General features: G+C 39.0%; 35 protein-coding genes and 2 pseudogenes. 22 read left to right on the top strand and 15 right to left on the bottom strand.

The window, feature by feature from the left end; all coding sequences use genetic code 11:
- From trwL (ACFIL7_RS01220) to ACFIL7_RS01200, 5 genes are all read right to left on the bottom strand, one after another.
- Positions 1-248 (bottom strand): VirB2 family type IV secretion system major pilin TrwL (trwL, locus tag ACFIL7_RS01220; RefSeq protein WP_375662172.1); only part of this gene is annotated, 248 nt, incomplete at its 3' end.
- A 78-nt stretch (positions 249-326) separates the two neighbouring features.
- Positions 327-647: a VirB2 family type IV secretion system major pilin TrwL gene (trwL, locus tag ACFIL7_RS01215; RefSeq protein WP_375683254.1), complete on the bottom strand. Its 321-nt coding sequence runs from the start codon at positions 645-647 to the stop codon at positions 327-329.
- Positions 610-909 (bottom strand): KorA family transcriptional regulator, encoded by a 300-nt coding sequence (gene korA, locus ACFIL7_RS01210; RefSeq protein WP_375613158.1) that lies wholly within the window; start codon positions 907-909, stop codon positions 610-612. The genes trwL (ACFIL7_RS01215) and korA overlap by 38 nt, the downstream gene beginning before the upstream one ends.
- 129 nt (positions 910-1038) lie before the next feature.
- Positions 1039-1608: a TrwN protein gene (locus ACFIL7_RS01205; protein ID WP_375683253.1), complete on the bottom strand. Its 570-nt coding sequence runs from the start codon at positions 1606-1608 to the stop codon at positions 1039-1041.
- A 56-nt stretch (positions 1609-1664) separates the two neighbouring features.
- Positions 1665-2279 carry a hypothetical protein gene (locus tag ACFIL7_RS01200; protein WP_375633477.1) on the bottom strand — a complete coding sequence of 205 codons (615 nt, stop codon included), beginning with the start codon at positions 2277-2279 and terminating at the stop codon, positions 1665-1667.
- A gap of 128 nt (positions 2280-2407) precedes the next feature.
- Here ACFIL7_RS01200 and ACFIL7_RS01195 point away from each other — a divergent pair, with 128 nt between their 5' ends.
- Complete coding sequence (locus ACFIL7_RS01195; RefSeq protein ID WP_015857007.1) at positions 2408-2695, top strand: H-NS family nucleoid-associated regulatory protein; 288 nt, start codon at positions 2408-2410, stop codon at positions 2693-2695.
- Between the two features lie 1582 nt (positions 2696-4277).
- Here ACFIL7_RS01195 and ACFIL7_RS01190 read toward each other — a convergent pair.
- Positions 4278-5555 (bottom strand): ubiquinone biosynthesis hydroxylase, encoded by a 1278-nt coding sequence (locus tag ACFIL7_RS01190; RefSeq protein ID WP_375683252.1) that lies wholly within the window; start codon positions 5553-5555, stop codon positions 4278-4280.
- A gap of 736 nt (positions 5556-6291) precedes the next feature.
- Here ACFIL7_RS01190 and ACFIL7_RS01185 point away from each other — a divergent pair.
- The 8 genes and pseudogenes from ACFIL7_RS01185 to ACFIL7_RS01150 all read left to right on the top strand — a co-directional run bounded on the left by ACFIL7_RS01185 (position 6292) and on the right by ACFIL7_RS01150 (position 22585).
- Complete coding sequence (locus ACFIL7_RS01185; protein WP_375633474.1) at positions 6292-8733, top strand: DNA translocase FtsK 4TM domain-containing protein; 2442 nt, start codon at positions 6292-6294, stop codon at positions 8731-8733.
- A gap of 706 nt (positions 8734-9439) precedes the next feature.
- Positions 9440-9703, top strand: a pseudogene (locus ACFIL7_RS01180) (DNA translocase FtsK); the annotation flags it as partial.
- A 121-nt stretch (positions 9704-9824) separates the two neighbouring features.
- Positions 9825-10433 carry an outer membrane lipoprotein carrier protein LolA gene (locus tag ACFIL7_RS01175; RefSeq protein WP_375633473.1) on the top strand — a complete coding sequence of 203 codons (609 nt, stop codon included), beginning with the start codon at positions 9825-9827 and terminating at the stop codon, positions 10431-10433.
- A 33-nt stretch (positions 10434-10466) separates the two neighbouring features.
- A complete protein-coding gene (locus ACFIL7_RS01170) occupies positions 10467-11282 on the top strand; it encodes an exodeoxyribonuclease III (protein WP_375676976.1) in 816 nt (271 codons plus the stop codon).
- A gap of 61 nt (positions 11283-11343) precedes the next feature.
- Positions 11344-12825, top strand: a complete 1482-nt coding sequence (locus ACFIL7_RS01165; protein WP_375634390.1) for an efflux transporter outer membrane subunit — start codon at positions 11344-11346, stop codon at positions 12823-12825.
- Positions 12822-14048 carry an efflux RND transporter periplasmic adaptor subunit gene (locus ACFIL7_RS01160; protein ID WP_375633471.1) on the top strand — a complete coding sequence of 409 codons (1227 nt, stop codon included), beginning with the start codon at positions 12822-12824 and terminating at the stop codon, positions 14046-14048. Before ACFIL7_RS01165 ends, ACFIL7_RS01160 begins: the two co-directional genes overlap by 4 nt.
- 3 nt (positions 14049-14051) lie before the next feature.
- Positions 14052-16040: a MacB family efflux pump subunit gene (locus tag ACFIL7_RS01155; RefSeq protein WP_375633470.1), complete on the top strand. Its 1989-nt coding sequence runs from the start codon at positions 14052-14054 to the stop codon at positions 16038-16040.
- A gap of 1589 nt (positions 16041-17629) precedes the next feature.
- Positions 17630-22585: pseudogene (locus ACFIL7_RS01150) on the top strand (DEAD/DEAH box helicase).
- A gap of 1368 nt (positions 22586-23953) precedes the next feature.
- On the opposite strand, the gene ACFIL7_RS01145 reads toward ACFIL7_RS01150, so the two are convergent.
- The 6 genes from ACFIL7_RS01145 to ACFIL7_RS01120 all read right to left on the bottom strand — a co-directional run bounded on the left by ACFIL7_RS01145 (position 23954) and on the right by ACFIL7_RS01120 (position 31385).
- Positions 23954-24622 carry a YdcF family protein gene (locus tag ACFIL7_RS01145; protein ID WP_375633468.1) on the bottom strand — a complete coding sequence of 223 codons (669 nt, stop codon included), beginning with the start codon at positions 24620-24622 and terminating at the stop codon, positions 23954-23956.
- A 4-nt stretch (positions 24623-24626) separates the two neighbouring features.
- Positions 24627-25580, bottom strand: a complete 954-nt coding sequence (locus ACFIL7_RS01140) for a cell division protein FtsX (protein ID WP_375634395.1) — start codon at positions 25578-25580, stop codon at positions 24627-24629.
- Positions 25573-26232, bottom strand: coding sequence for a cell division ATP-binding protein FtsE (ftsE, locus tag ACFIL7_RS01135; RefSeq protein WP_273723097.1), 660 nt, complete (start codon positions 26230-26232; stop codon positions 25573-25575). The genes ACFIL7_RS01140 and ftsE overlap by 8 nt, the downstream gene beginning before the upstream one ends.
- A 538-nt stretch (positions 26233-26770) precedes the next feature.
- Positions 26771-28714: an acetate--CoA ligase gene (gene acs, locus ACFIL7_RS01130; RefSeq protein ID WP_375634397.1), complete on the bottom strand. Its 1944-nt coding sequence runs from the start codon at positions 28712-28714 to the stop codon at positions 26771-26773.
- 596 nt (positions 28715-29310) lie between these two features.
- Positions 29311-29598 (bottom strand): hypothetical protein, encoded by a 288-nt coding sequence (locus tag ACFIL7_RS01125; protein ID WP_375634399.1) that lies wholly within the window; start codon positions 29596-29598, stop codon positions 29311-29313.
- Between the two features lie 1097 nt (positions 29599-30695).
- Positions 30696-31385, bottom strand: a complete 690-nt coding sequence (locus ACFIL7_RS01120) for a YggS family pyridoxal phosphate-dependent enzyme (protein ID WP_375642914.1) — start codon at positions 31383-31385, stop codon at positions 30696-30698.
- A gap of 165 nt (positions 31386-31550) precedes the next feature.
- Between ACFIL7_RS01120 and leuS the strand changes: the two genes are divergently transcribed.
- Entirely contained in the window at positions 31551-34193 is a 2643-nt protein-coding gene (gene leuS / locus ACFIL7_RS01115; protein WP_375683251.1) for a leucine--tRNA ligase, read from the top strand.
- A complete protein-coding gene (lptE, locus tag ACFIL7_RS01110) occupies positions 34180-34770 on the top strand; it encodes an LPS assembly lipoprotein LptE (protein ID WP_375633462.1) in 591 nt (196 codons plus the stop codon). The genes leuS and lptE overlap by 14 nt, the downstream gene beginning before the upstream one ends.
- Here the strand turns inward: lptE and fsa are convergent.
- Positions 34767-35420: a fructose-6-phosphate aldolase gene (fsa, locus tag ACFIL7_RS01105; protein WP_375683250.1), complete on the bottom strand. Its 654-nt coding sequence runs from the start codon at positions 35418-35420 to the stop codon at positions 34767-34769. The two genes, lptE and fsa, sit on opposite strands and share 4 nt — an antisense overlap.
- Positions 35421-35882: 462 nt before the next feature.
- Positions 35883-36035, bottom strand: a complete 153-nt coding sequence (locus ACFIL7_RS01100) for a hypothetical protein (protein ID WP_375683249.1) — start codon at positions 36033-36035, stop codon at positions 35883-35885.
- A 523-nt stretch (positions 36036-36558) separates the two neighbouring features.
- On the opposite strand from ACFIL7_RS01100, the gene ACFIL7_RS01095 reads away from it, so the two are divergent.
- The 8 genes from ACFIL7_RS01095 (at position 36559) to ACFIL7_RS01060 (ending at position 47704) form a co-directional block, all read left to right on the top strand.
- Positions 36559-38766 (top strand): primosomal protein N', encoded by a 2208-nt coding sequence (locus ACFIL7_RS01095; protein ID WP_375642911.1) that lies wholly within the window; start codon positions 36559-36561, stop codon positions 38764-38766.
- 1030 nt (positions 38767-39796) lie between these two features.
- On the top strand, positions 39797-40378 hold the full coding sequence (gene atpH / locus ACFIL7_RS01090) for an ATP synthase F1 subunit delta (protein WP_375642910.1): 582 nt from the start codon (positions 39797-39799) through the stop codon (positions 40376-40378).
- Entirely contained in the window at positions 40378-41913 is a 1536-nt protein-coding gene (gene atpA, locus ACFIL7_RS01085; protein WP_375642909.1) for a F0F1 ATP synthase subunit alpha, read from the top strand. Before atpH ends, atpA begins: the two co-directional genes overlap by 1 nt.
- Before the next feature lie 20 nt (positions 41914-41933).
- Positions 41934-42845, top strand: a complete 912-nt coding sequence (locus tag ACFIL7_RS01080; protein WP_375628700.1) for a F0F1 ATP synthase subunit gamma — start codon at positions 41934-41936, stop codon at positions 42843-42845.
- 19 nt (positions 42846-42864) lie between these two features.
- Positions 42865-44490: a F0F1 ATP synthase subunit beta gene (atpD, locus tag ACFIL7_RS01075; RefSeq protein WP_375633457.1), complete on the top strand. Its 1626-nt coding sequence runs from the start codon at positions 42865-42867 to the stop codon at positions 44488-44490.
- A 108-nt stretch (positions 44491-44598) separates the two neighbouring features.
- A complete protein-coding gene (gene atpC / locus ACFIL7_RS01070; protein ID WP_375633456.1) occupies positions 44599-45015 on the top strand; it encodes an ATP synthase F1 subunit epsilon in 417 nt (138 codons plus the stop codon).
- 23 nt (positions 45016-45038) lie between these two features.
- A complete protein-coding gene (locus tag ACFIL7_RS01065; RefSeq protein WP_375636507.1) occupies positions 45039-46667 on the top strand; it encodes an MFS transporter in 1629 nt (542 codons plus the stop codon).
- 29 nt (positions 46668-46696) lie between these two features.
- Positions 46697-47704 carry an HlyD family secretion protein gene (locus tag ACFIL7_RS01060; RefSeq protein WP_375636506.1) on the top strand — a complete coding sequence of 336 codons (1008 nt, stop codon included), beginning with the start codon at positions 46697-46699 and terminating at the stop codon, positions 47702-47704.
- A 472-nt stretch (positions 47705-48176) separates the two neighbouring features.
- Here ACFIL7_RS01060 and ACFIL7_RS01055 read toward each other — a convergent pair whose 3' ends face one another.
- Positions 48177-48461 carry a hypothetical protein gene (locus ACFIL7_RS01055; protein WP_375636504.1) on the bottom strand — a complete coding sequence of 95 codons (285 nt, stop codon included), beginning with the start codon at positions 48459-48461 and terminating at the stop codon, positions 48177-48179.
- Between the two features lie 851 nt (positions 48462-49312).
- Here ACFIL7_RS01055 and ispG point away from each other — a divergent pair.
- The 3 genes from ispG (at position 49313) to ACFIL7_RS01040 (ending at position 53607) form a co-directional block, all read left to right on the top strand.
- Positions 49313-50554, top strand: a complete 1242-nt coding sequence (ispG, locus tag ACFIL7_RS01050) for a flavodoxin-dependent (E)-4-hydroxy-3-methylbut-2-enyl-diphosphate synthase (RefSeq protein ID WP_375633454.1) — start codon at positions 49313-49315, stop codon at positions 50552-50554.
- A gap of 502 nt (positions 50555-51056) precedes the next feature.
- The gene (locus ACFIL7_RS01045; RefSeq protein ID WP_375676702.1) at positions 51057-52208 is read left to right on the top strand and encodes an MFS transporter; all 1152 of its coding nucleotides are present in this window, start codon (positions 51057-51059) and stop codon (positions 52206-52208) included.
- Between the two features lie 799 nt (positions 52209-53007).
- Positions 53008-53607, top strand: a complete 600-nt coding sequence (locus ACFIL7_RS01040; RefSeq protein WP_375683248.1) for a hypothetical protein — start codon at positions 53008-53010, stop codon at positions 53605-53607.
- The last annotated feature ends 233 nt before the right edge of the window (positions 53608-53840 follow it).

Genomic DNA, 53840 nt, shown 5'->3' with positions numbered 1-53840 from the left:
AAAGTGTCTTTTCCGATGTAGCGTCCCGCATAACCAATTGCTAAACATAAAAGTATAACGGCAGCAGCGATAGGGATAATCGCTTTCAAGTCTGTCTGTAACTCTGTTAGAGCTGTCTTCGCGTTTTGTAAAGTTTGTACTTGGGCTTGTGCATGAGCAGAACTATTCATAAAGAACGCAGTCATAGCAGCAGAAATTGCGATGATTTTGTTGTTACTTTTCGATTGAATACTAGTTAATTTTTGCATATTTCACTCTTATTAAAATCTAGATAATATTTTTATATAAATAAACATATTGTATTTTATGAGTCATAATTAACGCCACTATGGCTTAAATAGCAGAGTAACAAGTTGGGTTGCAGAACCTGCGACGACAACACCTACTGCCCAACGTACAAAAGTGTCTTTTCCGATGTAGCGTCCTGCATAGCCAATTGCTAAGCACAACAGTATAACGGCAGCAGCGATAGGGATAATTACTTTTAAGTCTGTCTGTAAATCCTTTAGAGCCGTCTCTGCATTTTGTAAAGTTTTTACTTTGGCTTGTGCATGAGCAGAACTATTCATAAAAAATATGGTCAAAGCTGCTGAAAATGCAGCAATTTTATTACGAGCTGTTGTGTGAAGAATATTTAATTGTTTCATGTTCTTTATCCTGATTAAGATTAAAACTCCCACAAATGACCCCTCGTTCATGAAGAAACTTAAAAAGATATTTTGGATCAGCCCAAGTTCTTAGTTTTCCTCTTTGTGTAAGTAACGTATATTTATTTGGTTTTCCGGTGATTGGATCATCGGAAATAAACGTGAAATACCATTCCCTTTCTGAAAGCATCACGACTGTAATCTCACGTGCTGCTTTTTGACTAAATGCCATATCAACGCTGTTTTGTTCTATCATTTTCATTATCTTTGCCCTCAATTAGAAGAGATTTTTTTCAATCTTACTAATTAGAGCTTTAACATTTTCTTATCTACCTTTCATTATAATATCCTATCAAAATTCTGGGTTTTCGTGAAAATATCAATCATCACTCTAGCGAGCCTCTCGATGAAGAAAATCTTCAGCTGAAAAAGCATCGTGGGCACTACTTTCTTTATGTGTAAATGCATCTTCCTCTCCTTTTGAAGAGAGAGGAAGAGAATCTACTTTAGTTGTCTGTTCTGGTTCTTCTTTTTTAAGCTTTACAGGCTCCTGCAAGCCTTCATTTCCTCGTACAGCAGCTTTTACTCCAATATATGAAGTAATTTTTTGCATAGAGGTGTGGTTTGAGTTTTCTGTATTGTAAAAATTCAGCACAGACTGCAAAGTCGCTTTTTCAAAGATGCACTTTGATGTTGTTTGTTCATAGCAGTAAGTTAAAGCGCTTTGCACAGCTGTAAAATTTCCGCAAAAATCAAATGCATCAAAAAGAGAAAACAATTTCACATTTATAACATCAATTTGCTCTAAAATTATGTTAAAATTATGTTTATTCTGGCTAAACTGTTCAGTTATTGGGATTGTTTCCTTAAGCTGAGATGATTGATAGAAGAAGTTATCTTTATCATCTGTTACATAGACATTGTCCCGCGTTTCTTGTTCGGCAACAACTGAAAATGTCATGGGAGGCATATTGGATATGTATGCAGCAGCAAAAAATGTGAAATCTGGAACAATCATTAGCAATACACCTTATTATGAAGAATTTTATTAATACAAATGCTAATTCTGTGTTGTGCTTTTTCTCGTTGTCTTTTGATTTTATAAATTTGTAGAATGAGATTGTTTAGCTTAGAATATTCCTTGTGATTATTGCTTTGTTCTCTTCTAAGAATATTTCTAATATATGCGAATATCCAACCAACAAGATAAAAGTGTGGAATAAAATATAGTACATTACGCCAACTAATATTATTGGAATCACGAAGAAAGGCGCTGCTTTTAAAAAATAATAATCTTTGATACTGTATTGAAGCTGCTTGTTTTATATAATTCTCTAGTTGCAAAAATCTTTTCAAAAAAAATTTATACGAAGTAAAAAGCCGTTGTGTATGAGGGGAGGTTTTCTTGTCATAATGAACTACACCATCAATATACAGAGAGGGCTTGTTCTTTGTTGCGTATTGCCATAACTTATAGAGTGACGATTTATATTTACTTTTGACTACTGATTCATGAGAGTCAGAGAGGTGTGATGGTGTTTGAGCACTGCATTTAGCAGTTCCAGCGATTGAGCTGAAAAAAGATGCAGTGGCGGTAATTGATATACCAATAAACAGTTCTTTGTGGCTCAAAGCACATCTCCGTCAAAGTGATATATGTATCGTAATTTTAATTTCGATAATAAATGGACAAAAATTGTCTATAATTGTGTTTAAAATATGTCAAAAAGAAATTCTTTTTTGCAAGGGGAGTAATTAAGGTGAATGATCTCAAAAATATGAATTTTGATGAACTACAAGAGATGCGTACACAAATCGATGTGGAATTAAAAAAACGGCAAGCAAAGGAAAAGCAAAATGCGCGACGAAAAATTCTTGAAATTGCTAATGCCCATGGAATTGATATCGCTGATCTTGTGAGCAAAGAGCGCCATTATAGAAATCCCAATAACCAATGGGAATTATGGAATGGGCGTGGACGTAGACCTAAGTGGATTAAAGAGTGGTTGGAGAATGGGTATACACTTGATGAACTCGAAGTAACGTAACACGTGTGCGATCTTTACAAGATAAGGGAATACCAAGGAATGTAAATGCAAGAAGTATGCTCTTTTGGGTAATTTAATTGTATAAATATACTGAACGAATATATTAAAGTATTGAGTTACCAAATACAATGATAGGGAGCGTGAAAAAGTTTATTTAAATGCAAAAGGTCTTGTTGTTATAATCTGGCAAGCATAATGATGATGCCAGATTGGAATATTGTAATTGCTTTTGGCATTTGAGAGAGGGGGATATTTTACTTCTTTTTATCGTTTCATTAACGGTGCTCTTTTTAGTCTATGTAAATAAAGAGTTTTATTGATTATTTACAAAAATGGTCGAAATGAGAATAATTTATTGCATAGGGATTTTAACTCAATATGTAAAATGATAATTTTATCAATTAATATGTTAATAAATTAGCATACTTATATTTTTGAAATACTGTTCTGTAGAACAAGCCTGATGTTATAGGTTTTGTTTGGTCTTTTTTCTGTAAGATTATATACGAGGCATTTACTTTATTTATCGTTCGTTTAGTTGAGATGAGTGAGTATATAGAAAAATGGAAAATTTCTATGGCTGTTATGGGTTTTATAGAATTTATGACATATTTCTGAGCGTTTGTGATTAAAACTCATTTATGAGCGTTTATGAATAATGAATAAAGAGCGTATTTGAAAATAAAAGGATTGGATCATTTCTATTGCAGTTTATCTTCTTTTATGGTGTGAAATAGAGGGATGATATGCGGTTTTACAATTGTGTGTGATGGTATAGAGTACGGAACACTTTGTTATATATTGGAATATTTTTTCTAAAGTCGTGTGGTATTCCACAATAAGTTAAAGAGTTTGTCTGAGAAGCAGAATGCCCCAAACGGAATACATTTATGTTTCCAATTTACGCGCTTTTTTAAAAGAAAAATTTTTCAATGCAACTAAGCTTATTTTATAGCGCTTTTCGTGAATAGTATAACGTAAAAGTCCCTATGAGCATATAAAATCCATTGTACACCACCATTTTTACTTCAATAAAAAGTATAAGCCGGCGCCATTATATACTTTACTCGCCTACAATGTTGCTAAAGTCCTTAGTTCTTGAGAGGGGGAGACTTTTTGTTGCTTTGTTTAATTGTTTTTATTTATACGACACTCTCACTTGTGATGTACAAGCGAATGATTTTGATTGCTTCAACGTGAGAGAGATTTGAAATAAGGGTATTTTATGATCTTTAGATTTCTCACTCAATATGAGAACAATGAACTTATTATTGTAAATAAAGTGTTGTGTGCTAAAAAGTCTTGTTTATTTTGTTATGCCGTGAAATGGCTTCTTTTAAGGTGTGGTGATATAAGGTAACCTCTTTGAGACATTAAACGTTTTTTCAGTGCATGGTGAATATTCTTAGAATGTAGCTTGCTTGTCGAGTTTTATGTTAAGTGAAATATGGGAGGAGGAAGTCAAAAAAAAATTACTCGACAGGAATCCGGTTTGTAAATAGATTGGATGAGATAGGAATTTTTTGTTCTTTGAAGGAGGAAGGCAAAGGTTGTAAAAAAGTGAAATAGTATGAATTTTTGCTTAAAGTGGGAAGCCATGTAGAAGACGTGGGGCATTTGGAGAGAGTCCGGCAGCTTCTTGAATGAAGTATTTTTTTATTTTTGGTGCTTGATTAATGATTCCAAGTCCGGTATCGCGGAGCATCCGTAAAAGAAGGCTATCATTAGAAAAGAGTTTATTAAGCCAATCATTGCTTAAAGCCATACGGACAATTTCAAAACGTCTCCAGCTTTGATAGCGCTCTAAAGCCGTGAGGGAGCCAATGTCAAGACCTAGTCGTGCTGTTTCAATAATCACTTCAGCGAGGGCAGCGCTATCGCGTAATCCTAAATTGAGTCCTTGTCCTGCAATGGGGTGGATGGTATGGGCGGCATCGCCAACGAGAGCAAAACGTGGTTTAACGCATTGACGTGTTAAAGAAAGACTCAAAGGAAAAGCTTGACGTTCGCCATCCCAAGAGAGTTTGCCTAATCGATGGCCAATGCGTCTTTCGAGTTCTGTTTCAAAAATAAGTGCATCAGCTTTGAGATAATATTGCGCAGTTTTATGATCTTCATTCCACACAATGGCGGATCGGTTGCCTTTGAGAGGGAGAAGAGCAAAAGGACCGGCAGGTAAAAAATGTTGAATTGCTTGACCATTATGGGGTTTTTCATGTTCAACTGTGCAGATAATTGCTGTTTGTTTATAGAGATGAGAAAAGTTTTTAAGATCTGCTTTTTGGCGTAATTTCGAATGGGCTCCGTCAGCTGCAATAAGCAATTTTGTTTGCCAAACCTCTTCATTATTTAAAGTAACGGTTGTATGTTGGTCTTCTTGATGAAAATCAATGACACGGGTGTTTGTAATAACAGGGATATTGAGATCTTTGACACGTTTTTTTAAAGTGTTGATGAGTTCTCTATGCTCTACCATAGCAGCAAAGGGCTCGCCGGGATTAATGTCGCCTTCAAAGGTTAAAAGAGTAGGTTTGACAGGATCATTTGTGCTTGTATCTGTGATGATCATTGAATGAATGGGTTGCGCATAGGGTTTTATAGATTCCCAACATTGTAATTGTTTTAACATACGAATAGAAGCAGCAGCAAGGGCAATGGTTCGTATGTTAGAAGCAGGGGTATCTCCTTGTGGAGCAGCATCAACGATTTTTATTTTCAGATTAGGGGCTGTTTGCTTGAGTGCTGTCGCTAGGGTTAAACCGACAGCTGCCCCCCCTGCAATGAGCAGATCACATTGTTTAGTTTTATGAGATTTAATTTTTTTATTGGGTTGTACGTTTTTATTGCGATTAGAACACACAATACTTCTTCCATTGTTTATAGTTTGCTTTCTTTTAAAAAGAATATCTTTTTACATTGCCTAAAATATCTTAACTTTTACTTTTCTCTCTGCTTTACAAGAACGAGGTTTCTTTTTGGCGCCAATCTGATGACGGATTGGTTTTTCAGAGTTTTTCTGCTTAATCATTTATGTGATTCATCTTACAGATTTATCGGATAAGCTTTTTTGAATATTCCTCTTCAATTCTTTTTACACTTGGTTGATAAAAAAGAAAACTAAAAATAAACAAAGATGGTCGTGTATTTTTTAAGTTGTGTGAGTTACTTCAGTATGCCTGTCCTGAAGGGGGATATTTAGTTAGTATGATAGATAAAAAATTGTTGTCATTCGTGATGGTTAAAACAGTATTCATATTTTGCCGTTATCATTATGTAGCATAAAAAATATTATTTGTTGAGGAAGGTGCCTATAGGACCCATGTGACATTTTAACACATGAGGTGTTTTTTGGTTGATCGTGTGATAAATATCTTGGGAGAGCTTTTTGTGTGCCTTATGAAGGATAGTCTCTTAGGGTGGTGATATATGAGTGATATGAAGTGGTTAGAAGGTAGAACGCGCTAGATAAGACGTCGGATTGTTTACAGGCTATTTGTTTACAGATCGGTACAGAGTTTTAAGCTTCATCCTTTTTTAAGAGAGAGAGGGAGTTATAACTCTTTAAAATATGAAAGTTTTGTATTTGGAATTGATAGATGCACCGAAGTTCTTCTCCTTATGATTCATTAGAAGTGCGAAATTCTCAAGGTTCGCGTCTTATTGAGATGTTTTTACGTCAGATAGGGGTATTTATTGGGCTTGGGCTTTTGGGCTTTATTATTTTTTGTGTGTTTGCTTTGGCGACGTGGAATGTTGAGGATCCATCTTTAACCCATGCAAGTACAAATGAGGTTACAAACCTTATGGGGTGGATGGGGGCAATTTTTTCAGATTTTATTATGCAGTTTTTTGGCTTGGCAAGTCTTTCTGTTTTGTTGCCACCGTTATTTTGGTCTTTTCTCTTGTTGGCGCAAAAGAATATCTACAATTTGACTTTGCGCTTTTTTTTATGGGTGCTATCAACGATTTGTTTTTTAATTGCTTTTGCCCTTATGTCACCTGTTGCTTCTTTTACTTATTGGCCATTGCCAATGGGATTAGGAGGGGTTTTAGGAGATAAAGTTTTAAGTGTTGCTTCTTCAGTCTTTCCTCTTTTTCTTTCTCCTCCTTACACGGTGTTTTTCAGTGTTGTTTTTATTCTTTTAGGTTTTTTCACCGCTGCTTTTGCTGGTAATGTGATATGGCGGCGTCGAACAAAGAAAAGAAAAGAAAAAAGCATTCCCAAAGACGAAATCGTTAATCCAGTCTTTGAGTTGGAAGAAGATACGGAATATGCCGCAGAGGAGGATCGTGAAAATCATGGTTTTTTTGCGACAACTTGTGGCGCTCTTTTGCATCTTTTTTATTTTTTTCAAGCGCGTTTTTTTCGTTTATTCTGTTTCAAAAGGCGTTTTCAGAGTAAAGGGCAAGGAAAGCCATTTGATCGGATTGAGCCAACTTTTTTAGGTGAAAAAGTAAAGTGTGAGGAAAATCAAAATAAAGCCTATATTTCTCCTGTTAAAAATCGAAAGTCTTTAACAGCTTCTTCAAAGGGTGGTTTTGTTCTTCCTCTTGTAGATTATCTTTCGGTTCCACCACCGTCTGTTAAGGATGCAAAACTTTCTCCTGCTATTTTAAGAGCAAATTCTCAAGAGCTTGAAGGGGTTTTGTTAGATTTTGGGGTCAAAGGAAAAATTATAGATGCTTGTCCTGGACCGGTGGTAACTTTGTATGAATTTGAACCGGCTGCAGGCATTAAGTCTTCCCGTATCATTGGTTTGGCAGATGATATTGCACGCTCGATGCGTGCGATTTCGGCGCGTGTTGCGGTGGTTCCAGGACGTAATGTTATTGGAATAGAATTGCCTAATGCAAAGCGTGAGATGGTTTATTTACGAGAAATGTTGCAGGCGCAAGAATTTATTGACAGCAAAGCCAAGCTAGGACTTGCTTTGGGTAAGACAATCGGGGGGGAAGCTGTTGTTGCAGATTTAGCAAAAATGCCCCATCTTTTGGTTGCTGGTACAACAGGATCGGGAAAGTCTGTTGCTATCAATACAATGATTTTATCATTGCTTTATCGTATGACACCTGAACAATGTCGTCTCATTATGGTGGACCCGAAAATGCTTGAGCTTTCGGTTTATGATGGCATTCCCCATTTATTAACACCCGTGGTGACAGATCCTAAAAAAGCCGTGATTGCTTTAAAGTGGGCTGTTCGTGAAATGGAAGAACGCTATAGTAAAATGTCAAAACTAGGCGTTCGTAATATTGATGGGTTTAATGCACGTCTTAGGGAAGCTGCAAGTCAGGGAGAGACAATGGTGCGGACAATTCAAGTTGGATTTGATCGCGAGACCGGTGAGCCTCTTTATGAAACGGAAACACTTGATTTTAGTCCTATGCCCTATATTGTTGTCATTATTGATGAAATGGCTGATTTGATGATGGTTGCTGGTAAAGACATTGAAGGCGCGGTTCAACGCTTGGCACAAATGGCACGTGCTGCCGGTATCCACGTGATTATGGCGACACAGCGTCCTTCCGTCGATGTTATTACTGGGACGATCAAAGCCAATTTTCCTACACGTATTTCTTTTTCTGTGAGTTCAAAAATTGATAGCCGAACAATTTTAGGTGAACAGGGGGCCGAGCAATTATTGGGACAAGGAGATATGCTCTTTATGATGGGAGGAGGACGTATTCAACGTGTGCATGGTCCTTTTGTTGCGGATGATGAAGTGGAGCAGGTTGTTGCGCATCTCAAAGCGCAAGCACGACCTGATTATTTGGAAACAATTACGCAAGAAGTTGAAGAGGATGGTGCTGATGTTTCTTTGGCTTCTCCTTCAGAAGATGATCCCTATAGTCAAGCTGTTGCTATTGTGCTTCGTGATCGTAAGGCTTCGACTTCTTATATTCAACGCCGTTTAGGCATTGGTTATAATCGTGCTGCGACACTGATTGAGAGGATGGAAGAAGAAGGTATCATTAGTCCAGCAAATCACGCAGGGAAACGAGAAATTTTAGTGCCTGCTGAAGAAGAGCGCTTTTGAAAAATCTTTATAGTTGTTTTTTATAATATCTTATAAAACAAGTGTTTGTTTACTGTATCGTAGAAAGTCTGCATTTTCATACACCAGTTCTCGATTTGCGATAGCTCCTTGGCACTTGGAACTCTTTATAAGGGGATTCTTTATCTTATATAACTTTTATCCACACACCAACCTTGCTTGTAATGTGCAAGCAAATGATTTGAGTTGATTCAATATGAGAGAGTATGTGATGAAAGAATCTTATTGTATTTGGCGTTATGATTTAAGTTAAAAAGATAAATTATTATAAATCAATATCTTGGTATAAAATAATGTTATTGCGAATGTAGGGGTGTAAAAGCATGTAAGACTTGATATTTAAGTGTCTTTTTAAGTGCGCTCTAAATATTTAGGGCAAGGCTGATCTGTCGAGTCTTAATATAAATGAATTATATGGGGTGGGAAGCTAAGTGAAATTTGCTAAACTCCAAACTGTTTACAGAGCGGTTGTGGTGAAAATTTTTATTCTTTTGGGTGAGAAGGAAGTCAAAAAAGTATTTTTGATACTTAAAAGAGCTTTCAGGTTTGCGAGTAATATGTTTAGTCCTTAATCCATTATGTATTGACTATAATTTATGTTGCTTCATAGATTAGGGGTGGAAAAGAATATATTATGCGTTTAGAAAAGCAGGAAATTTGGATGCTTTCGGAAACTTAAACGCAGACTGATTATTTGGAAACGATACCGCAAAAAATAAAAAAGGATGTTTCTTTAGCTTTTTCTTTAGCAGATGATTCCTATTGTCAAGCTGTTGCTATTATGCTTCGTGATCGTAAGGCTTCAACTTTTTATATTCAATGTCGTTTAGGCATTGGTTATAACCGTGCCGCCACATTGATCGAAAGGATAGAAGAAGAAGGCATCATTAGTCCAGCTAATGATATGGGTAAGCGAAAAGTGTTGGAGATTGTCGAAGAAGAATACTTTTAAAAATCTTTTGATATTTTTTTCAAACAATATCTTTATCTTATAAAGAAGGGTATTTATTCGTCGTTGATCACTTAAGTTATGAATTATAAAGTCAATTAAGTATTGCTTGGGAGCATTTTTTATGAAAACGTCTTTTTTACCGCAAAGAAGAGTCTTTGGGTTGGTGGGAATTATTATCTTTTGGTGTTTAACTGTTCCTGTTTTTTCGCAAGCATCTAATAAAGTGATAAAGGCGCAAAATGTTGTGAATCACTTTGCGGCAATCAAAACAATGACAGGTGATTTTATTCAGTTTAGTCCAAAGGGAAAAATGTCTCAGGGGACATTTTATTTAGAGCGCCCAGGGAAAATTCGTTTCATTTACAAAAAAATGCCTTTACAGATTATTTCAGATGGCCAATTTGTAGGTATTAACAATCGGGCTTTGAATACTTGGAACTTTTCACAACTTTCGCAAACGCCAATGAAATTTTTGTTGGATGATAAAATTGATGTATCTTCTGGGCGCTTGTTCGCATTTCGCGAAGATCCAGGGGCTGTAACGATTGTTCTGCATGATAAAACGATTGGGGCAGGGCAAATAAGGATGGTTTTTGATTCTAAAGGCTCTGCTTTGCGACAGTGGACAATTGTTGACCAACAAAATTTGGAAACTACTGTGCAGATTATGAATGTGCGGACAGACGTCCGGTTCGCTAATGGGATGTTCACACTTCCTTCGAAGAAATGAAGAAAGAGTGTTACGTCATTGGGATTAAAACAAATGTTCTTTCGTATTGCAACTTGGAATATTAATTCTATTCGTTTGCGTCTTGCACAGGTTTTTCAGTATTTGGATCTCTTTTCCGTAGATGTTTTGTGTCTACAGGAAACAAAATGTCCAGATGCTTTATTTCCAGTGGAGGCTTTTGAAGCAGCGGGTTATAAGCATATCGCATTGAGTGGACAAAAATCTTATAACGGGGTGGCTATTGTTTCTCGTTTGCCTTTTAAAAAGGTAGAAAAGCGTTTTTTTTGCCAAAACCAAGATTGTCGCTATATCTCAGTTATTGTGGAAGCCCATGGGAGAAGCTTGCGGATTCATAATTTTTATGTTCCTGCTGGGGGAGATATTCCAGATGCTGATGTGAATGAAAAATTTCGTCATAAGCTTGATTTTTTAGAAGAAATGTCTTCCATACGTGCGGATCAAGGAGATGGTCTTTCTTCTCTTTTGGTGGGCGATTTAAATATTGCTCCTTTGGCAGAGGATGTTTGGTCTCATCAGCAATTGTTGAAGGTTGTAAGCCATACTCCTATTGAAACCAAGCGTTTACAGGATTTGTGTTGTCAAGGTGGATGGGTTGATCTGATGCGGTTGCATATTCCTGCTCCTACCAAGCTTTATACATGGTGGAGTTATCGTGCACGCGATTGGGCATTTACCGATTATGGGCGGCGGCTTGATCATGTTTGGTCTTCTCCTGATTTAGCACCTTTTGTTGTAGATCTTTCGATTTTTCGTGATGCGCGCGGATGGGAACGCCCTTCAGATCATATTCCTGTGCAAACTGTATTTGATTTTTCACGTCAAGTTTGAAATAAGAGGTAAATAAAGTATTAATATTAAATAATGATTCTGAAAGAATGCGGGAGACTAGATGTATATCAGAAATCTCAAAAGGGGCGCTTCTCGTGGATTACTTTCTATTGTCTTGTTGTGGTTGCTTTTGTCAGGATGTATGGTTGGTCCCAATTACCAGAAAACATCTTTTCGTGTTCCAGCAGTTTGGGGAGAAAAATCTGCACAGACTGCTGGACAGCCAGTTGCGCTTGCCGGATGGTGGCGGCGTTTGAATGACCCTGTTCTAGATGCATTAATGGATTATGCGATTTCTGGAAATAATAATGTTGCTGTTGCCAAAGCTCGGGTACGTGAGGCGCGTGCGAGTTTAGGACAGGTTGTGGGAACTCTTTTGCCAAATGTGTCCAATTCAATTTCAGGAACCCGTAGTCATTCTGCACAGTCTGATGCATTGTTAAACCAATACCGTAGTGGTTTTGATGCAAGCTGGGAGCTTGATTTTTTTGGTGGGCATAAACGAGCGGTTGAAGCAGCGCGTTATGGTCTTGATGCGGCTGTGGAAGATATGCGTGCTACCATGGTGACATTGTTAGGAGATGTGGCAACAAATTATGTACAAATGCGTGGTTGGCAACAGAAATTGTTGATTGTGCGTCAAATTGCTGTATCACAACGTAAAACCTATGAATTGATGCGTGCTAGATTAACAGCTGGTGATGTTTCTGAGCTCGATGTTTCAAATGCGCAAGCACAAATGGCAAATACAGAAGCAGATATATCACAGATGGAAGCGAATTTAGCAATGAGCGTTCATCGCCTTTCTGTCTTAATTGGTCGTGTGCCTACGGCATTGAAGGCTCTTTTACAAAAAAATGCTAAGTATGCAAAGATTCCACAACCGCGCTGGCCGATACCAGCAGGAATTCCAGCTGATATTTTGTTAACACGTCCGGATTTACGACGGGCAGAGCGTCAATATGCGCAAGCGACAGCGCGGATTGGTCAACGTGAAGCAGATCGCTATCCATCACTTACTTTAACAGGTAATATTTCGACAGCCGCAACGGCGATAGATCAGTTATGGAAAAATTCAACGATTGGCTGGTCTTTTGGACCTGGTCTGCGTTTTCCTTTTTTTAATGGAGGTCAGGTTGAGGCTTCTATTGCTGTCGCGCGTGCACAGCGTGATCAAGCTTTTATTACTTATCGGGCTGCTGTTTTGGGAGCTTTAGAAGATGTAGAAAATGCGTTGGTAAGATTAACTAAAGAACATCAACGCTTAGAAAAGCTAATCATTGCGAATAAAGCTTCTCTTCATTCCTTAAAACTTTCACGGAGTCTTTTTGAGAATGGAAATACCAGTTTTCTTGAATTGTTAAATGCTGATCGCTCTTATTATTCTGCACAAATGGCACTTAAAGATAGCCGTGTTTCTTTGGTTACACAATATATCACGTTGATGAAAGCATTGGGGGGGGGCTGGGATGGCGTTGTTGATGTATCACGTCCGGAAGTCGTTGATGGTGCACCTCGTTCGCGTGCAAAGGTAGGGAAATGAAAAAAAACTTACTCAAAAATTTCATTACAAAACACAAAAAACTTTCCTTCTTTTTAACTGCTATATTTCTCATTCTCTTGTTTTTATGGTTGCGTTCTGTTTTTTTTGGAACATCTACTCCAACTTATATAACAGCGGTGGTGAAGCGTGGGGATATTGAGGAAAGTGTTTTAGCTTCTGGTCTTGTACGTCCTTACCGGTTGGTGGCAGTTGGTGCGCGAGCAACAGGGCGTGTGGTGTCAATGCATGTTTCCCCTGGGAGTGTTGTGAAAGAAGGCGATCTCTTAGCAGAAATTGATCCTACAGATCAGGAAAATGATTTAAAAAGAAAAAAAGCAGCATTATCGCATTATTATGCGAGTTTGGTAGAACAAGAAGCCTATCTTTCTCTTGCACAGAAAAATTTAGAGCGTCAGAAAAAAATGATTGAAACACGTGCGGTTTCACGTGCGAACCTCGATGAGGCTACGACACAGGTGAAAATACGCGAGGCGCAAATTGAACAACTTCGTCAGCAGATTGTGCAAGCACAAATTGATGTGGAAAGTGCAGAGGTTAATTTAGGTTATACACGCATCACTGCCCCTTCAGCGGGAACGGTTTTGGCAACAGTTGTGGAAGAAGGGCAGAATGTGAATGCGGTTCAGTCGGCGCCAACAATTGTTATTTTGGGTGATTTATCAAAGATGACGATCAAGGCGCAAATCTCAGAAGCAGATGTTCTTAAAGTCCGAGCTGGACAACCACTTTATTTTACAGTTCTAGGTAATTCACAGCGTCGTTATGAAGGCGTTTTAGAAAAAGTAGAGCCGGCTCCTGAAACAATTCGTGCTGATGTGAGTATTAATCCTGGTATGGTGAGTGGTTCTAGTGCTTTAATCTCATCGGCTATTTATTATAACGGAATTCTACATGTTGATAATGCGGACAATTTTTTGCGAACCTATATGACTGCTCAAGTTCATATTATCTTAGGGCGCGCACAGAATGTCTTGTTGGTTCCAAGTAATGCTTTACGCGATGAGACAAGAGAGCGTAAAGCATGGGTTTCTGTTTTGGTGGGGGAAAATAAGTTGGTTACTAAACAGGTGAGCGTTGGGTTGAATAATAAGGTTATGGCAGAGATTATTTCAGGACTTAACGAGGGTGATGTCGTCGTCACCAGTTCGTCTGATGGAGTGATGCCCGAGTCTTCTAACATGCATAGCGAAGACGAGAGTTAAAGCATGAGCACAAATCAAGCAGATGCTGTCTTCGTCTTGGAAAATATTGTGCGTAAATTTCCTGCGGGCGAAGCGTTTGTTACCGTTTTGAAAAACATCAATCTTACCATTAAACGTGGTGAAATGGTGGCAATTGTAGGTGCTTCCGGTTCAGGTAAATCTACCTTGATGAATATTTTAGGCTGTCTTGACCGTCCAACTTCTGGCCGTTATTGGATCTCTGGTAAAGAAATAGCTTCCCTTTCTGCGGATGAATTGTCGGCTTTGCGACGTAATCATTTTGGTTTTATTTTTCAGCGTTACCATTTGTTGAATGAATTGACAGCTCTTGGTAATGTTGAAATTCCGGCTATTTATGCGGGAAGTGCCGTGGAAGCAAGGAAAAAGCGGGCACAGGATCTTTTAACACGTTTGGGCATGGGTGATCGGATAAATCATCGTCCAAATCAGCTGTCCGGTGGTCAGCAACAACGTGTTTCTATTGCTCGGGCGCTCATGAATAATGCGGAGGTCATTCTTGCAGATGAACCAACTGGTGCATTGGACAAAAAGAGTGGGCAAGAAGTATTGCATATTTTGGATGAACTTCATCAAGAGGGACGTACTATTATCATTGTAACCCATGATATGCAGGTGGCTGAAAGAGCAGAGCGTATTATCGAAATCAGTGATGGGGAAATTATTGCTGATAAGCGGTCAAGGGTTGCAAAAACAAAAGTTGGTGGAAAATCTCTTCAGGAACAACAAAATCTAAAAGGCCAACAAAAACTGGGCTTTTTTCGTTCTTTTGTTGAGCGATTCCGTGAGGCGTTTGTGATGGCTCTGTTGGCAATGAATGCACATCGCATGCGGACTTTTCTAACAATGCTTGGGGTGATTATCGGTATTGGGGCGATTATTGCTATGGTGGCTTTAGGGAATGGTACACGAGAGAAAATTCTGGAAAATTTTAAAAGTTTGGGTGCTAATACATTAACCATTTTTCCTGGCAAAAGTTTTTCTGATCCACAAGCAGAAAAAATAACCAGTTTGGTTGAAGCTGATGCAGAAGCCTTGTCTGGGTTACCTTATGTTTCTGGTGTAACACCTCAGATTTCAACAAGCTCAAAAGTGCGTTTTGGTGCAGTTGAAGTCAATGCTGTCATTGTGGGGGTGGGAGAACAATTCTTTCAGACACAGGGGCTTAAAGTTTTCAAAGGACAGTTTTTTGATCAAAAAAGTGTGCATGATCGGGCGGTTGATCTCGTGATTGAAAAAGAAGCATTGTCTGTTCTTTTTCCCCATAGCCATGAAAGCCCTCTTGGCAAAGTGGTGCATGTGGGTAATGTTCCAGCGCGTATTATTGGTGTTGTTGATTCGCAAAATCACGCAAATGGAAACACATCAAATACATTACAGCTTTATTTGCCCTATACAACAGTGCAAACGCGTTTTCTTGGTACAACAGAAGTTCGTGCAATTACTGTTAGGATTGCTGATGATGTCGATTCACATTTAGCGGAAAACATGGTGAAACGTTTTCTCATTATGCGGCATGGTGGAGAAGATTTTTTCATTAGAAATTCAGAATTCTTTCGTGAACGTATCATGGAGAGTACACATATCTTAACACTTTTAATTTCTTCAATTGCAGCGATTTCCCTGATTGTAGGTGGTATTGGGGTGATGAATATTATGCTGGTCACCGTTTCTGAGCGGATCAATGAAATTGGTGTGCGTATGGCAGTTGGTGCACGCCAAAGTGATATTTTGCAGCAGTTTCTCATTGAAGCGGTGTTGGTTTGTGTCATTGGTGGTGGTTTGGGGATCTTGCTTGGGCTTTCTATCGGTGGCTTGTTCCTTCTGTTTAAGGCACCTATCCATCTTATCTATACCATTGAATCGATCATTATGTCTCTTACTTTTTCAACCCTCATAGGAATATGTTTTGGCTTTTCTCCAGCGCGGCAAGCTTCACGGCTTGACCCTGTTGTCGCTCTTTCACGCGATTAGACTTTATCAATTTGGGCATGTTTGTTCGTGATGCTTTCCACTTGGATGAAGCGTTTATGAAGCAAAACATGAATGGGAAAAGTTTAGCATTATTTGCTGCTCTATTTTAGAAAACGCTTTGTTCGTTAAGTGGAGCGTACCACTAGAGGTGAACGTTTCTTATAGCGCACCACATCATGTGAGATGTGGTAGGCATATAAGCCTTCTTGAGGCATTAAATGTTTTGAGAATGCATGATGAATATTTTTAAATCTTTCTTGTCAAGTCTTATGGAAGTAAATCCTATTAAGGAGAAGTTAAATGGAACCCGTTAGAATGAGATTGCTTGCAGACTGAATTTTGTTAAAAATCTTTGTCTTCTGAGATATGAAGAGGAGGACAAATGAAATATATTGCGCGACGATTCTTAAGATTTAATTTAAAAAGAGGCGGGGTAGTGAATAGTATATCTGCTAACAAACAAAAGAACAAAAAAGAAGGTTGATGCCAAAAACAGCTTAAACCTCCGTTCTTCCAAAAAAATGAACTGGTATCGAGATAGCTGAGCAGTTTAAGAGGTTTCGTTTAGTCTTTTTAAGATTTTCGGAAAAGAGGTTATGTGGATTTCTCACTTTTGGTTTTGCAGAGGGTGGTGCAAATTATAGGTGTTTAGGTTTATGCAAATAAATTATGATCTTGCTCAAGTTTTAAAATGTGACCTAAGACACTGTCATTTTCTGTTCCTTTATTTAAGTAACGTAGCTTCTTTAGAATATTTTGTTTAAGGTATCGCTTTTTTCTGCCTTATTTCATGAGTTTGGTGAGGACGACAAAAAGTTTGAGAGGCGGATCGCTTCTTATTTTGAATGATGTATGAATGAAAAGGGTTTTCATTCATTGAAAAAGAATAAGCTCATATTCAGCAGGTATGAGATGAAGTAAGAGAACATCGTAATACCAAGCTGCAGTTATGCTGCTAAAGAACATAATGGCGCTAGTGATGAGCAATGGTATGTCTAGTTGGTATGGTATTCTCCCTCCTGCTACAAGTCCGATACAGATAAAAAAGAATTCTAAAGCCACCCGCTATAAAGTATAAGAAGCGAATAATTAGTCTACGAAAGAACAAAAGATAAAGAAATATTTCAAAAATCAATATTTTGAATATCACGACTAATATTTTGCGTATTATAGTGAAATTATATGCATGATCGTTCGTAAAATGCGCTGTTTTGTGTGTGGAGTTTCTTCCTTGGTGTCTTGTGTGTTCGCAGGTGTCGTATCCATTTCCCCCTCTCATTCCTAAGCTAAATCCTAAAATTATTGCGCACTTTATTTTGTATTCTTAACAAAAGGCAAAAAATATTTTCAAAATCATCACGCCTTACCGTTTATTTCCATAGGGATATAGACATCAATAAATGCATCATATGATTTGGGGGATACTCAAAAGGATCAAAAGATTCTCTATTGTTGATTTAATTAAGCATAGAAGAAATGTCTTAAAATCAAGCAATTTTAAGCTTTTTTAAGTTTTTTGGGTAGAACAAGAGGCATTGACGAATTGGTTTAGATTCGATAATTGAAGGTATTTTTCATTGGGGGGAAGCATGACGCTGCAATCGCTTTTACAGACATATCGTGATGAAGCGCGTACCGAACGAGATAAAGGTACATATTTTGAGCGTTTTGCTCTTGCTTATCTAATATATGATCCTCTTCAGTTTGGGTGTTATGAAAAGGTTCAAACCTTTAAAGATTGGGCTCATGAAAATGGTTGGGATGGTCGGGATACCGGTATTGATCTTGTGGCAAAGCTTCGTGATGAAGAGGGGTTTGCAGCAATCCAATGTAAATTTTATGATGCAGCCTATCGAATTAAAAAAGCAGATATTGATAGTTTTATTTCGGCATCAGGGAAAGCTCCATTCAAGCGGCGTGTTATTATAGATAGTACTGAAAGTGCTTGGAGTGATAACGCTGAAACAATGATACGGGGGCAGGATATTCCTGTTATACGGATTAATCTTTCCGATATACAACAAAGTCCGATCTGTTGGGAAACTTTTGCAGCCCAGGGCAAAGTTGTTTTGGAGGATAAAAAGAAGTTGCGTCCACATCAATTGGAAGCATTGCGTGATGTGCGTGCTGGGCTTGCTCAAGCAGATCGGGGGAAGCTTATTATGGCTTGTGGTACTGGTAAGACATTTACCAGTCTTAAAATTGCTGAGGATTTGGCGGGTGAAGGCAAGTTTGTTTTGTTTCTTGTTCCTTCCTTGGCACTGATGTCACAGACGGTTCGTGAATGGACAACGGATGCAGGAATCGGATTGAGATCTTTTGCTGTTTGTTCCGATACACAAGTGGGAAAGCGTCGTAAAAATAGTGATGATGTTGCTGAAATTGATGTGTTTGATCTTGCTTTTCCGGCGACAACCGATGCTGCTAAACTTGCAGAACAGGTGGCGAAGAGTGTTGCAGATAAGATGACCGTGGTGTTTGCAACCTATCAATCTATTCAGGTGATTGCTGATGCTCAGAAAAACTATGGTTTGCCAACATTTGATCTTATCATTTGTGATGAAGCGCACCGTACAACAGGGGCAACGCTGGTGGGCGAGGGTGAATCCAATTTTGTTAAGGTGCATTCTAATGATGTTATTTGCGCCAAGAAACGCCTTTATATGACAGCGACACCACGCATTTTTGGTGATAACGCAAAAAGTCGCGCGAATGAAGTTAATGCCGTTCTTGCTTCGATGGATGATGAAAAACTTTTTGGTAAAACACTTTTTTATCGGGGTTTTTCATGGGCAGTACAAAATGATCTTTTAACAGATTATAAGGTTATTGTCTTAGCAATGGACGAAAAATTGGTCAGTTCCGCTGTTCAGAAGCGCCTTAGTGATAGCGATTCTGAGCTTATTCTTGATGATGCAACAAAGATTATTGGCTGTTATAAGGCTTTGACAAAACAAAATATGAAGGCTGATGTTGGTGCGGATTTATATCCTATGCATCGTGCTTTAGCGTTTTGTAAAACTATTAAAAGTTCTGAACTTGTGCGTGATGAGTTTTCTGCGGTTGTTAGAGAATATCTTGATTATACGAAAGAGGATACAGAAAATGAGCATTTTCTGAAGTGTGAAATTGAGCATGTTGATGGCACTTTCAATGCGAAGGATCGTGGTGCATTACTTGACTGGTTGAAAGCTGATAGTGGGGATGATGTTTGTCGTATTTTGACCAATGCTCGGTGTTTGTCTGAGGGGGTGGATGTTCCGGCTCTTGATGCGATCATGTTTTTAAATCCACGCAAAAGCCAGATTGATGTTGTGCAAGCGGTTGGGCGGGTGATGCGTCGCTCTGAGGGTAAAAAGATGGGATATGTCATTTTGCCAATTGGTATTCCTCCTGATACTCCAGCGGAACAGGCTTTGAACAACAATGATAAATATCGGGTTATCTGGCAAATTTTAAATGCTTTGCGTGCGCATGATGATCGTTTTGATGCGACGATTAATAAGGCATCCCTCGGGCAAGATATTAGCAATGTGATTGAGATTATTGGTGTCACACAGAGCACTGAATTAAAGGCTATTACGGCTGTTGTAGACAATCTTCCACTACGCGCACAACCAGCACGATTGGGCATTGGTACAGCGGAGCGTGATGTCCTTTTTACAGATGGACAAGGGGAGCTTGCTTTCCCTGTGGATGAGATTTCTCGTGCCATCATGGCAAAGATTGTCAAGAAATGTGGGACACGTGATTATTGGGAAGATTGGGCGAGCAACATTGCTGAAATTGCTAAGAATCATATTACGCGTTTAACAGGTATTCTGGCAGAGCCAGAGACTGAGGCGCGTCAAGCCTTTGACAGATTTATGGCAGAACTTCGTGATGATTTAAATGATGCGATTACAGAGGCTGATGCGATTGAGATGTTGGCACAACATATTATCACGCGTCCTGTCTTTCAGGTGTTGTTTGAGTAGTATCAGTTCACACGTGAAAATCCTGTCTCGCGTGCTATGCAGCGTATTCTTGATGTGCTTGATAAGGCGAATCTTGATAAGGAATCCAAAGATCTGGAAAAATTTTACGCAAGTGTAAAATTACGCGCCAGTGGCATTACGGATCCAAAAGCAAAACAGAGGTTGATTGTAGAGCTTTATGATAAGTTTTTTCGTTATGCTTTTCCACGTACGGTCGAAAAATTAGGGATTGTTTATACTCCCGTTGAGGTTGTGGATTTTATTTTGCACTCTGTCAATGATGTCTTAGAGCAAGAATTTGGGCAAACGCTTGGCTCATCGGGTGTGCACATCATGGATCCCTTTACTGGAACGGGAACTTTTATCACGCGGCTTTTACAATCGGGTCTGATAAAGCCAGAAGAAGTGAAACACAAATTTTGTCGTGAAATTCATGCCAATGAAATCGTGCTTTTAGCCTATTATATTGCAGCCATTAATATTGAGACGACCTATCATGGTCTGATGGGGGGCGATTATGTTCCGTTTGAGGGAATTTGTTTAACCGATACATTCCAGCTTTATGAGCAAGAAAAAGACCTGATCAGTGATTTGCTGGTGGATAACAGTACACGTCGGGCGCACCAGAAGGAACTGGATATTCGTGTTATTGTTGGCAACCCTCCTTATTCTTCTGGACAAAAAAGCGAAAACGACAATGCACAAAATATTGGCTATCCTAAATTGGATAACCGCATTCGTGAAACTTATGCTGCTCAATCTAAAGCGAGCAATGTTAATGGACTTTATGACAGTTATATTCGTGCTATTCGCTGGGCAAGTGATCGCATAAAAGACTGTGGTGTTATTGGTTTGGTGACAAATTCAGGTTTTATCAATGGATACTCTACGAATGGCTTACGAAAAGAATTGAATGAAGAATTTTCAAGTATTTATGTTCTCAATTTGCGTGGTGATATTCGCAAAAATATGTTGAGCAAAGGACGTGCTCAAGAAGGGCAAAATGTTTTCGGCAGTGGAAGCATGACAGGAATTGCTGTGACACTATTTGTTAAAAATCCAAATGTTACGGAGCATTGCAAAATTCATTATTACGATATTGGTGATAATCTCACGACAAAAGAGAAATTATCTCAACTTCAGCGGTTGAGTAGTGTTGGTGGTATCAAGTGTGAACACGGTTGGCAGATGATTACACCAGATGAGCATGGTGATTGGCTGGATCAGCGCAACAATGATTTTGAAAAATTTCTAGCCTTAGGTGATAAGAAGGGCAGTGATAAAAAGCTATTCAAAACTTTTTCTCGTGGTATACAAACTGGTCGTGATGCTTGGGCATACAACTCAAGCCGTGAAGTTTTAGCGAAAAATATGAGCAATATGATTACTTTTTATAACGGTGAAGTAGAGCGTTTTAATAATGCCTACACACATGCTGATCGCAAGGTGCGTGCGAATGCCGTGAATGATTTTGTTAACACGGATGCCAAAAAAATTAGTTGGAGCAGTAGTCTTAAAGAAGAACTGGTAAGAGGAAAGTTTTCTGAATTTGAAAGTGATTGCTTAATTCAAGGTCTTCATCGTCCTTTTACACAGCAATGGCTTTATTATAACCGCATCTTTAATGAGAGAGTTTATCAAATGCCGCGTATATTTCCTATGAAGCAAGCGGTTGAGAATAGGGTAATACAAGTTACCGGTATAGGAGCAAGCAGTGGTTTTTCTGTCCTTATGAGCAGGGTTTTGCCTAGCTTAGATGCAATGGAAAAAGGTCAGTGTTTTCCACGGTATGTTTATGAAGATGCTGTGTCCTTGGGAGCTAAAAAAGGGAATCAGGTTCATTTGTTTGCAAATTTTGCAGAGGAAAGCAAAGAAACTGGTTTAGAGCGGCGTGATGCTCTTACGGATGAAGGATTGGCTTATTTTAAGGCAGCTTATCCTGGTGAAATGATAACAAAGGATGATTTGTTTTATTATGTTTATGGGATTTTGCATTCTGAAGATTATCGTGCTCGTTATGCGCATAATTTATCTAAACAATTGCCGCGTATTCCAACGGTCAAAAGAGTAGAGGATTTTTGGGCTTTTGTGACAGCGGGGCGCAAGCTTGGTAATTTGCATATGAATTATGAAGAGGTTGAACCCTATCCCGTTACCTATAAACAGGGTGATCCAAGAACTTGGGTGATTTCTGATGAGAAGAGTTTCTATCGTGTTGAAGCGATGAAATTTGCTGGTAAGCGTGGTGCTATTGATAAAAGCACAGTGGTTTATAATGCGCATATCACGATACAGAATATTCCTCTTGAAGCTTATGAGTATGTGGTCAATGGCAGGTCTGCTCTTGAATGGGTGATGGAGCGGCAGGTTGTCAAAACGGATAAAGCGAATGGACTTGTTAATGATGCTAATCGCTATGCTGTTGAAACGGTGGGTAATCCAGCTTATCCATTGGAATTGTTTCAACGGGTTATTACGGTAAGTTTAGAAACGATGAAAATTGTGCGCAATCTTCCAAAATTGGAAGTGAGAGAAACTGAAAGGGTTAAATTATCCATCGTGCGGTAAAATAGTCTCGAGTCGTAACAAGCTGGCACTCTCATATACTTTGCTCGTTCGTGGGTTTTGCTATAAGCCCTCGACACTTGAGACAGTCCATAAGAGGCGTGCCTTTCTTGTACAGTTTTACGCTACGCAGGCTCTCTTCCTTTGTGATGTGCAAGTCCTATGTGATGTGCAAGAAAATGGTTTTGATTGATTCAATAGAGAGCAGATTTGAAATGAGAGAATCTGATGATATTGAGAGCTCTCATTCAAGTTGAAGCGTAATAAATTTTCATTATAAATCAATATATTGTATGTGATAAAGCACCTTAGGCAGTGAGGTCGCTAAAATTATGACGCATGAGCTTTAGCGGCAGTGATGAATATTCTCAGGCAGGGTTTTCTTGTCGAGCTTTATGTGAGTAAACCATATAAATGGGGAAGCTGAGAGGAACTTGTCCAGAGAAAGTGGATTGTTTACAAATCGTTGCTGATAGGAATCATCGTCCTTTGAGATGTTGAGAGGAAATCACAATTCTCATGAAATCTGTCCTTTGAGGTGTTCTGATATTGAAGTGAGCAGGGAGAACGCGTTAGACAAGAAGCTGAGTTATTATTGTTTACAGATCAATAGAGTTTAAAAATTTTCGTTCTTTTTTGGGGAGGAAACCAGACAAAAAGTGATCTTAGAGAGCGAAATGATTTCAAAAAAGATTGCGATAAAAAATGTAGGGTATTTGTCGCGGTGTGCGTTTTGAGCTTATTCCTATCTGTGATCTAAAATGCTCTTATGAAGATGCTTTGTAGAATGAAGAAGTAGTTACTAATATATTGATTTATAATGATAGTTTAATGTTCTCTCTGTTAAATGAGAAATCTAAGTATTATAAATTTTCTTATTTTAAATCTATTAAAATTACTTCTTTGCATGTCATATGAGGTTGGTATGTGCGTGTTTAAGAAAGGCGTAAAGCATTTCTCTTACCAATCATCCCAAGTGGCGTAAGAGCTATCGTAATACTTGGGGGTGGCAAAATATAGGGTGGGGCGGTTTGCATTTTTTATGAAGGGTAAGACAGTGGTGTAAATAGATTTTTATGACAAGTTTGATCTTATAGCTATCTGGGAAGATTTATTTACAAGAGCTGTCTTCTATATTGGGGATGGCATTAGATAGATCACGTGTTGTGAGATATGTTTGGGATGTAAGAGATGTTTTTTGGTTAATGTGCAAGACAGTGACACGTGTATCGGGGCGTTGTGCTTTGTATGGGGGGAAGTTCTGGCGGGCTTTTATGGCGGTAATTCGTGTGGAAAGGTATGGAGAGAAGGGTAAAGCAGTCAGAGGGTAGCAAGGTTTAAAGTCACAAGAATAAAGATCAGGGAGAAAGGTCAGAAGGCGGTTCTGATATAGACTTGCAGTGTTTTAATATATTGGAATATGAGAATACGGGCTTGCTTGATCTGTTGTATTGTGCTTTCAGCTTTGCTCTTCTTCACAGGATAAGCAATGAAATGGATATCAGGCATGAGATATTTAAGTTCACGCATCGAGCGCCATATGTGGTAATCATGGGTGACGATATAAAGGGTTTTATAGTGATGCTTTTCGATCCAAGCAGCGCTTTCTTCGGCGTTTCCTCTGGTGTTAATCGCTTGATGCCCAATGTCAATACAACAGGAGATAAGCTGTGGGTTAATATGCATGTTATGCATGAAACTCTTCAGGTTTGTTGAGGTATTTACGCCACTGATGAGGAGTCGTGAACCAAGCCCCTTTTGTAAGAGATGAAGTCCTGTCTCTATTCGGTGTTCTCCACCTGTAAGCACAATGATAGCATCGGCTTTGGGAAGAGGTGTTGGGGGGACAAGTCGTTCGGTTTTTTCAGAAAAAATAATAAAACCGCCCCAGAAAATTAAAACAATGATTGAAAGAGTAAGGGTTGTCGGTGGAAAATAGCGAAATAAAAAGCAGGGAGACCAACTATTATAGTGGGGCCGTTTTGGAAGAGGACGTTCTAAATTGTTTTGCGTCAATGAGTTGAAAGTGTTGTGAGTCATAAAATTAAAATAAACCGTTTTCACATTGATCAATTTTTTTCAGTTGCGCTAAAATAGTCATGCGGTTTGTAAGGGTGGTAAGAAAAGAAACGAAAATAATAAGAAAAATGATTTTTCCGTAGGGGATGGAACTTATGGAAAGATGTCCAAACAAAGCTGTTACTTGGCTAGCTTCTACTCTTCCCAAGTTATAATTCGTCCAGAGACAAAAGGCTGAAAATAGAAATATGCTTGTGAGACCACCATATAAAGCACCACGCAGCGCAGTTTTTAAAAAATGCCAGTCAAATTGGCGAGCAATGAAAAGAGTTTCAGTACCAAGGAAATATAAGACATTGATAATATGTGTATTTTCTGCCAATGCATTGCGGGTGGCAAAAATGATGGTGAGGATAAGAGAGCCTAAAACCAATGCTAAAATTGAAAAACCAATGAAAACAGTGGTGTGTGCCATGGTCGCAAAACGATGAACCCAAACACGGTGATCATCAAATTGACCTCCTGGAATTTGGGTTTTAATGGCGTGATTAATGGCTGCAAAATTGATTTTTTCATCTCTCTTCAGGGTCACAATGATGAGGCGGGGAAGGGGTAGTTCATTGACATTGAAGCCTGTTCCAAGCCATGGCTCCAGTAACTTTTCTGTAGCTTTTTGGTCAACAATTTTTGCATCTTGTACACCAGAAAATGTTTTAACCAATTGTACGGCATCACGGAGTGCTTTGTTGATATCAACATTGTCAATGGGGCGTATCTGTATTGTTGCTTCATAGCTAATCTGATTACTCCAATTTTCGGCGGCACGTTGGACCAAATCAACTCCGATTAAGGTGAGGCTTGAAAGAAATGTCATAATAGCAATCACGGCAACCAATGCTTTTCCAGAAATATTACCACTGGGAATAATCGCTGTTGTATTTTTTTTATTGCTGGTAAAAACGGAGAAAAATTTATTCATGAATCGTCATCCGTCCGTTATGGAGAAGCATACGCCGTGCTGCAACTTGTTCCATTAAGGCAATATCATGGGTGGCAATGATAACAGCCGTTCCAAAACGGTTTAATTCAATAAACAAACGCAGGAGGCGTTTTGCCAAGGGCGGATCGACATTTCCGGTGGGTTCATCGGCAAGTAGAATTTCAGGTTGATCAATGAGTGCGCGTGCAATGGCTACCCTTTGTTTTTCCCCACCGGAAAGAACCGGTGGTAAAACATGAATATGATCTCCAAGACCTACCCAACAGAGAAGATCTTCCACTTCACTGCGATAGGTTGCTTCTTCTTGTCCTTTAATGCGTAAAGGTAAGGAAACATTTTCATAAGTGGTCATGTGGTCGAGTAAACGAAAATCTTGAAAAACCACCCCGATACGTTGTCGCAGCGCAGGGAGCTCTTGTCGTTTGAGTAATGCTGTGTCTGTTCCAAAGAGATCAATATGACCGCGGGTGGGTTTGAGTGCTAAAAACATAAGACGCATCAGCGACGTTTTCCCTGCTCCAGAGGCACCTGTGAGAAATTGAAATGATCCAGGAGGAATATGAAAGCTAATATCACGAAGGACCTCAGGGCCCATTCCATAGCGTAGGCCGACATTTTCAAAATGAATCACTTTTTATTATTACTCCTGATTTTATATTGCATCATTTATTCTAATAACTCTTACTTTCATTGCTTTAGATTTTTGTTGTAAGCTTGTTTATTTTAGATTTCATGGTTTTCAATATTTTTTATACACCCTCGTTATAGATAAATATTTTTGCTCAAGAATATTATCACTTATACTTTCTTTTTTTAGCCTTATTTATGATTTTAGCAGGAATTTCAAAGGGATTCTAGCATAAACATCAGAACTATTTTTCCTTCTTACTCAGAGGCTTTTTTTGCATTGAGTGGACATTAGGTGATTTTAAAAAGCTATGTTGCTCTTTTTATCTTACTTTCTTATTCTTGTTCGTATCCCAATCCTGAGGTTTTTGCTTAAATTATTTCTTACCTCTCATGAAGAAAAGCGTTTGTTGTTAGAATGATTGAGCTTTTCATGAATTGTTTTGTTTTTTATTCTCCTCGGTGGTTTTCGTAATAATGCTGAGATAATTTTAGCAAAAAAAAACAAAAACCACCGTATGTTATATTTCTTCGTGGGTTCTTTAATTTTGTCGGTTAGCAATCAGATCTTCAACAACTTGTGGTTCGGCAAGAGTTGAGATATCTCCGAGAGTATCAAAATCGTTTTCGGCGATTTTTCGTAAAATACGTCTCATAATTTTTCCTGATCGCGTTTTGGGAAGCTGTGGGGCAAATTGAATTTTATCCAATATGGCAATAGAACCTATTTCTTGTCTTACATGTTTAATAAGCTCTTTTTGTAACTCTTCACTCGGCGCTGTCCCTTCCATTAAGGTGATAAAACTATAAATTCCTTGTCCTTTAATGGGATGCGGGTAACCCACAATAGCTGCTTCTGATACAGCGGGATGAGAAACAAGGGCTGATTCAATTTCAGCAGTTCCTAACCTGTGTCCCGAGACATTGAGAATGTCATCAACCCGCCCTGTAATCCAGTAATAGCCGTCACTATCGCGCCTACAACCATCGCCTGTAAAATATCTTCCTTTATAGGAGGAAAAATAAGTTTGAATAAAGCGCTCATGATCTTTATAAAGCGTGCGCATTTGTCCTGGCCATGAATCACTGATACAAAGATTGCCTTCTGCTTCACCTTCTAAAATATTGCCTTGGGCATCAACAATTTGGGGTTGAACACCAAAAAAAGGACGTGTGGCTGATCCTGCTTTGAGGGGGGTTGCACCAGGCAAGGGCGTGATCATATGCCCTCCTGTTTCCGTTTGCCACCATGTATCGAGAATCGGACAACGGTCATTTCCAACTGTATGATAAAACCATTCCCATGCTTCTGGGTTAATAGGTTCTCCTACTGTTCCTAAAAGGCGCAACGATGTCCTGTCTGAGCGTTCAACAAACGAATTTCCAGCTCCCATTAAGGCGCGGATAGCTGTTGGTGCGGTATAGAGTGTATTGACTTGATGCTTGTTGACAATTTCCCAAAATCTTCCTTTGTCAGGAAAGGTTGGTGTGCCTTCAAACATTAAAGTGGTCGCACCATTGCATAAAGGTCCATAAACCAAGTAAGAATGACCGGTAATCCAACCAATATCAGCTGTACACCAGTAAATTTCATCGGGGTGGTAATCAAAAACATATTGATGTGTCATCGCGGCAAAAACAAGATAGCCTGCTGTGGTATGCAAAACACCTTTAGGTTTGCCGGTGGAGCCTGAAGTATAAAGAATAAAAAGTGGATCTTCAGCATTCATTGGTTCTGGTGGACAAGCTGTTTTGGTATGAGCTATCTCTTCGTGGTACCAAAAATCACGCCCCTCTACCCATTGAATGGGTCCACAAGTCCGCCGTATAACCATGACTTGGTCCACCTGCACGTTTTGGCGCGCGGCTATCTCAATGGCATGGTCAACGTTGTCTTTTAAGTTGATCCGTTTGCCGCCACGCAAGCCGTGATCAGCGGTAATCATAAAGGTTGATTCACAGTCAACAAGGCGTCCTGCTATTGCTTCAGCAGAAAAGCCTGCAAAAATAACCGAATGAACAGCACCAATGCGGGCACACGCGAGCATAGCATAGGCTGCTTCGGGAATCATAGGAAGATAAATGGTTACTTTATCGCCTTTCTTAATGCCACGACTTTTCAAAAGATTGGCAAAACGACAAACATGTTCATAAAGCTCGTTATAGGTTATTTTTTTATCATGATAAGGATTATCTCCTTCCCAAATGAGCGCGATTTTGTCTCCATGGGTTTTCAGGTGGCGATCAATGCAATTATAGGCAACATTTGTTACCCCATCTTCGTACCATTGAATGGAGACATCTCCGTTAAAAGAAGTGTTTTTTACTTTTGTAAAAGGTTTAAACCATTCAATGCGTTGACCATGTTTTGCCCAGAAGCTTTCTGGATCATTAATGCTTTCTCGATACCATTGTTGATAAGTTTCCTCATCGAGTAAAGTATTTTTTTTGATCTCTTCTGATATTGGATAAATTTTTTCAGTCATGTTTCCCTCTTTTTATTTTTTAGAAAAATCAGCCATTGTATTTTTATATTTTGGCAGAGTTATTCCAAAAGCTTTTCATTGTGAGGTTAGACTAAATGACAAAGATTAGAATAGTCAATTTTTAAATCTGATGTGATGATATTAAAGAAGGTATTCTATGTTTTTAGGATACTCAAATATAGCAAAACCTATTGCGGTATAGAGCTTTTTATAAACACACTAAGACATTTTAAAAATGTCTATTATAAAATATTTCTCAGAATTTGATATAAACCAATATAGTTAAATAAAAGACTAACAAGAAAGAATATTGAGCTTATTAATAATGATTTTTTTAGAGAATCTTTCCAACTATAAGAAATAAAATTATAATAAAAAAGATATATTAAACCAAAAAAAAATGTTGCTATAAGCGTTTCAATAATTTTAGAGATAAGATCTGTCATCACGCAATCCAAATTATAATATAATTACAAATTATAAATATCTCTGAAGTCCGTCTCAATAATAATTGTAGATAATATAATTTAGATATTTTTCGAAAAAAATTACAAATTATTAACTTCAGAGATATCTTTATAGTTGCTCTCTAAAAATTAGAACCAACACTCATGAACTTTCTGTACGAACCCTAAACCAAAACCTCCGAAGAAACCAGTCGTGGCACCAGTAAGTCCACCCATAAGTGCACCTGGACCAGTTGCAGCTCCTAATGCTGCTCCGGTTATCCCTCCTGCAACTGCATAGTCAAAACCTTGTGCATTCATGTGAGAAAGAAAAGCATTAGGACTGCATGCATTTCCATGAAAAGGTCTTGAATTGTGCGAATGACCAAAAGAAGGCTTTGTCGCCATATGACCGAATGTGTTGAATGAACCAAACATATTAATTATCTACATTAAAAATAGTATCACAATGATACATTTCAAATTGGTATCACGTATTTTTAGAAAAATGTCAAAGATAAACTTTAAAAATAACAATAAAAATACTTTATAAATAATAACTATATTATGTATATATGAAGTTTTTTTTCTTAAAAATATAATAATATTAATTTTAATATTTTAAAATATAAGAAATTACACCATATTTTTTCTTAATTAAATTTTAAATTTAGAAAAATTGCGTATATGAAAAGTTGAAGTTTTTCTCTTTGTTTACGAGAACGATAAAGAAATATCGTTATTGGGATCTATCTCATTGCCATTGTTTTGCCTGCATGTATTATGCGCATATGCTTGGGATTTGTTCTTTTATGTTTCAGGCGAATATTGATCGTATGTTACGCTTTGTAGAGCATAGAAAGCCTTTATGCTATCGTTGGACTTTATAGATTGCTATTCATGTTGTTTAGCGCGGTTCTTGGTGCTCTATTGAGCATTTAAGATGTTTATTTTGCTCAAGTGGCTTACATGAAAGAGTTTTGTTACTGTATTATGCAGCCATAAGCCTCTTTTTGCCTGCTTTACGCCATTTGCATGTGGGGAAATTGTTTACGCGTGTTAGAGAAGTTTAAGAGAATTCATGATTTTTAATGGAAATCATTGCGATAATCGTATTGAATATTCTTTTGCAATTATTTATTTCGCGATAGTTTTTTCATTCATGTGCAACGCCTCTCTTATCATTTTGCCTTTATATAAGGATTTATTTTTTACGTTGCTTTTGCTGGAGAGGCGGTCAGAGGGGAGGTGAAGTAGAACCAATGTGCGAGAATATGAGAGCCAAATTGCAATGCTATCTTAAATCTATTGTACGTGTTGTGGATGTGCCGGTGAGAATTTTGAGAAGACCAGCTTGTTTGCTTATTTTGCTAACAGGATGAAAGAGGGACTGAAATCTTTTTTGCTAGAATTGCTCTTTTATTGATATTGAAGGAAATATTTTTTCTCATTTCTGCTGTTTTTGGCTTGTTCGTAGAATCTTCAATGGGAATTTATATGAAGGGGGGAATGAATTTATATGAGGGGAAATTGCTTTACACAGGGCGTTTTCCAAATAAAGCAGAGCCAATGCGAAGAACGTTAGAGCCAAACTGTAGAGCGGTTTTGAAGTCACTGGACATACCCATGGAAAGCTTTGAAAGACCTGCTTGTTTTGCTAATTTTGCTAAAAGCGCGAAATAGGGTCCGGGGTTTTCATCGACAGGGGGGATGCCCATAAGACCGATGATATCAAGTCCATAGTTGTTTTTGCATTGGTTGACAAAAGATGTCGCTTCTTGCGGTGAGATACCACTTTTTTGCGGTTCTAAGCCAATGTTAACCTGAACATAGCAAGGAAGATGCCTTTTTTGTTTTTGCATTTCTTCGGATAAAATTTTGGCTATTTTTTCACGATCAACCGTTTGAATGACATCAAAAATTTTGATAGCTTCGGCGGCTTTATTTGATTGTAGGGGACCGATGAGATGAAGTTTAATATTTTCAAATTGTTGACGTAAAGCAGTCCATTTTTGTGCCGCTTCTTGTACGCGGTTTTCTGCAAACAAAGATTGTCCTGCTTGCAAAAGGGGACGTATATCAGCGGCAGAAACAGTTTTTGAAACAGCGATAAGTTCAATTTCTTCTACAGGGCGTTGTAACTCTTGACATGTTTCAGCAATGTCTTTTTGAAGGTTTTGCCATGCTTCAATGGAAGGGGCATCGAGGGGCGTTTGTGTATTCATGTTTTTGTGCTTTACCTTTTTTGTTCAAGAGTTGGTCGTTTTTTTTTAAGTTTTATAAAATACTTAGGGAAATATTTCACGAAAATGTTGACGATGAGGTTAATCCATGGTCAAGCATAATAAAACAAGTTTTTGGTTCTGTTTTATTAAAAGAGTATAATAGGAATGACAATTGGACATTGTAATATAGGCGAACGCTATAATCCACGTGCGAGAGAAAAAAAATGGCAAGAAATTTGGGATGAAAAGAAAATTTTTCAGACTGTTCAAGAAGATGCTCGTGAAAAATATTATGTTTTAGAAATGTTTCCTTATCCTTCTGGCCGTATTCACATGGGGCATGTGCGCAATTATGCCATGGGGGATGTGGTTGCACGCTATAAACGAGCAAAGGGTTTTAATGTGCTTCATCCTATGGGCTGGGATGCTTTTGGTATGCCGGCTGAAAATGCTGCTCTGCAAAGTAAAGTGCATCCTAAAACTTGGACCTATCAGAATATTGCTGTGATGCGTGGGCAATTAAAGCAATTAGGGCTCTCACTAGATTGGACACGTGAATTTGCGACTTGTGATGTGGAATATTACCATCGTCAACAAATGTTGTTCCTTGATTTCTATCAAAAGGGTTTGGTTGCGCGTAAAGTGGCTAAGGTGAATTGGGATCCTGTTGACCACACCGTTTTGGCAAATGAGCAGGTTGTTGATGGGCGGGGATGGCGTTCTGGTGCGTTGGTGGAACAGCGTGAATTGACGCAGTGGTTTTTCAAAATTAGCGACTTTAGTGAAGAGCTCTTGGCTGGGCTTGAAGAGCTGGAGCAGTGGCCTGAAAAAGTTCGCACTATGCAAAAAAATTGGATTGGAAAATCGCAAGGTTTACTGATTCGTTGGGCTTTAAAGGCAACAAGTGGTGTTGATGATGTTTGTGAGACATTTGATGAGGTTTTTTGTTATTCAACACGTCCTGATACACTTTTTGGCGCTTCTTTTTTAGCTCTGTCTGTTGACCATCCCATTGCACAAGCTTTGGCAAAGAAAGATAAAGCGTTGAGTGCTTTTATCGAAAACTGTCGGTGTGGTGGAACGACAACGGCAGCACTTGAAACAGCTGAAAAACAAGGATTTCTCACGCCCCTTTTGGCAGTTCATCCTTTTGATTCAACAGTACATATTCCTGTTTATATCGCGAATTTTGTGCTTATGGATTATGGAACAGGGGTTGTTTTTGGTTGTCCGGCTCATGATCAGAGAGATTTCGATTTTGCGCGCAAATATGATCTTCCAATAAAACCAGTGGTTTTGCCAAAAGGAGAGCAAGCAGAAGATTTTGTTATTACTGAAACACCTTATACGGGTGATGGGGTGATGATCAACTCCAGCTTTTTGGATGGTTTAACACCCCAACAAGCTTTTGAAGAAGCTGCTAAAAAGCTTGAAAAACAAATGCTCAATGGGCAACCGCAAGGGAAGAAAACAGTGCAATTTCGTTTGCGTGATTGGGGGATTTCACGTCAACGTTATTGGGGGTGCCCCATTCCGATGATCCATTGTACAACTTGTGGGGTTGTCCCTGTTCCACGTGCTAATTTACCGGTTGTGTTGCCTGATGATGTTACTTTTGATCAACCAGGAAATCCTCTTGCACGGCATGAAACATGGCAAAATGTTACTTGTCCTTCCTGTGGTCAACCGGCCAAACGCGAAACCGATACCATGGACACATTTGTTGACTCTTCTTGGTATTATGCACGCTTTACGGCTCCTTTTGCGCAGGAACCTGTTGATAAACAAGCAACAGCTGAATGGTTGCCTGTGCAACAATATATTGGTGGAATTGAGCACGCGATTTTGCATCTTCTTTATGCGCGCTTTTTTATGCGTGCTATGAAATTGGTCGGTCATGTGACGGTAGATGAGCCTTTTAAGGGGCTTTTTACCCAAGGGATGGTGGTGCATGAAACCTATCGAGATGATCAAGGGTGGGTTTCTCCAGCGGATATTTCCATTGTTGAAAAAGATGGAAAGCGGTGTGCTTATAAATTAACCGATCAAAGTGAAGTGACAATTGGTTCGATTGAGAAAATGTCAAAATCAAAAAAGAATGTCGTTGATCCTGATGATATTATCGCATCCTATGGCGCTGATACTGTGCGCTGGTTTGTGTTGTCAGATTCTCCCCCCGAGCGGGATGTCATTTGGACAGAATCTGGTGTTGAAGGTGCACATCGCTTTGTACAGCGTGTTTGGCGCCATGTAGCTGTGAGTGCTTCTATTTTAAAGGATGTGGCGCCTTGTGCAGGGCATCAGGGAGCAGCTTTGGAACTCTCAAAGGTTGCACATCGCACGCTTTGCGCTGTAGAAGATGATTTGGAAAAATTCGCTTTTAATCGGGCTATTGCACGCCTTTATGAATTCTTGAATATTATGGCGCCGTTGTTAAATAGGATAGAAAGTGTTGACGATGAAATGAAAGCTTCTTTACGTCAAGCCATGGATTTTTTTCTTGCTATGATTGCACCAATGATGCCCCATTTAGCAGAAGAATGTCATGCTGCTTTAGGGGGGAAAAAATTAATATCTGCGCTTGCTTGGCCTGTTTATGATCCCACGTTAACTGTTGAAGAATGCTATACTTTGCCGGTACAAATTAATGGTAAAAAACGTGGTGAGGTAACTATTGCTGCAACTGCCGATGAGGCGATGATTAAAGAAGCAGTTTTGGTTTTAGACTTTGTAAAGGCGCAGCTGCTTGAAAAGCCTATGAAAAAAATCATTGTTGTTCCAAAAAGGATTGTGAATGTCGTTCTTTAAAAGTTTTCTGCTTGTTGTTTTAGCTTGTGTCTTTACACTGTTGTGTGGATGCAAAGTTGAACCGCTTTACCGTCAAGAGTTGCAGAGTGCAATGACAATGAATTCTGCTTCTGGGCACTCTTCTGAACAATTTTCTTTGGGGTTAGCGCAAAAGCTTGCTTCTATTGTTGTGGAAGAACCTTCGGATCGTTTTGGTCAAATGGTGCGCAATCATCTGCTGTTTCTTTTGTATGGAAATGGTGGTAAACCTTCTCTACCTGCTTATCGATTGGCATTGCAGATATCCGTCTTTACAAGAGAATCGATGCAGATAGAGGTTGATTTCGAGAAAAAGAGAAAGGGACGACCTTCTGTTGGAACTGTTATGAGCAGAGCTTCTTATACTTTGCAGGATATGAAAAATACTCTTGTTGCAAAAGGAACAGCAATGATGAATGCATCTTTTGAGCGACTTCGTCAAGAATATGCAACGCTGCAAGCAGAAGAAGATGCAAAAAAACGTGTTGCGGAAGAGTTGGCTGAACAGATCTTTTTGTTACTTTCAAAAGATCTTTCCAATAAAAATTCTAGATATTAAGCAATATTTTGTCCTGTTTTTTTCCAGTCGTCGAGGAATATTTGCAACCCTTTGTCGGTGAGAGGGTGTTTGACCAGTGCTTTTAAGATTGTTGGTGGAACTGTTGCAACGTCAGCACCTCTGAGTGCTGCTTCTTTGACATGATTAACGGTGCGGATTGAAGCGGCCAAGATTTGTGTTTTAAAGTTATAGTTATCATAAATTGTGCGAATTTCATGAAGCAGTTCACTTCCATCATTTCCACAATCATCAAGTCTACCAATAAAAGGTGAAACGAATGTTGCACCTGCTTTGGCGGCTAATAAGGCTTGATTGGCAGAAAAACAAAGTGTGAGATTTGTTTTTAGTCCTGCTGCTGTGAGGGCTTTACAGGCTTTTAATCCATCGAGTGTTAAAGGAAGCTTGATACAAATATTGTCGGCAACCTTTGCTAAAACAGCTGCTTCTTTCATGATGCTTTCAAATTCCGTTGCTGCAACTTCAGCAGAAACAGGTCCGCTAACGAGAGCACAAATTTCTTTTGTAACATCAAGAATATTGCGTCCTGATTTTAGGATAAGAGAGGGATTGGTGGTAACACCATCAACAAGGCTTAAATTCTGTGACTCTTGAATTTCTTCGATATTAGCGCTATCCACAAAAAACTTCATATCTAACCTCTTCTTTTTAGCTTTTATCTTATTTTTTGTTATGCGCTATTGTTGACTGTAAAAGCAAGAGAAAGAATTAATATCTGTGTAAAGAACAAGAATGCTATGGTGTTAATCATGTACCCGTTTTCGGTAAAGAAATATGATTTATCGTTTCCACACCCATTTCATAGTGTTACTCGTGATAAGGCATAGAATTCATTGCGTATCAACATTTTTGCGTATTGGCATCTTTGCGTAGCGGTGTTTTTATATTTATGGAAATAAGCTAGCATTATCAAACACTTTGCTCATTTCCTATTTGCGATTGCTCTTGATATTTGAGAGAGCATCATAAGATACCTCCCTTTTTCAGGGGGGGACATTTAACCTCATTTTTGATAGAAGCGAATGGATTTATTTTATCGTAAAACACCATTGAAGAAGGCATGTAAATTTTACACATGAAGTGTTTTTTTATGGTCAATACATTGATTTATTCTGTGTTACCCATTCTTCAACAATACGCTTTTGTGCTACTTGTATTGTTGCTTGATTCTCAATCAAGCTGAAAGATGTACGCATGTGTTTCCACGTTTTGGCACAAAGCCAAGGTGAATATTGTAACGGTTCCATTTGCGATATTATTCTCCCTGTAATTAAAATCATGGGAGACTCTCTCATTAATAAGGATTTACAAATGTTCCTCGATGGGGTTGAAATGAGAAAAATTCATCGTATTGAGGGTTTTATTACAATAGGTAAAATGATGATTATATCTTTATAAATCAGTTTGTTGAAGATAAATTGAGATATGAGGCGGTAAAAAAATAAACGTGTGTGTTGGGAAGAAGTTACACTATGGGATAGCTTTGTTGAAGAGCGCACTTACAATATCATGTTGAATGCTTATAGTGATGAGCTTTATTTGCACAGAAGAATGGCGCTGTTTTTTTTGCTATAGAGTTTTTTATTATAGACGATGAGATTGGTTTTTTTATTGGCACTTTGGTGATGAAATGAGTATTAAAAAGAATTTTTGTGAGAAAAATGTTGTGATAGGGGGGAGAGATTGAATCCTGCAATGAATTTTATAAGAGTGTTTAAAGATAAGGTGTAGACCTGTTGGTGCTCAAGAGGTCGTAGATTGGTTTAAAAGATGCATTCAAACGTGATAGAGGAAGAGATTGTATCTGTATTGGTTCCTCTTCCTGTTGCTCACGCTTATAGTTATAAAGTTCCCTCTTCTATGGAGGTGAACGTTGGTTCCTTTGTTCGGGTTCCGGTGATGGGGCGTGAGCTTTGCGGTTTTGTTGTGGATGTTGGAGAGAAGACAGCAGATGGGCAAAGGTCTGGTTTGGTGGCGCGTGAAAAATTACGCTCTCTGCTTCATGTTTTTGATTGCCCCCCATTAAAGGCAGAAATGATCACATTTTTGCGTTTTGTTAGTCGCTATACAATGGCGCCTTTTGGTCTTGTTGCACGATTGGTTTTGTCTGTACCGGCTGCTTTAGAGCCGGAAGCGCAGATGCTGGGTTTGCGATATTGTGGTGGAAATGTAGAACGTCTCACACCAGCGCGGTCACGGGTTTTGGAATTGGTGCGCAGTGAGAAGATATGGACACGTTCTGGTCTGGCACATGCGTCTGGAACTTCGGTTTCTGTTGTTGAAGGTTTAAAAGCGCTAGGAATTTTTGAAGATGTTAAGGTTCCTGCTCCTGATCTTGTGGGCATGCCTGATCCTGATTTTTGTTCCCCTCAGTTGCAGGGAGCGCAAAATGAAGCAGCAACAATGTTGCGGGAAGGTGTTTTATCTTCTCAGTTTCAAGTTTTTTTGCTTGATGGTGTTACGGGATCAGGAAAGACAGAGGTTTATTTTGAAGCGGTCGCTCAAGCCTTCAAAGGGGGCAAGCAGGTTTTAATTTTATTGCCGGAAATTGCTTTAACACAGCAGTTTTTAGATCGTTTTTATGCACGCTTTGGAGCTGCGGCAGCGGAATGGCATTCTGATTTGACGCCACGTCGTAGAGAGCGCGTTTGGCGGCAAGTTGCAGAAGGGCGGGTGCGTGTCGTTGCGGGGGCTCGTTCAGCGCTTTTTCTTCCCTTTCATGAGCTTGGCTTGATTGTTGTCGATGAAGAACATGATAGCGCTTATAAACAAGAAGAGCGCATTTTTTACCATGCGCGTGATATGGCTGTTGCACGGGGCTCTTTTGAGCGTTTTCCTGTTATCTTATCTTCAGCAACACCGTCGATTGAAAGCCAAGCCAATGTTTTAAGAGGGCGTTATCAAAAGGTACATTTACCTTCCCGTTTTAAAGAAGTAGCACTTCCACAGTTGCGGGTGGTTGATATGCGCCAAGGAGGGGTGCAAAAGGGGCGCTTTATTTCTTTTGCTCTTGAAAGGGCTTTAAAACAAACGCTTGATAAGGGCGAACAAGTTCTTCTTTTTCTTAATCGTCGTGGTTATGCACCTTTAACTTTATGCCGAATTTGCGGACATCGTTTTCATTGTACTGATTGTTCAAGTTGGTTGGTAGAACATCGTGCGCAAGGGCAACTGAAATGTCATCATTGTGGATATCATGAACCACTTCCTCAAGCCTGTCCTGAATGCGGGACATTAGATCATCTCGTAGCTTGTGGACCGGGTGTGGAAAGAATTGCAGAAGAAACACAAATGCTTTTTCCTCAAGCGCGATCATTGATCCTTTCAACGGATCTCAAAGGAGGGATTGGGCAGTTGCGAAGCGAATTACAAGCCATTGCCAATGGCGATGTGGACATTATTATTGGAACACAGTTGGTTGCTAAAGGACATCATTTTCCCAAGCTCTCTCTGGTTGGTGTTATTGATGCTGATCTTGGTCTTGCCAATGGCGATTTACGCGCAAGTGAACGTACCTATCAGCTGCTTTCTCAAGTTACCGGAAGAGCAGGGCGTGTGGGATTGAAAAGTTTAGGATTATTGCAAACTTATCAACCAGATCATCCGGTCATCAAAGCCTTACTTGCATGCCAGCCAGAAGATTTTTACACACGTGAGATTGCAGCACGTCAGCATTATCATTTGCCCCCCTATGGGCGGCTTGCCTCTTTGATTGTTTCTGCACAACAGCGCCAAGCAGCAGAACATTATGCGCGCGCATTGCGTCAGGCAGCGCCACGGGAAAAAAATATCTCGGTTATGGGACCAGCAGAAGCGCCTTTGGCTTTGGTTCGGGGGCGTTATCGTTTTCGGCTTTTGTTGCAGGGACAGCGTTCTTTTGATATACAAGGGTTTATACATGCAATGCTTAGCGGTACACCCAAAATGCCCAGTTCCGTTCGGGTTCAAATTGATATTGATCCGCAAAGTTTTTTCTAAAACCAGTATCGCATAAAGTAAAGATCTCTTTGCTTAAGGTGCTTTACTTGAACTCTTAGTATTATTCAGAATAAGCATCCAGGCAGCAAAATATGATATATGTACATTGCATTAAGTAGAGCCACGGGAAAAAATATCTTTGTGATAGAACCAGCAGAAGCGCCTCTCTTCTTTGAGGGCGCTATCATTTCGGCTTTTACTCCTTTTTTGTGTTAGGGACAGTATTCTTTTGATAGGCGGATTCTTTTTATAAGGGCTGAAAATGCTTAGCTGTACACCAAAAGTATCCAATTCTATTCGGGTTCAAATTAATATTGATCTATGCTTCTTCTAAAATCAGTGCAATATAGTGCCATATAAAGTGAAGCTACGCGGGCTTAATGAAGGGCGTGATTTTGATAAAAAAATTTGAAAAGAGAGAATTTGTCGATATTTGAAGCTTATCCGGTATGAAAAATGATATATTATCATTATAAATCAATGTGTTGTATATTTAAAGAGTGTGCTTACAAGAAAATATTACTTGGTGAAATTTTTTAAAAGGAGTGGGTATTTGAAGAAAAAAGATCAATGTTTTCTTTAATTTTTAGGAGGATATTCATTGTTTTTTTCTTTCTTATCAGTTTGAAATAATAGACTTTTTCAATCGCAGCTGCATCTCATTAAAGGTCTTGTGGTGATAAAGGGAGTGTTTTTTAGAGAAGAAGTGTTTTATTATGGTGGCAAGGGCATTTGAAGAAAAATCAAAGAGAGTGAAAAAATCGCTCAGAGAATGTCAAAAAGAGGCATAAAAAAACTGTGATGCCATCCTGTATATCTAAAAAAAATGCTTTTCAAAAATATTTTGAATATTTTATTAAAATTTTTAAAAAGCAGCGATTTGTAGTGTTGCGAGTCGGCTATGTCTATGCTAGAAACCAAGTGATTTTTGTTCTAGGTTTTAAGAAAAAGATTCTTAAGATTGAGAATGTCTGTTTCATTTCATCTGATAACTATCAGAGAGTCGCTCAAGGGAAAGAGGCGGTATTTCGTGTCGGATTCATTTTCTCTCATACCGCTGCCGTTGGTAGATCAACGCTATGCGCAAGCGCTTTTTGATTGCGTTCAAGAAGCCGGAAACGTTGAAAAGGTTGAAAAGGCAGTAGAGGATCTTTTGCTTGTTTTGGAGCATAAGGATTTAAAACGCTTTGTGCTTAGTCCATTCTTTTCAGTTAAAGAGCAAATTAAGGTGATGCAATCTGTTTGTGCAAACATCAAATTTGCTGATAAAAATGCAGGGCAGGTCATTGGTAATTTTTTACGCGTTATTGCCACAAACCGTAGGCTTAGTGCTGTATTTGGTATTTTACGTGCTTTCCAGCATTGTGTTGCACGCGCTCGTAGGCAGGTTACTGCGCAAATTGTTTCTGCGCACCCCTTAAGTTCTCAACAAAGACAAGAGTTGTGTGAGGCTTTGGAAGGTGTTGTTGGAGGAAAAGTCTTGCTGCACATCATTGTGGATCCAACAATTCTTGGTGGATTAATCGTTCGTGTGGGGTCGTCTCAAATTGATACGTCTCTTCTCACAAAATTGTCTTCACTTAAGCTTGCATTGAAAAAAGAGGTCAGCTGATGGATATTAGACCATCTGAAATTTCAAAAATTCTAAAAGAGCAAATCAAAAACTTTGACCAAAAGGCTGAGGTTTCAGAAATTGGTTGGGTTCTCTCTGTAGGGGATGGTATTGCTCGCGTTTATGGTTTGGATAATGTCCAAGCAGGGGAAATGGTCGCTTTTCCAAACGGTGTGCGTGGTATGGCACTCAATTTGGAAGTTGATAATGTTGGTGTGGTCATTTTTGGCTCAGATCGTGATATTCGTGAAGGTGATTGTGTAAAGCGGTTAGGCGCTATCGTCGATGTTCCTGTGGGCCCCGCTTTGCTGGGACGTGTGGTTGATGCGTTGGGAAACCCTATCGATGGGAAGGGTCCCATTAAAGCAACGGAGCGTCGTCGTGTTGATGTTAAGGCGCCAGGGATTATTCCGCGTCAGTCAGTGCATGAACCGATGTCGACCGGATTGAAAGCGATTGACGCACTTATTCCTATTGGACGGGGGCAGCGTGAATTGGTGATTGGTGATCGCCAAACAGGAAAAACAGCAATTTTGCTCGATACATTTTTAAATCAAAAACCTTTTCATGAAAAAGGGGCTGGACGGGAGCAAGACAAAGTTTATTGTATTTATGTGGCTATCGGTCAAAAACGTTCGACGGTGGCACAATTCGTTAAAGTTTTAGAAGAACGTGGAGCGCTGGAATATTCTATTATTGTTGCAGCGACCGCTTCTGATCCAGCACCACTGCAATTTATTGCACCTCTTGCTGGGTGTGCTATGGGTGAGTATTTCCGTGATAATGGGCAACATGCTTTGATTGGTTATGATGACTTGTCAAAACAGGCGGTGGCGTATCGTCAAATGTCTCTTTTATTGCGTCGTCCTCCAGGTCGTGAAGCTTATCCGGGAGATGTTTTCTATCTTCATTCGCGTCTTTTAGAGCGGGCTGCGAAGTTGAATGCGGAAAATGGATCTGGGTCATTGACAGCTTTGCCGGTTATTGAAACGCAAGCAAATGATGTTTCTGCCTATATTCCTACAAATGTGATTTCGATTACTGATGGGCAAATTTTTCTAGAGACTAATTTATTTTATCAAGGAATTCGTCCTGCTGTAAATGTTGGTCTTTCTGTGTCGCGTGTTGGTTCTGCCGCACAAATTAAAGCGATGAAGCAAGTTGCTGGCTCGATTAAAGGTGAATTGGCGCAATATCGTGAAATGGCAGCTTTTGCGCAGTTTGGCTCTGATTTGGATGCGTCAACCCAGCGTCTGTTAAATCGGGGTGCGCGCTTGACAGAGCTGTTGAAGCAGCCGCAATTTTCTCCACTCAAAACAGAAGAACAGGTGGTGGTTATTTTCGCGGGTGTGAATGGCTATCTTGATGCTTTGGCGGTTTCTGATGTTGCGCGGTTTGAGCAGGGACTTTTGGTGCTTTTGCGTAGTGATTATCAAGATCTCTCAAAGGCAATTGCTGAGCAAAAGCAAATAACAGATGAGCTGAAAGATAAGTTGATAACTGTTCTTAATACTTATGCGAAAAATTTCTCGTGATGAATTGATGGAATGCTTGAATGGCTTCACTAAAAGATCTTAGAGACCGTATCGCTTCGGTTAAAGCAACACAAAAGATTACCAAAGCTATGCAAATGGTTGCAGCGGCAAGGTTGCATCGTGCTCAAGAGGCAGCGCAGTCTGCACGCCCTTATGCGAAGAGAATGGCTGATATTTTGACCAGTGTTGCTGCTGATGTAGATGGTGTTGATGCGCCTACTCTTATGCGTGGTACGGGGCGCGATGATGTGCATCTTTTGGTGGTGTGTACTGCTGAGCGCGGTTTGTGTGGTGCTTTTAACGTGCAAATTGCTCGTCGTGCACGTGAACAGATTAAGGCATTGTTGGCGGCTGATAAAATAGTAAAAATTATCACTGTGGGTAAAAAAGGCGCGGATATTTTATCGCGTGATTACAAAGGCTTGATAATTGATCATATCGATTTGCATGCTGTAAAGCGAATTGGTTTTGCAGAGGCAGTGATGATTAGTCAACGGATTGTTGATTTATTCAATGAAGGTGCTTTTGATGTTTGTACGCTGTTTTATTCTGAATTTGTTTCCGTAATTAATCAGCGTCCAACAGCTTTGGATTTGATTCCAATGGTTGCTCCAAAAGCAGCTGTTGGGGCAATAGATATTGTGGAGCAAACCGATCATAACAAAGGTTCACAATCGATTGTTTATGAATATGAACCTGATGCTGCGTCTCTTTTAGAGGCTCTTGTACCACGTAATCTTTCGGTGCAAATCTTTCGGGCTTTGCTAGAAAATGTTGCTGGTGAAATGGGCGCCAAGATGACAGCTATGGATAATGCATCGCGCAATGCGGGTGAAATGATTAGTAAATTGACGGTGGCTTATAATCGTCAACGTCAAGCACAGATTACGACAGAATTGATCGAAATTATTGCGGGCGCTGAAGCGCTTTAAATGGAGAAGGTAAGGATTGATGGTAAAAGCAGTAACCTCAAGCAAAGGAACAGAAAAAGGTGAAAAAAAGAAACCAGCTGCTCGTTCCGGCGTGAAAAAAGCCGCTTCGAAATCTCAAGTGGATGTAAAGGCTTCCTCTGTACCTGCGCGTGATGCAGCTAAAGATACACCTGTAAAAAAAGATACATCCGCAAAAAAAGAAGAGCATGCAAAAGGCGCTGTTGGTGAAATCAAGCAGATTATTGGTGCTGTCGTTGATGTGCAATTTGAAGGTGAATTGCCAAATATTCTCAACGCTTTGGAAACAGAGAATTTAGGCAATCGCTTGGTATTAGAAGTTGCGCAGCATTTGGGTGAAAATACCGTGCGTACGATTGCTATGGATACGACTGATGGTTTGATGCGGGGCCAAAAGGTTGTGGATACAGGCACACAAATTAGCGTTCCTGTAGGAGAAGCAACGTTGGGACGTATTATGAATGTGATTGGGGAACCGGTGGATAATGTGGGACCAATCGCTTCAACCAAAACACGTTCTATTCACCAAGAGGCACCTGAATATGTTGAGCAATCGACTGTTTCGGAAATTCTCGTAACCGGTATTAAAGTCGTGGATTTGTTAGCCCCTTATTCTAAAGGGGGTAAAATTGGCTTGTTTGGTGGTGCTGGTGTTGGAAAAACCGTTCTCATTATGGAGCTTATAAACAATATTGCAAAGGCACATGGTGGCTATTCTGTATTTGCTGGTGTGGGAGAACGTACACGTGAAGGAAATGATCTTTATTATGAAATGATCGAAAGCCGCGTGAATGTGAATCCAAAAGAGAATAATGGTTCAACGGAAGGGTCAAAGTGTGCCCTTGTTTACGGGCAAATGAATGAACCACCAGGAGCGCGTGCGCGTGTGGCTCTTTCAGGATTGACAATTGCGGAAAGTTTCCGTGATGAAGGACAAGATGTTCTCTTCTTTGTGGATAATATTTTCCGTTTCACGCAAGCAGGAGCTGAGGTATCTGCTCTTTTAGGGCGTATTCCTTCTGCTGTTGGGTATCAGCCTACCTTGGCAACGGATATGGGGGCGTTGCAAGAACGTATTACCAGTACAAAAACAGGCTCTATTACTTCCGTTCAGGCAATTTATGTTCCGGCAGATGACTTGACGGATCCGGCGCCGGCAGCATCTTTTGCTCATTTGGATGCAACAACTGTTCTTTCGCGCTCTATTGCGGAAAAGGGGATTTATCCAGCGGTTGATCCGCTTGACTCTTTCTCGCGTATGTTGGATCCATTGATTGTGGGGGAAGAGCATTACACTGTTGCTTGTCAAGTGCAAACCATTTTACAACGTTATAGAGCGCTTCAGGATATTATTGCTATTCTTGGAATGGATGAACTTTCTGAAGATGACAAATTGCTGGTGGGGCGGGCGCGTAAAATTGAACGTTTCCTTTCGCAACCTTTCCATGTTGCGGAAGCCTTTACTGGTTCGCCGGGGAAACTCGTTCCTTTGGAAGATACAATCAAAGGCTTTAAGGGGCTTTGTGCTGGCGATTACGATGATTTGCCAGAAGCTGCTTTTTATATGGTTGGTTCGATTGATGAAGCACTTGAAAAAGGAAAGCGTCTCATGGCAGAGGCTTCTTAGTAAGAAGCTTCTTATTCAAGAGAAAACTGTCATGGGTATTTTTCGTTAAAAAGGACGAGTCGTTGGAGAAAACGGAGAGTCCTTATATCGGGTATTGTGGAGACTTTTGTGGAAAACAATAGAGAAGAGCATTTTTTATTTGAGCTTGTATCGCCTGAAAAAATTGTGTTTTCAGAGCAGGTAGTGTCTGTTGTTCTTCCTTCAGCCTCAGGTTATTTGACAGTTATGGCGCATCATGCGCCATTGGTAGCAAGTATTGTGTTGGGCAGTGTTCGTGTTCGCACCTCTTTGGGTGAAAAATTATTTGTTGTATGCGGGGGCGTTGCAAATATTACCTTTTCAGGTTGCTCTTTATTGGTAGAGCACGTTGTGGCTGTAGAGAATCTTTCTTTTGATGTATTAGAACAGCAGATTTTGCAGATTCAAGCGACGTTAGAAGGAGGGACAAGTGATGAGGACAATCATAAAATAGAGGCTTTTTTTCAGCAGTTGTCAGCTGATGGTGTTGTGTTGATAGAAGCGTAGCAGAGTATACAGGAAAAGATGACATGAGCGGAAAAAAGAGTACGGTTGTGTCTGCTAAAAGGAGTGCAAAACCTTTTCCTCATCCTGGTCGTGTCTTTGCGGGACCTTTGCCAAAGTGCTTTGTTTATATTTTTGCTTCTCTTATTTTGCAATGGGCTTATGGTTTAGGGGCTAATATTGTTCAGTCTAACATTGTCCATCTTACGGGTGATTTTCATGCAACTTTGGCCGAGACGACATGGCTGGTAGCGGCTTATATGGCGCCAAATGTGAGTGTAGCGATTATGTTGATCAAAATCCGCTATCAATTTGGGCTGCGCGCTTTTGCTGAACTGTCAATCCTTGGCTTTGTTTTGGTTTGTGTGTTGCAGCTCTTTGTTACGGATTTGCGTTCTGCGCTAATTATTCGCTTTTTTGCTGGGATTGCTGCTGCGCCTTTGGCTTCGCTTGCGCTGCTTTATATGATGGAGGCTTTTGCTCCAGCAAAGAAGTTTACTGTTGCTCTGAGTTTGAATTATATGAATGCAGCTTTAGCAGCACCTTTATCACGTTTGATTTCTCCTGATTTGCTGGAAAATGGTGGTTTTTCCAGCCTTTCCGCTCTGGAAATGGGGTTGGTTCTTATCAGCTTGGTCTGTATCTATACTTTACCTCTTACTCCTGTTGTGCGTAGTAAGGTTATTCAAAAATTAGATTGGATAAGCTATGGTTTGATTGCTCTTGGTCTTGGATTAAATGCTGTGATCATGTCTGTTGGTATATTGTATTGGTGGTATGAAGCGCCATGGATTGGTTGGGGGCTCGCACTTGCTATTTTCTCTTTGGCTGTTGCTATTATTATTGAGCTTAATAGAGAAAAACCGTTGATTGATCTCCGTTGGATTTTCAGTAAAGAAATGATACAATCTGTTTTTATTTTATTGATTTTTCATGTTTTTTTGTTGGAGCGATCCAATTTGCCCGTCGGTTTTTTTAATCTTTTTGGTTTGCTCAATCGTGAAATGGCGCCCATGTATCTTGCGGTGACATTAGGGATTCTGTTAGGGGGGGCTGTTTGTGTCTTTTTTTTACGGGCGGGGCGTGAAGATTATTTTTATTTGTTATCTTTGGGTTGTTTGGCACTTGGCGCTTATTTAGATAGTCGTGTCAATCATTTAACGCGTCCGCAAGATATGATGTTGAGCCAAGGATTGGTGAGTTTTAGTTATGCACTTTTTTTGCCTCCTGCTCTTTTCAAAGGGTTTGTGATTGCTGGTGAGCGAGGGCCGCGTTATGTTTTGAGTTTTATTGCTGTTTTTTTGCTAACGCAAGTGACAGGGGGATTGATGGGATCGGCTTTTTTTGGCACTCTACAGTTTTATTTTGCTCATAAGAACTTTGAGTCTTTAACACAAAATATTGTTGTGACGGATCCGCTTATTTCTGGTGAGATAAATACTTTATTTTCGCCTTCTTATGGTGCTTCTGTTCCCCATGGCTTTGGAAGTGAGCAGGCGACTTCTCTGTTGATAGAGAAATTTAAGTTAACAGCAAATATTTTTGCTTATGATGACGTTTTTCGGCTTTATTTTTATATTTCAATGGCTGTATTCGTTGTTTTTCTTGTTACAATGGTTGTTAAGTCATGCTCTTTGCGTGCGTTAGAAAAGTAGAGTGATGTTATAGAAGAGGGGTGCAAAAAATGATAAAAGCATTACGGTCAAAAGCTACGATTGTTGCATTCCTATCGGGCATTACGGGTGTTTTGCTAATTTTGTGGGCTTGGAGACTTCCTCCTTTTGTAAATAACATTCAAATAACGGATAATGCTTCCATTAAGGGTAATGTTACTCTGGTGAGTTCACAGATCTCTGGGGTGATTGCACGGATTTATGTGCAAGATTATCAACGTGTTGAAAAAGGAATGCTGCTCTTTGAGCTTGATGATTCTCTTTTTCGTCAGCAGTTTGCACGGGCACAGGCTGTTCTCGATTCAAAAAATGCAAAACTGGCAAGTATTGAATTGCAAGCTCAGATTTTACAGGGAGAAGTTAATGCTGCAGAAGCGGAATTAGCGCGTTCACGAGCATTCTCTAATGTTGTTTCTGATAGTAAAAAGTTAGGCTTTGGTGATGCGGCAGTTTCTGTTTCTCGCCCTCTTTCACAACTCTTGGCAGCCCTAGAAACAAAACGACAATTGCAAAAACAATTAAATCTTGAACGGCAAAGTTTACAGTCAGAAGTTTCGGGAGCGAAGGTGAGTGTTGAGTTGGCAAAACTTAATCTCGATCATACAAAGATTTTATCTCCTAGAACAGGCTATGTTGGATTGGTTGGCGCTAGGGTAGGGCAATATGTTATGCCGGGGACACAATTGGTCTCTGTTATTTCTGATGATATTTGGATTATTGCTAATTATAAGGAAACGCAACTTTCTCAGATGCGTGTGGGACAACCGGTTGTTTTTTCTGTTGATGCATTGAACAACAAAAAGTTAACAGGGCGTGTGGTTCGTTTTGCACCTGCTACAGGCTCAGAATTTTCATTGTTAAAAACGGATACGACAATTGGTAATTTTATCAAAATTGCGCAACGTATTTCAGTACGGATTGCTTTAGATCCTGGGCAGGAAGGGATTGAAAAACTCATTCCTGGCATGTCCGTGGTTACCTATGTAGATACTTCGCAGCGAGTCGATTCTGGAGGATGAAATTTTGGGTTTTTTCAGTTTAATTTTTGCGTCATTTACTTATAGCAAGTGGTTGTTTACGTTGGAAGATTTCGTTTGGTTTGCTATACTACATGTTTTAAAGCTCTTAGGCTTCTTATACTTTTATGTCATGATGTAAAATAATGTTCCTTAGAATATTAAAGCGCATGCATCTTTACTCACTTCCATTTCTTTTGAACTAACTCAGTAGGGGGATGGAGTATTGGAAGCTTTGCCTGTGGTTTTGCACAACACTGTCCTTTGAGGTGTGGTATCATCGCATGTTTGGAAGATGGGGGTAGGGGGATGCCAGATAAAAAACTGGATTATAGACTGCTCGGATGGGTGAGAAACTTATCCTGTTGGGAGAGGGCATAAAGTTAGGAGGAAGATGTAAAGTTTATATTTTGTAAACCATAAAAAATGCCCGCTTTGAGTCGGGCATTAAAAGGGAAGGTTATTGGTTGTGTTATTAATTTTTACGGATCAGCAAGAAGCTTACTAAAACGGCTCCTGCTGCTAATGCGAGGGTTTTTTTAGGATTTTCTTTCGCTTTTTTCTTTAATTCTGTAGCATGTTCGTTGAGGTGATAAAGTGCGTGACGGCCTTTTTGTTTCCATGTATTAAACAGCTCAGAAATGTTTTCAAAGCTATCATTTTGAAAACTCCAATGATTTACGGGGACCAGCTCTCTTTTTAATTGTGCTATACGTTTTTTAATTTTAGCATTTTTTCTATGGGGTGAAAATAGACACATTTATTGACTCCTTCATGTGTTAAATTGTTGTGTGACAGTTGGAATTGTGTTTGGGGTTTTGCTATAACGGCTTGAAAATTGAAAGGTTGCATTGATAATGCCGTGCGTGGGTGAGATGAGAGTTAAGAGTTTGGGTTTAATGAGGCATTTCTTAATGTACTCGAGTTCATTTCGTGATGGTGTTTGTTAAGGATGTAAGGTAAAAATTTTTACAAAATGGTGTAAGATTCATTCATAAAAATGGTGGGCGATGTCTTCATTTTTTTGTTTGTTTAAAGTGTTGGGATAGCTTTTGGCACTTGAAATAGTTTATAAGGAGTTTTTATCTACCTATTCTCTTGTGGCTGTAGGGAGTGGTATTGATTGATTCAATTAAGAAGATTTAAAATGAGGAAATCTTATGATATTTGGGTTTTCCATTCAAATTTGTAAAAAATAGATTATTATAAATCAATATATTGGATTAATTTGGCGATGTCTTTCATGCATTTTTAAAAATGGCGCTTTGATGGGTGTTATTTGTTGTGTTGTAAAACACTGTTTTGTGATGACATTGATGTCAGGTATCGGCATGCAACTTAAAAATACAGTATTGTCTCTGTTTTGTTTCAGTTTCTTTTTGAAGCAACCAAGTGTAGAAGTATAAACTTGAACAGAAGTAGTAGAACTTATCCGGTACGTCTATAGAATGAATACACCTATGAGTTGTATTGCATCAGTGTTAGTAGGTCGAACCTTTTGAGAGCAATCTGTTAAGATTGGTGGGCGGTGTAATTTTCGTCCTTTGAAGCGCGGAGGAAATCAATGTAAATAATGATTGATAGCGCAGGTTTTAAAAATTTGAGGACTTGATGAGTACGACCTATTTTTTATCTAAACCACTTGAGCGTCGTCGATCTGTTGGTGTTGCTGTTGGTGATGTGATCATTGGGGGGCAGAGCCCGATAGTTGTACAGTCGATGACCAATACAGATACCGCTGATGTTGATGCAACTGTTTCTCAAGTAGCTGCTCTTTGGCAAGCTGGCTCACAATTGGTTCGAATTACTGTTGATCGCGATGAAGCGGCGGCGGCTGTACCAAAAATACGGGAGCGATTGGAGAGGTTAGGATTTTTTGTACCATTGGTTGGGGATTTTCATTATATTGGTCATAAGCTTTTATCTGAGCATCCTGCGTGTGCTGAAGCGCTTGCAAAATATCGCATCAATCCTGGAAATGTTGGTTTTGGCGCAAAAAAAGATCGTCAATTTGCAGAAATTATTGAGATTGCTTGTCGGTATCATAAACCTATTCGCATTGGCGTGAATTGGGGCTCTCTTGATAATGCGTTGTTAACACGGCTTATGAATGAAAATGCACAGCAAGAAAATCCTTTATCGGTTGCTGAAGTGATGCGGGAAACTGTTGTGCAGTCGGCTTTGCTTTCGGCTACTTTAGCAGAAGAGTTAGGGTTGGGGCGTGATAAAATTATTCTTTCTGCTAAAGTGAGTGATGTCCAAGATCTTATTGCTGTTTATACCACCTTGGCGGCGCGTTGTGATTATGCTCTTCATTTGGGGTTAACGGAAGCTGGGATGGGAACAAAGGGCATTGTTGCTTCTTCGGTGGCTTTGGGTATTTTATTACAGCAAGGGATTGGCGATACGATACGAATTTCCTTAACACCAAAACCTGGTGGTGATCGGACACGAGAAGTAAAGGTGGGGCAAGAACTTTTGCAAGTGATGGGTTTTCGGCAATTTTTGCCTGTTGTTGCGGCTTGTCCTGGTTGTGGGCGCACAACCTCAACGGTCTTTCAACAATTGGCGCAAAAAATTGAAGCAGATTTATACAAAAATATGCCTGTTTGGCGTAAAAAATACCCTGGCGTTGAAAGTTTGAAGGTTGCTGTGATGGGATGTATCGTCAATGGACCGGGGGAATCAAAGCATGCGGATATTGGAATATCTTTGCCTGGAGTGGGGGAAAGTCCTGCGGCACCTGTTTTTATTGAGGGACAAAAGGTAAAAACTTTGCGGGGTGATCACATTGCTGAAGAATTTGAAGCACTTTTGAGTGATTATATTCATACACGCTTTGGGCAAGGTTGAGGTAAAAATCGCATAAGGTTGAAGTAAAAATGGTGTGTCGTTTTTTTTAACAAGCTGTCTTCAATGTGAAGATGGCGCTGTTGTATGCTGCTGCTTTAGCTATGGTCAATACTGTTGTTGGTTGCTTATTATTTTAGGTAAAACCAGATGATATGCCTGTTTTAGAATCAGAAGCTTATGAAAGATATTAATGAGTTTGAGTGTGTTAAGACTATTAAGCAAAACGATATGAATACTTTAATAGATCCGTAAATGTTGTTGTTGGTTTTTTGGCTGCTCTTGAGACAGTAAAATATTTAACGGATTCTTCAAATATCAAATTATAGAAAGAACATTGTTTATTGATTTTTCAGGCATTTTCCCAGCATTTTTTGGGGTATCAAATTGATAGGATTGGAAATCCTTATAGCGATTATAGTCCTATTTGTCGTAAAATGTAAGCTTTTATATTGATATAAAATGATGTATACGGGTGCCTTTTTTGGCGTTATTGGGGGAGTGCATGACAAGTATATTAGCGTTTGGCTTTTTATTTAACGGTATAAGGATTTTAACCGGCGCCTTTATTGTCTTTTATATGCTTGAAAAAGGTTTAACGCTTATTGATATAGGTGTCATTAAGTCGTTTCAGGCTTTTATTATGATGGTTACCGATATTCCTCTGGGATATTTTGCTGATCGAAAAAGTTATAAAATATCGATCGTTTTGGCAGCGGCTTTTGCTGCCACATGGCTCTTTCTCATGGGATTTTCTACAAGCTTTTATGGTTTTCTTTTGGCAGAAACTTTTAATGCCTTATCGCTGACATTAATTGCTGGAGCCTATAATGCTTTACTTGTTCAATATGCAAAAGCAAAATTGACATCTACTAAAAAAGTGCTTGGTTCCAGCTCTCAATATAATTATATCGGCATGTTTATATTCAGTTTAATCGGCGCATATTTTGCTGATTATTCTAGCCAATATATATGGTATATCGCGGCGTTTTTAATGTTTATGACGACACTATTTGGTTTGTTTTTTCTTGATGACTTGAAGGGGGAGAAAAAACCAAATAAAGCGAATTCTCTCATTTGTGAAGCTAAGGAGATATTGTCTATTTTTATTAAAGTTCCTTATATCTCTTTATGCTTTTATTTTTCATTGATCTTTTTCAATATATTCTCGCAGTATTGGCAGTGGATATTTAAAGATTATGATATTAATGTCACTTATTTTGATCTTGGTGTGACATTTTCACTGATATTGTTCTCTCAGCTCTTGGCTAGTTTTCTCTTTACAAAACTAAGTGAAAGAGTGAATTTTATTTTACTACTGTTTCTTTCGGCTTCACTGATTTTTACCGTTGCTTTCTTTGAACCAAGAAAAGAAATGGCTGTCATTTTAGTTTGTATGATTTTTTATCTCATTAAGTATACATATCTTCGTGTAGAAGTTGTTTTGCATGATAGTATTAGTGATCATTTCAGGGCTACATATGAATCTTTCTTGTCAACCGTTGGGAGATTTAGCTTATTGGTATTTTTTTACATGAGTGCGTATATGGTCAATATATTTGGCTTTTTCTCACTCGTTTATATTTTTGCTATTTATTTATTGATTTACTTGTTGGCAGTACTTTTTTTAGAAGGAACTCTCAAAAAAGTTCAGTGAAAATATTAACTTATTACGATACGTGTTTTATAGGGTTTCATAGTGGGGCAAAGCTTTGATTTATTAAGGCGCATCGTTGTTTTTGCATGTTGAATGAGAAAGCTGAATAGTGTCAGTTATTCTTATTTAAAATCTATGTATGTTGAAGCAATCAAAGTCATCTGCTTGTACGTTATAAGTGGGCTTGGCATAATAATCATTAAAATGGCATAACAATCATTACAAAAGAAATAAAAATGCTGCTCATGAATATTACACAAAGGGTTGCTGACAAGATTGGACGCTGATAAAGAACATGATTGTGCCGGATTATATACTTATTAAGGAATGGTGATGGAGCAGTTTTCTCATTTTCATTGGTTCCTTACTGGTAACACTTTATCTCATTAGAGCTAATTTAAGCAGTCGGACAATTTATAGCCTGTTCAAATAGGCTTTCCTCATGACTGATTTTATTGTTGATATATTTAACGCGTTTTATTGCTGTTTTCTTTAAAATATCAATTATCTTGTTGAGATAATTTTTTACGTTGTACATTCTCATTTTTGAGTATTTTCTCTTTGATTGTGGCGTTAGCTCTGTATTTTCTGATGTTAGAAAATTTCTGATCCAGATAATAAACTTATCTATGGAAACTTTGAATGACATCCCCCCTCTTTGAGAGGGAATAAAACCAAGTACAGAAATATTGTTGAGTACAATTTGCTACAAATAAGCCACAAGAAACCAGCACATATTGATATATTTGATAGGAATCTGTTAAGCCGTACAAATTATGGTTATTATAAAGGTAAAGCGATGAAATCGTTATCCATAACGTTTGTTGTAACATTTATAACTCTTTTTTCTGTATTGGTATTGTTGGGATGTACGCGTGTAGATAGTTTAGAGCAGTACAATAAACTTTACGAAGAATATATAAGTGAAAAATACGAGGCTTTTGAACATTTTCAAAAGCAGGAACAAGCAAGAAATTTCGTCTATAGCCGTGGTTATCAAAACATAGCGCCCAAATTTGATATTATATGGCATCGACACATACTTATTGTTTTATGTGGACGCTTTGTTAATTTATTACGCAGTGATTATAATGAGGAGATGTCATGGGCAATGCTACCCAATGTCATAAGCAGTTTGCGTTATGACTATAATTGGAGAGAAAGCGATTTTATCTGGGCTTATAATATGTCTATGAATTCTACCGACCCCATGATTGATTATGCGAAAAAATTTCTTAATTCTTCAAGTGGAAATGGTATTAGCCCAACAACACAAATTATTGACCTTGTGTTTAGTATGAGAGCTGGTCATGATGACAATACTAAACAAATAGCGCGTTTTTGCAGAGAACTCCACACGATATATGATATGATGAAACCAAGAGGAATTTACAAATGATATTGAATGGGTAATGAGAAAAATTCTCTCGAAGGGTATTAAATGGCTATAATACTCTTGATAATTGCGGCATTTTCTTGGCCATGTTGCTTGTTTTTTTATTATGGCTTCAAAAGGTGGCCATATTTTCCAGCGTTGGCAACAGGCATAGGTTCACTTACAATGATGCTTTTCATCTTAATAAGAAAATTGCACTTAAAGGAGGAAATTTGCACTTGGATTGAAAAAACGAC

Source organism: Bartonella sp. AP3QHHD, from assembly GCF_042195765.1.
Lineage (GTDB): Bacteria > Pseudomonadota > Alphaproteobacteria > Rhizobiales > Rhizobiaceae > Bartonella.
The sequence above is the reverse complement of the archived record's forward strand: the minus strand, read 5'-3'. Positions and strand labels throughout refer to the sequence as shown.

Excerpts from the sequence above, each read along its gene's own strand:
- ACFIL7_RS01140 (WP_375634395.1), bottom strand. The coding sequence starts at position 25,580 with ATGAATAAATTTTTCTCCGTTTTTACCAGCAATAAAAAAAATACAACA.
- ACFIL7_RS01175 (WP_375633473.1), top strand. The coding sequence starts at position 9,825 with ATGAAAACGTCTTTTTTACCGCAAAGAAGAGTCTTTGGGTTGGTGGGA.
- ACFIL7_RS01055 (WP_375636504.1), bottom strand. The coding sequence starts at position 48,461 with ATGTGTCTATTTTCACCCCATAGAAAAAATGCTAAAATTAAAAAACGT.
- trwL (WP_375683254.1), bottom strand. The coding sequence starts at position 647 with ATGAAACAATTAAATATTCTTCACACAACAGCTCGTAATAAAATTGCT.
- ACFIL7_RS01165 (WP_375634390.1), top strand. The coding sequence starts at position 11,344 with ATGTATATCAGAAATCTCAAAAGGGGCGCTTCTCGTGGATTACTTTCT.
- ACFIL7_RS01145 (WP_375633468.1), bottom strand. The coding sequence starts at position 24,622 with ATGACTCACAACACTTTCAACTCATTGACGCAAAACAATTTAGAACGT.
- ACFIL7_RS01095 (WP_375642911.1), top strand. The coding sequence starts at position 36,559 with ATGCATTCAAACGTGATAGAGGAAGAGATTGTATCTGTATTGGTTCCT.
- fsa (WP_375683250.1), bottom strand. The coding sequence starts at position 35,420 with ATGAAGTTTTTTGTGGATAGCGCTAATATCGAAGAAATTCAAGAGTCA.
- ACFIL7_RS01170 (WP_375676976.1), top strand. The coding sequence starts at position 10,467 with ATGTTCTTTCGTATTGCAACTTGGAATATTAATTCTATTCGTTTGCGT.
- ACFIL7_RS01125 (WP_375634399.1), bottom strand. The coding sequence starts at position 29,598 with ATGTTTGGTTCATTCAACACATTCGGTCATATGGCGACAAAGCCTTCT.
- ACFIL7_RS01080 (WP_375628700.1), top strand. The coding sequence starts at position 41,934 with ATGGCTTCACTAAAAGATCTTAGAGACCGTATCGCTTCGGTTAAAGCA.
- korA (WP_375613158.1), bottom strand. The coding sequence starts at position 909 with ATGAAAATGATAGAACAAAACAGCGTTGATATGGCATTTAGTCAAAAA.
- ACFIL7_RS01185 (WP_375633474.1), top strand. The coding sequence starts at position 6,292 with ATGCACCGAAGTTCTTCTCCTTATGATTCATTAGAAGTGCGAAATTCT.
- ispG (WP_375633454.1), top strand. The coding sequence starts at position 49,313 with ATGAGTACGACCTATTTTTTATCTAAACCACTTGAGCGTCGTCGATCT.
- atpA (WP_375642909.1), top strand. The coding sequence starts at position 40,378 with ATGGATATTAGACCATCTGAAATTTCAAAAATTCTAAAAGAGCAAATC.
- ACFIL7_RS01155 (WP_375633470.1), top strand. The coding sequence starts at position 14,052 with ATGAGCACAAATCAAGCAGATGCTGTCTTCGTCTTGGAAAATATTGTG.
- acs (WP_375634397.1), bottom strand. The coding sequence starts at position 28,714 with ATGACTGAAAAAATTTATCCAATATCAGAAGAGATCAAAAAAAATACT.
- ACFIL7_RS01060 (WP_375636506.1), top strand. The coding sequence starts at position 46,697 with ATGATAAAAGCATTACGGTCAAAAGCTACGATTGTTGCATTCCTATCG.
- leuS (WP_375683251.1), top strand. The coding sequence starts at position 31,551 with ATGACAATTGGACATTGTAATATAGGCGAACGCTATAATCCACGTGCG.
- ACFIL7_RS01205 (WP_375683253.1), bottom strand. The coding sequence starts at position 1,608 with ATGACATTTTCAGTTGTTGCCGAACAAGAAACGCGGGACAATGTCTAT.
- atpD (WP_375633457.1), top strand. The coding sequence starts at position 42,865 with ATGGTAAAAGCAGTAACCTCAAGCAAAGGAACAGAAAAAGGTGAAAAA.
- ACFIL7_RS01065 (WP_375636507.1), top strand. The coding sequence starts at position 45,039 with ATGAGCGGAAAAAAGAGTACGGTTGTGTCTGCTAAAAGGAGTGCAAAA.
- ACFIL7_RS01100 (WP_375683249.1), bottom strand. The coding sequence starts at position 36,035 with ATGGAACCGTTACAATATTCACCTTGGCTTTGTGCCAAAACGTGGAAA.
- ACFIL7_RS01120 (WP_375642914.1), bottom strand. The coding sequence starts at position 31,385 with ATGAATACACAAACGCCCCTCGATGCCCCTTCCATTGAAGCATGGCAA.
- ACFIL7_RS01040 (WP_375683248.1), top strand. The coding sequence starts at position 53,008 with ATGAAATCGTTATCCATAACGTTTGTTGTAACATTTATAACTCTTTTT.
- ACFIL7_RS01045 (WP_375676702.1), top strand. The coding sequence starts at position 51,057 with ATGACAAGTATATTAGCGTTTGGCTTTTTATTTAACGGTATAAGGATT.
- lptE (WP_375633462.1), top strand. The coding sequence starts at position 34,180 with ATGTCGTTCTTTAAAAGTTTTCTGCTTGTTGTTTTAGCTTGTGTCTTT.
- ACFIL7_RS01160 (WP_375633471.1), top strand. The coding sequence starts at position 12,822 with ATGAAAAAAAACTTACTCAAAAATTTCATTACAAAACACAAAAAACTT.